Origin of the sequence: Bacteroides sp. AF39-11AC (genome assembly GCF_003474285.1) — a bacterium.
Taxonomy (GTDB): domain Bacteria; phylum Bacteroidota; class Bacteroidia; order Bacteroidales; family Bacteroidaceae; genus Bacteroides.
On record NZ_QROH01000004.1, the window covers coordinates 604,076 to 661,746 of the forward strand.

39 protein-coding genes (2 of these 39 running past the window's edge) are annotated in these 57,671 nt (G+C 44.4%); 17 read left to right on the forward strand and 22 right to left on the reverse strand.

Annotated features, from left to right (window positions below):
• From DW036_RS10790 to DW036_RS10810, 5 genes are all read left to right on the forward strand, one after another.
• Window positions 1-878, forward strand: partial view of a two-component regulator propeller domain-containing protein gene (locus tag DW036_RS10790; RefSeq protein WP_118464148.1) — the final stretch only. It extends 3,034 nt beyond the left edge of the window; the window shows 878 of its 3,912 coding nt (coding positions 3,035-3,912); its start codon lies beyond the left edge, outside the window; it ends in the stop codon at window positions 876-878.
• A gap of 129 nt (window positions 879-1,007) precedes the next feature.
• The gene (locus tag DW036_RS10795) at window positions 1,008-1,949 is read left to right on the forward strand and encodes an ROK family protein (protein ID WP_118464150.1); all 942 of its coding nucleotides are present in this window, start codon (window positions 1,008-1,010) and stop codon (window positions 1,947-1,949) included.
• A gap of 43 nt (window positions 1,950-1,992) precedes the next feature.
• Window positions 1,993-2,727 (forward strand): 6-phosphogluconolactonase, encoded by a 735-nt coding sequence (locus DW036_RS10800; protein WP_118464152.1) that lies wholly within the window; start codon window positions 1,993-1,995, stop codon window positions 2,725-2,727.
• A 20-nt stretch (window positions 2,728-2,747) separates the two neighbouring features.
• Window positions 2,748-4,007, forward strand: coding sequence for an MFS transporter (locus tag DW036_RS10805; protein WP_118464154.1), 1,260 nt, complete (start codon window positions 2,748-2,750; stop codon window positions 4,005-4,007).
• A 16-nt stretch (window positions 4,008-4,023) separates the two neighbouring features.
• The gene (locus DW036_RS10810; RefSeq protein WP_118464156.1) at window positions 4,024-5,754 is read left to right on the forward strand and encodes a glycosyl hydrolase family 18 protein; all 1,731 of its coding nucleotides are present in this window, start codon (window positions 4,024-4,026) and stop codon (window positions 5,752-5,754) included.
• 448 nt (window positions 5,755-6,202) lie between these two features.
• Here DW036_RS10810 and DW036_RS10815 read toward each other — a convergent pair whose 3' ends face one another.
• The 9 genes from DW036_RS10815 to DW036_RS10855 form a co-directional block, all read right to left on the reverse strand.
• Window positions 6,203-7,207 carry an IPT/TIG domain-containing protein gene (locus tag DW036_RS10815; RefSeq protein ID WP_118464158.1) on the reverse strand — a complete coding sequence of 335 codons (1,005 nt, stop codon included), beginning with the start codon at window positions 7,205-7,207 and terminating at the stop codon, window positions 6,203-6,205.
• A 35-nt stretch (window positions 7,208-7,242) separates the two neighbouring features.
• Window positions 7,243-8,937, reverse strand: a complete 1,695-nt coding sequence (locus DW036_RS10820) for a RagB/SusD family nutrient uptake outer membrane protein (RefSeq protein WP_118464160.1) — start codon at window positions 8,935-8,937, stop codon at window positions 7,243-7,245.
• Between the two features lie 14 nt (window positions 8,938-8,951).
• Window positions 8,952-11,729, reverse strand: coding sequence for a SusC/RagA family TonB-linked outer membrane protein (locus DW036_RS10825; protein ID WP_118464162.1), 2,778 nt, complete (start codon window positions 11,727-11,729; stop codon window positions 8,952-8,954).
• A gap of 34 nt (window positions 11,730-11,763) precedes the next feature.
• Window positions 11,764-13,728, reverse strand: a complete 1,965-nt coding sequence (locus DW036_RS10830; protein ID WP_118464164.1) for a RagB/SusD family nutrient uptake outer membrane protein — start codon at window positions 13,726-13,728, stop codon at window positions 11,764-11,766.
• Window positions 13,729-13,739: 11 nt separating this feature from the next.
• A complete protein-coding gene (locus tag DW036_RS10835) occupies window positions 13,740-16,871 on the reverse strand; it encodes a TonB-dependent receptor (protein WP_233560377.1) in 3,132 nt (1,043 codons plus the stop codon).
• A 421-nt stretch (window positions 16,872-17,292) separates the two neighbouring features.
• Complete coding sequence (locus DW036_RS10840; protein WP_118464168.1) at window positions 17,293-19,341, reverse strand: glycoside hydrolase family 16; 2,049 nt, start codon at window positions 19,339-19,341, stop codon at window positions 17,293-17,295.
• Between the two features lie 18 nt (window positions 19,342-19,359).
• The gene (locus tag DW036_RS10845; protein WP_118464170.1) at window positions 19,360-20,541 is read right to left on the reverse strand and encodes a DUF5009 domain-containing protein; all 1,182 of its coding nucleotides are present in this window, start codon (window positions 20,539-20,541) and stop codon (window positions 19,360-19,362) included.
• Between the two features lie 24 nt (window positions 20,542-20,565).
• Window positions 20,566-21,378, reverse strand: coding sequence for a ThuA domain-containing protein (locus DW036_RS10850; protein WP_118464312.1), 813 nt, complete (start codon window positions 21,376-21,378; stop codon window positions 20,566-20,568).
• A 32-nt stretch (window positions 21,379-21,410) separates the two neighbouring features.
• Complete coding sequence (locus tag DW036_RS10855) at window positions 21,411-23,879, reverse strand: glycoside hydrolase family 9 protein (protein WP_118464172.1); 2,469 nt, start codon at window positions 23,877-23,879, stop codon at window positions 21,411-21,413.
• 527 nt (window positions 23,880-24,406) lie between these two features.
• Between DW036_RS10855 and DW036_RS10865 the strand changes: the two genes are divergently transcribed.
• From DW036_RS10865 to DW036_RS10875, 3 genes are all read left to right on the forward strand, one after another.
• Complete coding sequence (locus DW036_RS10865; RefSeq protein WP_118464314.1) at window positions 24,407-26,521, forward strand: prolyl oligopeptidase family protein; 2,115 nt, start codon at window positions 24,407-24,409, stop codon at window positions 26,519-26,521.
• A 244-nt stretch (window positions 26,522-26,765) separates the two neighbouring features.
• Window positions 26,766-28,103 (forward strand): NADP-specific glutamate dehydrogenase, encoded by a 1,338-nt coding sequence (gene gdhA / locus DW036_RS10870; RefSeq protein WP_118464176.1) that lies wholly within the window; start codon window positions 26,766-26,768, stop codon window positions 28,101-28,103.
• A 214-nt stretch (window positions 28,104-28,317) separates the two neighbouring features.
• Window positions 28,318-29,478: a Xaa-Pro peptidase family protein gene (locus DW036_RS10875; protein WP_118464178.1), complete on the forward strand. Its 1,161-nt coding sequence runs from the start codon at window positions 28,318-28,320 to the stop codon at window positions 29,476-29,478.
• 87 nt (window positions 29,479-29,565) lie between these two features.
• Here the strand turns inward: DW036_RS10875 and DW036_RS10880 are convergent, their stop codons facing one another.
• The 3 genes from DW036_RS10880 to ruvA all read right to left on the reverse strand — a co-directional run bounded on the left by DW036_RS10880 (window position 29,566) and on the right by ruvA (window position 38,886).
• Window positions 29,566-30,567, reverse strand: coding sequence for a DUF3843 family protein (locus DW036_RS10880; protein WP_118464180.1), 1,002 nt, complete (start codon window positions 30,565-30,567; stop codon window positions 29,566-29,568).
• A 69-nt stretch (window positions 30,568-30,636) separates the two neighbouring features.
• Complete coding sequence (gene sprA, locus DW036_RS10885; protein ID WP_118464182.1) at window positions 30,637-38,091, reverse strand: cell surface protein SprA; 7,455 nt, start codon at window positions 38,089-38,091, stop codon at window positions 30,637-30,639.
• 189 nt (window positions 38,092-38,280) lie between these two features.
• Entirely contained in the window at window positions 38,281-38,886 is a 606-nt protein-coding gene (gene ruvA, locus DW036_RS10890) for a Holliday junction branch migration protein RuvA (protein WP_118464184.1), read from the reverse strand.
• Between the two features lie 251 nt (window positions 38,887-39,137).
• Here ruvA and DW036_RS10895 point away from each other — a divergent pair, with 251 nt between their 5' ends.
• Window positions 39,138-40,037, forward strand: a complete 900-nt coding sequence (locus DW036_RS10895) for a diaminopimelate dehydrogenase (protein WP_118464186.1) — start codon at window positions 39,138-39,140, stop codon at window positions 40,035-40,037.
• Window positions 40,038-40,167: 130 nt separating this feature from the next.
• Here the strand turns inward: DW036_RS10895 and rseP are convergent, their stop codons facing one another.
• The 7 genes from rseP to tsaB all read right to left on the reverse strand — a co-directional run bounded on the left by rseP (window position 40,168) and on the right by tsaB (window position 46,953).
• Window positions 40,168-41,502 carry an RIP metalloprotease RseP gene (gene rseP / locus DW036_RS10900; RefSeq protein WP_118464188.1) on the reverse strand — a complete coding sequence of 445 codons (1,335 nt, stop codon included), beginning with the start codon at window positions 41,500-41,502 and terminating at the stop codon, window positions 40,168-40,170.
• Between the two features lie 97 nt (window positions 41,503-41,599).
• Complete coding sequence (locus DW036_RS10905) at window positions 41,600-42,751, reverse strand: 1-deoxy-D-xylulose-5-phosphate reductoisomerase (protein WP_118464190.1); 1,152 nt, start codon at window positions 42,749-42,751, stop codon at window positions 41,600-41,602.
• Between the two features lie 11 nt (window positions 42,752-42,762).
• Window positions 42,763-43,623, reverse strand: coding sequence for a M23 family metallopeptidase (locus tag DW036_RS10910; RefSeq protein WP_007667822.1), 861 nt, complete (start codon window positions 43,621-43,623; stop codon window positions 42,763-42,765).
• A 39-nt stretch (window positions 43,624-43,662) separates the two neighbouring features.
• Window positions 43,663-44,199, reverse strand: coding sequence for a ribosome maturation factor RimM (gene rimM / locus DW036_RS10915; protein WP_118464192.1), 537 nt, complete (start codon window positions 44,197-44,199; stop codon window positions 43,663-43,665).
• Between the two features lie 42 nt (window positions 44,200-44,241).
• Entirely contained in the window at window positions 44,242-45,546 is a 1,305-nt protein-coding gene (gene murA, locus DW036_RS10920; protein ID WP_118464194.1) for a UDP-N-acetylglucosamine 1-carboxyvinyltransferase, read from the reverse strand.
• A gap of 90 nt (window positions 45,547-45,636) precedes the next feature.
• Window positions 45,637-46,257 carry a DUF4290 domain-containing protein gene (locus DW036_RS10925; protein WP_118464196.1) on the reverse strand — a complete coding sequence of 207 codons (621 nt, stop codon included), beginning with the start codon at window positions 46,255-46,257 and terminating at the stop codon, window positions 45,637-45,639.
• A 3-nt stretch (window positions 46,258-46,260) separates the two neighbouring features.
• A complete protein-coding gene (tsaB, locus tag DW036_RS10930) occupies window positions 46,261-46,953 on the reverse strand; it encodes a tRNA (adenosine(37)-N6)-threonylcarbamoyltransferase complex dimerization subunit type 1 TsaB (protein WP_118464198.1) in 693 nt (230 codons plus the stop codon).
• 204 nt (window positions 46,954-47,157) lie between these two features.
• Between tsaB and DW036_RS10935 the strand changes: the two genes are divergently transcribed.
• The 6 genes from DW036_RS10935 (at window position 47,158) to nadD (ending at window position 50,969) form a co-directional block, all read left to right on the forward strand.
• A complete protein-coding gene (locus tag DW036_RS10935; RefSeq protein ID WP_118464200.1) occupies window positions 47,158-47,709 on the forward strand; it encodes a LemA family protein in 552 nt (183 codons plus the stop codon).
• An 11-nt stretch (window positions 47,710-47,720) separates the two neighbouring features.
• Entirely contained in the window at window positions 47,721-48,650 is a 930-nt protein-coding gene (locus tag DW036_RS10940) for a DUF3137 domain-containing protein (protein ID WP_118464202.1), read from the forward strand.
• 82 nt (window positions 48,651-48,732) lie between these two features.
• Window positions 48,733-49,611 carry a YicC/YloC family endoribonuclease gene (locus tag DW036_RS10945; protein WP_118464204.1) on the forward strand — a complete coding sequence of 293 codons (879 nt, stop codon included), beginning with the start codon at window positions 48,733-48,735 and terminating at the stop codon, window positions 49,609-49,611.
• Between the two features lie 13 nt (window positions 49,612-49,624).
• Entirely contained in the window at window positions 49,625-50,188 is a 564-nt protein-coding gene (gene gmk, locus DW036_RS10950) for a guanylate kinase (RefSeq protein WP_118464206.1), read from the forward strand.
• An 11-nt stretch (window positions 50,189-50,199) separates the two neighbouring features.
• Window positions 50,200-50,403: a hypothetical protein gene (locus tag DW036_RS10955; RefSeq protein ID WP_118464208.1), complete on the forward strand. Its 204-nt coding sequence runs from the start codon at window positions 50,200-50,202 to the stop codon at window positions 50,401-50,403.
• Complete coding sequence (gene nadD / locus DW036_RS10960) at window positions 50,400-50,969, forward strand: nicotinate (nicotinamide) nucleotide adenylyltransferase (protein ID WP_118464209.1); 570 nt, start codon at window positions 50,400-50,402, stop codon at window positions 50,967-50,969. The genes DW036_RS10955 and nadD overlap by 4 nt, the downstream gene beginning before the upstream one ends.
• A 61-nt stretch (window positions 50,970-51,030) precedes the next feature.
• On the opposite strand, the gene DW036_RS10965 is transcribed toward nadD, so the two are convergent.
• Entirely contained in the window at window positions 51,031-51,642 is a 612-nt protein-coding gene (locus DW036_RS10965; RefSeq protein ID WP_118464211.1) for an HU family DNA-binding protein, read from the reverse strand.
• A 436-nt stretch (window positions 51,643-52,078) separates the two neighbouring features.
• Here DW036_RS10965 and DW036_RS10970 point away from each other — a divergent pair, with 436 nt between their 5' ends.
• On the forward strand, window positions 52,079-53,032 hold the full coding sequence (locus tag DW036_RS10970; RefSeq protein ID WP_118464213.1) for a hypothetical protein: 954 nt from the start codon (window positions 52,079-52,081) through the stop codon (window positions 53,030-53,032).
• Between the two features lie 136 nt (window positions 53,033-53,168).
• Here the strand turns inward: DW036_RS10970 and DW036_RS10975 are convergent, their stop codons facing one another.
• Both DW036_RS10975 and DW036_RS10985 read right to left on the reverse strand, forming a co-directional pair.
• The gene (locus DW036_RS10975) at window positions 53,169-54,506 is read right to left on the reverse strand and encodes an NADP-specific glutamate dehydrogenase (protein ID WP_118464215.1); all 1,338 of its coding nucleotides are present in this window, start codon (window positions 54,504-54,506) and stop codon (window positions 53,169-53,171) included.
• Between the two features lie 360 nt (window positions 54,507-54,866).
• Window positions 54,867-57,155, reverse strand: a complete 2,289-nt coding sequence (locus tag DW036_RS10985) for an NADP-dependent malic enzyme (RefSeq protein ID WP_118464217.1) — start codon at window positions 57,153-57,155, stop codon at window positions 54,867-54,869.
• Window positions 57,156-57,497: 342 nt separating this feature from the next.
• Here DW036_RS10985 and DW036_RS10990 point away from each other — a divergent pair, with 342 nt between their 5' ends.
• On the forward strand, window positions 57,498-57,671 hold the 5' end (the start) of the coding sequence (locus DW036_RS10990) for a TetR/AcrR family transcriptional regulator (protein WP_118464220.1). The gene runs 432 nt beyond the window's last position; 174 of the gene's 606 nt are visible here — the first part of the coding sequence; its start codon is at window positions 57,498-57,500; its stop codon lies beyond the right edge, outside the window.

The window sequence follows — 57,671 nt, forward strand, 5'->3', positions numbered from 1 at the left end:
TAGAGAATAAAGGGACTACGTTCACTGTTGCATTTCCCAAGAAACTACGATCGGGTATGGTGGTTGTGGCGAAGGAGGATTTTCCGGAAGTAACGTCTCCTGATGTTTCATCTCAGGAGGAGGATGACAAGACGGATAAAAATATTCTGTTGCTGGCCGAGGATGATAAAGATATGCGTGAGTATCTGACGGACAGCTTGTCTTCCGAATATAAGGTAATCAGTGTACCCGATGGAGGAAAGGCATTGGATATGGCGAGGGAAATTAATCCGGATATTATTATTTCGGATATCATAATGCCTGTAATCCAGGGGGATGAGTTGTGCCGGATCTTGAAATCTTCTGTTGAGACCAGTCATATCCCTGTGATTTTGTTAACCGCCCTTTGTGAAAGAGAGAATATTATATTAGGATTGGAATCCGGGGCAAATGACTATATCATTAAACCTTTCGACCTGTCTGTGTTAAAAGTAAGGCTTCGTAATATACTTCAGAACAGGCAACATCTCAGGGACACCGTCCTATCTTCGGATATACCTGTCAATGAAGTAGATTATAGTAGCCAGTTGGATAAAGAATTCTTAGATAATGCTATGGCAGCTATTGATGAGAATATGACTAATCCGGAATTCTCAATCAATGACTTCTGTCGTGCGTTAGGTATGAGTCGTACATCCGTTTATAATAAGATAAAAACTTTGACAGGGCAAGGGCCTAATGATTTTATCCGTATTGTGCGGCTGAATAAATCGAAAGAGCTTTTGCTTTCACAGAAATACTCAATAGGAGAAGTGGCATCCATGGTTGGCTTTTCAGACCCCAAATATTTCAGTACGTGCTTTAAAAAACAGTTTGGCACAAGCCCCAGCAAATTTTAGAGTATAAAAACTGTATTTAAACTTAAGTGGATAAGTAGCGAACCTTTTTTGTTAAAGAATCAACTTTCGTTTCCTTGATTGTGCGTAATATTGTGGTCAATAGTAACCTTCTAAAAATGCAGATAAAAAATGGAAACGTATTTAGGCCTGGATTTGGGCGGAACTAAATTATTGATTGGCGAAATTGATAGTCGCGGCAATATCTTGAGGTACAAAAAATATGACTCCGGATATTTTAACCAACAAGCAGCGCTGGATATTATCAAACTATCACTGGATGATTATATCAAAACCGTAGGATGGTATGATAAGAAACCTTTGGCCATGGGAGTGGGATTGATCGGACGGGTAGATCCTAATCAGGGTATCTGGTTGCAGATAGATCCCAGCAGGACGCAACCTATTGCTTTGGCTAAGGAATTAGCGGATATTTATGGCATTCCCTGCCATATAGATAATGATGTGAAAAGTGCCACGCGTGCCGAACGTGTGTGGGGCTTCGGGCAAATTTCCAAAAACTTCATCTATTTAAATATAGGAACGGGTATTGCAGTCGGCACGGTTGTGAACGGCAGGCAGATACGCGGTAGCCATTTTAATGCCGGTGAAGTGGGACATGTGCGGGTAGGAGTCAATGTAGGAATCAAATGCACTTGTGGAAGAATGGATTGTGTAGAGGCTATAGCTTCCGGTATTGGTTTCGACCGTTGTGCAAGAATACTTCAGAATGATTATACCACGGATTTACACATTCCTGCCGACAAAGGGGAACGGATACCTGTCAGTGAGATTTTTGCATTGAGTCGTAAAGGTGATCCTTTATGTGTGAAACTGGTGGAGAATGCTTCCGAAGCATTAGCGAATCTTGTAATGAACCTGGTGCGGGTAACAGATCCGGAGACAATCGTTTTAGGTGGCGGTGTAGTGGCAGACGGATATATTCATGCGAAGATAATGGAGTTGCTGAATCCGACCACTATGCGTTTTGTAAGCAATGGCGTGGTTATCACAAAGTTGAATCCGGAATTCATAGGTTTACTGGGTGCAGGTGCTGTGGCCATGAATATGTAAATAGTGGTTAGTGATTAATGATTAGTGATAAGAAAGTGGACTCATGAAAATAACTATAGCAAAGAGCGAAAAAGAATTTGATTGCATTGCTGCATGGCAGATTATTGGTGAAATTCTAAATAAACCGGAAGCTGTTATCGGGCTTTCGACAGGACGTACGACCGGAAATCTGCACCGGATGGTTGGAGAAATATATTCCCGTTATCCTTTCAATGTCTCTGCGGTCACTTTCTTCGGATTGGATGAAGTGGTGAATGTGCCGCGTGAATATGCCGGAGCATGTTATACGATGCTGAAAACGGAAATTATAGATGCATTGGGTATTAAAGATGAGAACTTCCTGATGTTGCCTACAGTTTCAGATGATTTCGGGAAAGCTTGTAGGGAATTTCAGGAAGAAATTGCCAAGCGTGGAGGTATTGACTTGCTGATTCTGGGTTTGGGAGAGAACGGACATTTAGGTTTCAATCAACCTCAGTCCCCTTTGGGAGGAGATACGTGGGTTACTAAGATGAATCCGGAATTGGAAGAACGCATTCGTAGAGAAACCCACACCCCGTCGGAGAAGGAACTGGGAGGGGTAACTCTGGGGATAAAAAATATCATGCAGGCACGCCGGATTATACTGGTGGCCAAAGGCAGTAACAAAGCTGAGGTCGTGAAACAAATGCTGGAAGGACCTGTCACGTCTGATGTTCCAGCCTCTGTCCTTCAGTTGCATCCGGATTGTGAGTTTCTGCTGGATGTTGCTTCTGCAGCTAAGTTATCTGAAAAATAATCATTTACTAATACTACACGATGACACACCAAGAAAAACAAATCAATTACATGGGACCGTTTCTTACAATGGTCTTCCTGTTCCTTATAGTGGGCTTCCTGACAACTGCCAATACTCAGTTTCAGGGGCCGTTGAAGGAAACGTTTCTTATGAAAGTAGGTAATCTGAAGAATACATTTGCGACTCTGATTACTTTCTCGTGGTTCCTTGCCTACCCTATTTGTGGGAGTATAGGTTCATCCTGGATTAGCAAGTATGGCTATAAAGGAACCTTGATCCGTGGGCTTTGGGTGATGATTATCGGTCTGGGGCTCTTTTTTGTTTCATCTTATTTTACCGTTCAATTTCCTGATGCTGCTATCAGAATGGGAGAGAGTATTATTCCTATAGGATTCTTTATATTTCTATTAGGATCATTTGTTGTGGGTGCTTCGGCCACGATTCTGCAGGTAGTTATCAATCCTTATCTTACCGCTTGCCGTGTGAAAGGGACACAAGCCATCCAACGTTTGGCTATTGGGGGTACGGCAAACTCTGTGGGTACTACGATTGCCCCTTATTTCGTGACCGGTGTTGTGTTTGGTGGCCTGGCTATGGAAGATATTCAAATCAGTCAGTTGATGATGCCTTTCTTTGCATTGATGGTAACTATAGCTGTAGTTGTTTTTTTATTGATGAGACTATCTTTGCCGGACATACAGGGTACACGGGTAGAGAAAGGGGAGAAGTTGGAGAAAAGTGTATGGTCATTCCGTCACTTGACATTGGGAGTTTGTGCTATCTTTTGTTATGTGGGTGTAGAGGTTTGCATTGGTGCGAATATCAATTTATATGCCATTGAGCGGAATTGTCCTTCACCTGCCTTGCTGGCCACACTCTATTGGGGTGGTATGCTGATCGGACGACTGGTAGGAAGTTCGTTGAGCAAAGTTTCCCCTCGTGTGCAACTGACCGTAACTACCATATCGGCAGGTGTGTTGGCTTTGCTGGCTATCATCTTTAATAATCCCTGGTTACTGACAGCAGTTGGACTTTTCCATTCTATCATGTGGGGAGCTATCTTCACATTGTCTGTGGCTCATTTGGGTAAATATACTTCGGTGGCCTCCGGTGTATTCATGATAGGGGTAGTGGGTGGTGCCATCCTGCCTTTGTTGCAAGGTGTCTTCGCTGACTTGCTGGAAAGTTGGAGATGGTCTTGGTTTATTGTAATTTTGGGAGAAGTATTTATGCTGTATTATGCATTGATAGGTTCTCGTGTTCGTCAAACAGCTGATTAACTATTATAATAATATTATGAAAAGAATGAGATTAATGATTCTGACTGCATTGGCGGTATTGTTGTCGTGCAGTAGTAAAGCAGGAGAGTTGCGTATGGCTTCTTCGGATACAAAAGTTATTGTAGCTTATGTGACTTCTTGGAGTAGTATCATGCCGGACCCGCAATATATGACGCATATTAACTATGCATTCGGGCATGTCAGTGAAACTTTTAACGGGGTTGGTATTGCAAATGAGAACCGTCTTCGTGAGATTGTTGCATTGAAGGCGCAGAAACCGGAACTGAAAATAATGCTTTCTATCGGTGGGTGGGGAAGTGGCCGTTTCAGTGAAATGGCTGCCAATGATAAGTATCGCTTGGCTTTTGCAAAGGACTGCAAGCGTGTAGTGAAAGAGTTCGATCTTGATGGTATTGATATAGACTGGGAATACCCTACCAGTGCAGCAGCCAATATTTCTGCTTCACCGGATGATACAAAGAACTTCACATTACTGATGAGGGATATACGGAAAGAGATAGGAAAGAAGAAATTGCTGACTCTTGCTACGGTAGCTTCTGCAGAGTATATAGATTTTAAGGCGATTCTTCCCTATATTGATTTTGTCAATATCATGTCTTATGATATGGGGAATGCTCCCAAACATCATGCAGCTTTGTATCGTTCGGAGAACAGTGGCTGGATGACCGCTGATGCTGCCGTTGAGGCTCACCTCAAAGCCGGTGTGCCTGCTTCTAAGTTAGTGATGGGCATGCCTTTCTATGGCCGTGGTGGCGATGGATATCCTAACTTTCAGGATTTCAACAAGGTAGGCCATACCAAAGAGTATCGTGAATGCTGGGATGAGGTAGCCAAGGTTCCCTATTTGGCCAATAAAGCAGGAAAGCTTGTCTTCGGTTATGAAAATCCCCGTTCGTTGGCCATAAAATGTCAGTATATCCTGAAGCAGAAACTGCTGGGCGGCATGTATTGGGACTATGACGGTGACAACGAGCAAGGCGATTTGCGTCGTACGGTCTACGAAGGATTGATAGAACAGAAACCTTTCTATGACAGGACTTATCGTGTACTGGTACTTACCGAAAGCCAAGGCCAGCATAAACCTTTCTCGGATGCGGCAGTGAAGTGGCTGGTGGATGAGAGCAAGGTGCAGAATCTGCAGATACAGATATTGAACAACACCCGTCTCCTGGCTCAGAAGGAAGTGTTGGAGGGTACGGATTTAGTCATTCAGTTGGACTTCCCGCCTTATACCTGGCCGAAGGAAGCAGAGCAGAACTTCATCAACTACATTAACGAAGGTCGTGGCGGTTGGATTGGTTTCCATCATGCTACTTTGCTGGGAGACTTTGACGGTTATCCTCTGTGGCAATGGTTCTCCGATTTCATGGGCGGTATTCGTTTCCAGAACTATATCGCTCCGCTTGCTGATGGCACAGTGATTGTGGAAGACAAGGAACATCCGGTAATGAAAGGCGTCGACGCTTCTTTTGTGGTTCAGGATGACGAGTGGTATACGTACGACAAGTCTCCGCGTCCCAATGTTCGCGTCTTGGCACATGTGGACGAGTCCACTTATACACCCGCTTCCGCTGTCAAGATGGGCGACCATCCGGTAGTGTGGGTGAACGAAGGCAAGGCTGCCCGGAATGTTTATTTCCAGATGGGGCATAGTCCGAAGCTTTTCCAGTCGGACGACTTCACGATGATGCTTAGCAATGCTATCCGCTGGACTTTGAAGAAATAAATTCTACCTGTAGTTTATGCATGTTTTTGCATATACTCATACATTCATTCTCTGTATCTCCCTGTTCATAGACATTATAGCGGTGGTGAAAACAATTAAAAAAGGGTGTAGGCAATTTTTGCCTACACCCTTTTTTAATGGGACATTCATTTGATTGTCTTACTGTTAATGCCGAATATCTACATAAACCTACCCTTTCAAAACCTACTTATTTTCCCGCTTCTTCTCTTTATTTTGATACGAAATGTATCGAATTGCATCTGTTTTGCTTGTAGTACTCCTCTTCGCCTGTAGTCTCCGTAGACTATACTACTGTTTGTTGCTCCAAAGCCTTCAGGTGAAGAAACAGCAAAACACAAGTAAATACCAAAAAGTCTGCCGAAGAACTTTAGCTCTCCGGCAGACTTGAAATGTTTACAGATCAGGCTATGACTTCTTTGTATAGAGTTTAATCTGTCTTAATCTGAATCTTGGTGATTGTTATGTCGCCGCCAATGATGAGAGCGGTTTCAGCGCCATTCATTGTTGCCGCCATACCTTCCGAGATTTTGAATTCCAGGAAGTCCTCACCAGCGGCAAGAACGATGTTGTTACCGCTTTCACCGCCATCGCGGATGAAAGGAGCACCCCACCAACCATCGCACAGACAGAAAGTCTGAGGAGCATCATGGTGAGTGAATGTGAACTTAATAGTTTGGCCGGCTTCTGGCGTTATTGCCGAGAGGTCAAGCTCGGATGCTGGGAGATACCACCACCAGCCAGTAGTGTATTCGCCTTCCCAGATTGAAGCATAGTCTTCACCTCCTTCGCTGCCACCTGCAACCTCGTCAGACAGTGTTACCTCTGGCAAAGTATATTTCTTGCCACTGCAGTCTTCGAGGGTAACTTGGGCAGGTCCGGCTTTTATACCCATTGGCGAATAGATGTAGAGAGAACCGGTAGCTTTGCGCTTAAAGTTGCTTGCATCTACAACAATGTCCTTGCCGTCTTCACCGGGGAAATAAGCCTTGGTGATAAATTCGAGGTCGTTGCCGTACACCTCCACACATTCGTTGATTTTTATTTCCTTGTCAAGAGGAGCCACGCGCAAAGGCTCGGGCTTGCCGACAGTCAGCATCATGACCGACTCTGCCGATTCGCCGTTGGCTTCTATTGTTACTGTTCCCCCCTCTGCAGAAACGCCGGCAGGAGTTATTACAGAGATATAGCCGTTGCCTATTTTGGTAATGTTGTTCACAGAGACATTGCCAGGGAACACAACGGAAATGGTCTTCTCAAGACCCGTACCAGTGATGGTGACAACCTGTCCTTCCATAACTTTTGTAGGCAGGACAGTATTCACCATAAGCACATCGTTGGCATCCGCTACATCATCGTCGCTGCACGAGGTCAGTGCCATGTTCGACAGCAAAGCGAATCCTAAGATCAGAAGATATATAATATGTTTTTTCATAAATCTTATTCGTTTGAAATTTCATTGAATCAGTTTTACCAATTGGGGTTTTGCTTCAGATTGCCATTCTTCTGAATTTCAGACTGCGGAATCGGGTACAGGTTGTACTTCTCGTACCACTGGCGAGTCTTAGTAACTCGATTGAGAATCAAGTTGCCGTTTCCATTCAGTTTGAAGTCTGCCACATCAACATTCTTGAAGAACTCGGCCCCTTTCTTCCAGCGACGTACATCCCAGAAGCGCTGACCTTCGAAAGCAAGCTCTACCATACGCTCACGCATGTAGCGCTCTTCGAAACCGTTGTTTCCTTGGAATTCAGGCATCATGATGTCAGGACGGTTACGAAGCACATTGATAGCCTCGTTGGCTGACATGCCAAAATCTCCCTGTTCGTCAGCATTGCCGTAATAGTTGTACATAGCCTCTGCATAGTTGAGGTAAACTTCGGCCAGACGCATCACAATCCAGTTGTGGCGTGTTGTAGTCTGGTTGTTGGCTGTGGTGACACAGTTGCCGTCCACAAACTTCTTCAAGTAGTAGCCCGTGGGAGTTGCGCCGTACTTAGGAGCACCGTTGAAGCCGCTCTGATACGTTTCAATGGCAATCTGCTGAGTTGTGTTAGATGGCCAGAGATCGCCGTTCTTCACTACAGTGAGTTCGAAACGTGGGTCAAGACCATCGTATGGATTCTCAGTAGTTACATCAACATCTCCAGGATGTTTCTCCTTGAATGTCTTGCCATCGGCCTGATATTCGTATGCGTCCACCAGTGCCTGTGTAGGGCAGTTGCCGGAGTTTCCGTTCTCTACACCCACAGGATAATTGTACTGCTCGAAGGTGTTGCTTGCCTGGGTGCCAAGAACGAAGATAAATTCAGAATTGGTGAATGTATCGTGCCCCCATAGTTTGGCATACTCGCTGAGTTTGTAGCCCCAGCGCTGTGCATTATCGATGATGACCTTGCTGGCAGCAGCGGCCTCTTTCCAAATCTCCTTGTTGTTGTCTGTATTAAACAAGGGTGAAGCCTGATAAAGAAGTACGCGTGCCTTCAGTGCAAGGGCAGCACCACGGGTGGCACGACCAATTTCCTGACCAGGAATGTCATTATACGACACGGGCAGATATTCAGCCACGGCATCCAATTCGTTGATGATGAACTTGAACACATCCTTGGCTGGAGTGCGTTCCACGCTGTTGGCCTGCTCATTGGTGAGGGTTGTGGTCACTAAAGGCACATCGCCGTAGGCACGTACCAACTCGAAGTAGAAATAGGCACGGAGGAAACGCAACTCGTAAGGGAATATCTCAAACTGCTGCACCATGGTCTGGTAGTCGGGATCATATTCATAATCCGACAAGTCTATCTTGTGGATGCGCTCAAGGTACATGTGTACCTGAGTGATGGCACGGTATGACCTATCCCATGTGGTGGAAAAAGGATTCGAAGGAGTCCAACCACCGTTGAAATACTTGTGGATGGGTGAGAAGGAAAGTGCAAACTCAGACTCGTCTGTGGCACTGGCTATCAGGGCGCCATTACCGTAGGAATCGTCCTTGAATTCGCTCGGCATTTGTGCGTAGACATCGTATACAAGAGCCTTGACACCATTGAGGGGGCTGTTGTAGGTCCAGTCTTCGTCACGATTCGAAGCTTCGTTGTAATCTAGGTCGGCACAGCCTACAAAGACTACTGCCGCCATACCTAAAAGAGTATATGTTATTTTGTTCATAAATGTATCTTTTATTAGAAAGTTAATGTGACACCTATGTTGACACCCTTGAACATGGGATATGCTGTCGAAAGTACCTCAGCATCCATAGCGTCGATGTTGTCGAAGGAAAGAAGGTTCTCGCCCTGAATAAACACCTTGGCTGCGGTAAGAGAGAGTTTCGAGAGCACCGTTGCAGGCACTTTATAGTAAACCTCAATGTTTCGCATCTTCAAGAAGTGAACAGGCTTGTACCATACGTTGCTTTTCTGGCTGTTGTTGCTGTTGTTCAGAGTTGTCAGACGCGGGTAAAGAGCGTTGCTGCCAGCCACATCCCAGCAGTTATTGTAGTAGTCCACTGAAAGGTTACCATTGTCGGCCATGCCACCCCATATTGTTGACGGAAGATACTTCATGTAGTTGCCAGTGCCCTGGAACCATGCGTTTAGGCCGAAGCCTTTATATTCTACACCGACATTGAAGGCGTAGTTGAGCTCAGGGATGTCAGTAGCACCATCGAGACTGGTGACATCAAACTCGTTGATTACTTGGTCATCGTTGAGGTCTTGGTATTTGATGTCACCAGGGCTTACGGTAGAGTATTCCTGACGGTAACTGGAGTTGATGTCGGCCTGATCCTTGAAAAAGCCTGCCGACTTGAGTCCCCATGCCTCGTTTACACGGTGACCTACAGGGTCGCTCAGCGGATAGGTCGGTGTGCCGATATACTTGCTCACTTCATTGCGTGCCCACGACAAGTTGGCACCCAAGTTGAGATTGAGGTCGGGAGTGATTTTCTTCACATACTTGGCACTTACCTCAAAACCGTAACTCTTAACTTCGCCAACATCGTTGTATGACGACTGTATACCAGCCACCGATGAATTTTCATAGCTTGCAGAGAGCATGATGTGGTTGCGAAGTTGGTAGAAAGCATCAACTGAGATGTCAAGAGCATTTGCAAGACGAAGGTCAGTACCAAGGTTGAAGCTCGTAGATGTCTCTTGCGAGAAATCGGTAGTTGGGAAGGAGCCAAGCGATGCGCCCCATGTAGCACCGTAGTTGTTACCAATAATCACATAACCGTGCGAAACATCCCATGTGGGAAGCCACATGCCATAGGTAGGCATATAGTCGGTATGCTGGATGCCAGCCGATGCACGCAGCTTACCGTAGTTGAGCAGATCATCGTTGTTGTCAGCGTAAATCCAGCCGAGCGATAGTGTGGGTGAAAATGCCCACTTAGAAGGATAGGTACGGCTGGCTCCGTTACCTGCAAGCACAAGGTCGGCAACGTAGCGGTTCTGAAAATCGTAGTGGAAGACTCCCATGATGTTCTGACGATAGAAGGTGTTTCCACGTCCATCAGTGCTCACACCACTATTGTCGTAAACAACGGTAGCATTGAAGTGGTCGTTGTCGAAGAACGAACATTTGTAATTGATACCTACACTGGCCTTTGCTTTCCACCACTGACCGGCATTCCAGTTGTTGAAGGTGAGGTTGGTCTCCTTGTTACCGAATGTGTTCAGAGCTACGTTGTTCTTATCGCCAATGGTACCGGTGTAACGCTCGTAGCCATACTGGTGTGCCTTGTGCGAATTTTCCGCGTAAATCGATGAATTGGCATAGCCGGCACTGACAAATACGTTCAGACCATTGAGCAAGAAATCGAGTTTTTGAGACAGCTTGGCATCTACCCACAGTTGACGTTGATGAGTCTTGTAGAAACCAGACTCCTGAATCTTGGCAATGGGGTTGGCATCACCGTATGCCTCGTTACCCCCCCAGATACCTGTTGAGGTTTTGTAGGGGAAAGCACTTGCCGGCAGGCTGTAGATAGCAGCTGTAGCATCGTCAGCACTGATGTCGGAGGGTCGCTTGGTCTCTTGGAACATACCGAAGAGGTTCACCGACATGAGAGTTGTGTTGGTGATGTTGAAGTCGAGGTTGGCACGAATATTGGCCTTCGACTGGCGCAACTGCGTATTGTAGTCTGGTTGCTTGGTGTCCTTGAAAGCACCGCGTACATCGGTATAATCAATATGGGTGTAGTATTTCACCTTGTTCGTACCTCCGTACACCGAAACGTATGCATGGTCTTCCTCGGCACTATTCTTGAAAGTAAGGTTGCGCCAGTTCACGTTAGGGTAGAAGTACGGATCAGAACCGTCTTTGAAGAGGTTAAGCTCCTGCTCGGTGTATGCGGCAGAGAGTCCGTCGTTGTGACGAGCACGGTTGAAAGCATTGGCATATCCGTAACCATCTACCATGTCTGCGAATTCAGGGTCGAACTGGAACTTATGGCTGTAGTTCACTTTGACGTGTGTCTTGCCTTCAACGCCACGTTTTGTCTTCACAAGTATAGCACCATTGATACCCTCATGACCAAGAAGTGCCGTAGCAGCAGCATCCTTGAGAATAGTAACGCTCTCCACTTCCTCTACACTGAGGCGGTCGATGGGACGCTCGTAGCCATCGACGAGGATGAGAATGTTTTTATCGTTAAGCGTGTGATAGCCACGAATATTAAACGAGGCACCCTTATTTTCGTCGCCCGAGAAGCCGCCTTGCGATAGAGCCGTGAGGCCTGGTAGACGTCCATAGAGGGCTTGGGCAAGGTTAGTTGCCGAAGTCTGCTGCAATTCTTCACCTGTGATTGTGGTTGCGGAAGCAGTGCTGAGGAAATTGCTTATTTCCACGCCGTAACCCATATCATAGGCATTTGCATTCTTATCGCTGAGTTTTACCTGCGCATTTGCCGTGAGAGAGACAACAACAGTCGCAAGCATCAACATTCTATTTATATTCATATTTTATAAGTCTTATTGATATTTAAAATCTGGATTACCAACCGGGGTTCTGGTTCAGACCATAGCCCTTGTTGATCTCATCACGTGAAATAGGCGCGAGATACCATTTGTCGGTCCACTTGCTCGTCTGGTTGTCAGTATCCCACCATACGCGGGTATTGTTGGTACAAGGTATCTTCTCGTAGATACAGTTCGGCCAAGGTTCACCGGGTTGGAGACTCGTGTCGCCATTGTGGTCGGCAGGATTCATCTTGTTGCCGTTGGCATCCTTGCGCCATACACGCAGCTGGTGTACCTGTTTCTTGAATATGTCGGATCTCTTGTAGCGGATGAGGTCATACCAGCGGGAGTCTTCATAACCGAATTCACAGGCACGTTCCTTAAGGAGTTGCTCAATGAAGTTGTCCTTGTTACTGGTTAGGTTGAGTCCCGGGTTCATTACCTCTATCTTGCCAAGACCTACGCGTGCGCGTACCTTATTAATTTCATCGCAGGCTTTCGGCAGATTGTCTGTCTGTGCGAGTGCCTCAGCGTAGCAAAGGTGAATGTCAGCCATACGCAGATAAGCAAAGTTGGTCGGATGGTATGCTGCATAGCCGTTATCGCGGAGATACTTGAACAGTTTCATACGGGTAGACCATGGATTGTCGGTAACAGCAGGATTGAAGGTCTGGTCTACATTGCCACCTTGCCACAGCTCGGTGCTCGAAAGTCCCTGATATTGCTCGACAAGATTGTTGCGATTCACCACCATTGTCTCGTAGAGACGTGGATCGCGATTGACAAAGATGTCTACGTTGTTGGGGTTATCGGTATTAAACACATTGTCGTAAGGGAAGTTGCGGCCGTCTGCCATACCAAACATTTCCATATATTCGAGGGTGAAGAGAGCCATACCGAACTCATCCATACCTTCTACGTTCCAGTCACCGTTCCAAGCGTCTGTACCCAGACCAGCATGAACTTCAATCACCTTCTCGCTGTTGCCACGGAACCAGTAGGCGGCACGGAAAGCATTGCAATAGTCTTGCTCACTGTTACCTGTGGGCTCTACAAGAGCGAAATAGTTGCCACTGGCGCTATTGGCTTGGAAGAAATCCTCACAAGCCTTCAATGCTTTCTGCCAAAGTTCGGGCTTGTAACCGCCAGCCCATACTTGGCTGAGGTCCTGATTCTCCTCGTTGCGAGTGAATTCAAGATAAGGTTTGTCACTGTTAAACAGAGGCGAAGCCACGAAGTTCCACAGCCTTACACGCAGACCATAGGCTGAGCCTTTGGTCAGACGTCCAGAGTTGGTGGCCTGATCTTGCACAAAGAAAGGAAGACCCGGTTCGTCGATGGCGCCCTGGATAAGTCCGTCAATGAACTCTGCTGTCTCGATTACGCCCATGCGCTTGCCATCTACAACATCAGTAGCCACGAATGAGCGGTCAACTTTTGGAAGACCTCCGAAGTTGCGAAAAGCATCAAGATAGCGCGATGCCATGATGACATATACCTCACCACGGAGCTGGCTCTTCTCTGATTCGCTCAAGTCGGGAACTCGATCGATGTTCTCGATGAAAATCCAACCCTCACGGATGGTACGCCAGATGCCTGCACGGGCATTGCCGTCACCGTTGGCGATGAAGGGGAACTTGACGAGACCGCCGTTATCCTGGTCGGTCTCGGTAAGGTCACCACCGTAGTACTTTCCGAGATTGTGCCATCCGCAGTACGACTGGCAAATATCGGTAAGGGCATCGGGGTGAGAATACCATACTGCACCTGTATAGGTGAAAGGGTTATGCATGGCACCGTACATGTGCCAGAGGAAACGCTTTGCATTCTCTCCCTTGGCAAAGATGGAGTCTACGGTCACGTCGACACCTGGCTGCTTGTTGAGGAAGCCATTTCCGACGTTGATATCATCGACACAGGAGCTCAGCGATCCCATCCCTATCATGGCACCAGCTACACATATAATAGTAGCAGTTTTTATTTTCTCTATAAGATTCATTGTTTTGAATGTTAGAAGTTTAAGTTGATACCGAAGTTATAAACACGGGTCATAGGATAACGTGTGCTACCATAGCCTGCTTGTGCCTCTGGGTCATTGGCCTTGAAGCTTGTGAAAGTAAGAAGGTTATAGCCATTGGCATAAATACGGATGTTGTTGATGGGCACACCTGGTATGTGGAACGAATAACCAATCTCAAGGTTCTTCAGACGGATATACGATGCATCGACCATCCATGGGTCTGAAAGTGAACCGTTATGCTCGCGTGCCGATTTCTCAAGAGAGATACGTGGCAGGCTGGCACCGGGGTTATTCTCGGTCCAAGAATTGTCATAGACCCATTTGTTGAGCATTGACTGGTTACCAGTACCGAAGGCTGGAGTATAGAAAGAACTGAGCTGACGGTTGACGTGGGTGGCACCTACCCAAGTCATGGAGAAGTCGAGACCTTTCCAGTTGAGCGTTGCGTTTATACTACCAGTATACTCAGGAATATCGCTGTAGCCGATAGCATGTACATCGTTAGCATCCACCTTACCATCACCTGTGAGGTCAACGAATACGCTGTCACCAGGACGCAATGTAATCTGTTGGTCTGGCATGTCAACACCGTAAACTTCCTTGTAGCGCTGTTCGGTTTCACCAGGAACATAGAACTCAAAGAAGTCGTAGCCGAAAGGCTGACCTACAGGATGACCAGTGTGGTACATGTGTGGGAATTCCTTCTTCACTTCTGCCATTTCCACAACCTTGTTGCGTGCGAAAGCGAATGTAGGAGCTATCGAGTAGTTCACTTTACCTATGTGGTCGGCCCAGCGTAGGGTAATTTCATAACCATGGTTCTTGACACGGCCGAAGTTGATGGAGTTGGGTTTGAGAGCGGAAATACCTGCGATGGTTGTTTCGTTGGAAATGAGGATGTTCTTGCGATCTTCCCAGAAGAAGTCGACACCGAGACTCAAGCGAGATCCAAAGAAGTGTACATCGGCACCATAGTTTTGCTTGGTGGCTGTTTCCCAAGTAACATTGGGGTTACCGTTGCTGGATTCGCGTGCGCCAGGCATGAACGCACCGTTGTTGGTACCGAAGTTACCTGTACGGTCGTTGGTCCACCATGCACCACCGTTGTTGGTGTAGAACTGCCATGTGCCAGGCAGATAGAGGAAACGCCCGACACCCTGGTCATTACCTACCTTACCGATAGAACCACGAAGTTTGAAATAGGAAACAACGTTACGGATAGGCTCCCAGAATTTTTCAGAAGAGATTATCCAGCCGAGAGAAGCAGAAGGGAAAAAGCCAAAGCGCTTACCTTTTGCGAAATTCTCTGAGCCGTTATAGCCCATGTTGAGGTCTACCATATACTTAGTCTGATAGTCGTAGGTGATACGGCCTACCATGCCTACATAACCACGGGGGATAGAATTGTAGACGCCACCAGGATAGTAGTTTTTAGATTCATTATAAAGAACGAGCGCACCGAAATTGTGGTCACCGAACTTGCGGGTATAGTTGAGACTCGCCTCTGCATACCAGTTTCTACCGCCCCATTTGGACTCTTCATAGCCAAGAGGCCATGAGTCACCCTGACGGACATAAACAATCTTTGGAGAACCGTCTTCCTCGTATTCACCCTTAGCGATGGTGGCCTTGTAACTGATACCACCGCCGGTAGTACGTGCTTTCTGCTGTGTATAGTCAGAGTTGTAAGAACCCTTGATACGGAAATCAAGCCCCTTGGTGATAAAGTCGAGCTTGAGCTTGTACTGAAGGTCGAGGTTTACAACACTCTGACGCTGAGTAGTATAACCCTGCTCGTAGATAAGGCCGAGACCATCGGAGCCAACTGCGCCAACGAGATTAGGGTCGGAAATAATACGACGTCCCTCACTGTCAAGACCGTAGCCTGACATTGGCGTACCATTGTTGAGAAGACCCTCAACACCAAAAACACCTGACTGGCCGTTATACTCACCATTACCGATAGAGTTGCGTCTGCCAATGCGTCCACCGATGCCGATAGAAAGCGTACTCAGCTTAGAGAAATCTACATCGAGGTTGGCACGGAAGTTGTAACGGCGGTATTTGAAGTTTGCGTCATCACCTTGGTCGAAGGTTTTGAAAAGACCGTCCTGATTGAGCATACCGACAGAAACGAAATAGCGGGCATGTTCAGTACCACCCGACACATTAATATTATATTGTTCCTGCCATGCGTGGTCGTCCATCAAGTACTTGAACCAGTTGGTGCTTGGATAAACGGTGGGCATATCCATGTCCTTCCAGTGCTGTATAGCTTCCTTCGAGAACTTCCATCCGTCCTCGGCTACTCCTTCCACTTCCTGAGCATGATTGTAAGCCGTTGCATACTCGTAGGAGTTTGCCGGCTCAAGGAATTTAGAAATCTGCTGAAGACCTACTGAAGCTGTCAGTGTGATGGTAGGCTTGCCTATCTCGCCGCGACGAGTTGTAACGAGAATAACGCCGTTGGCACCACGTACACCAAAGACAGCCGTAGCGGAAGCATCCTTAAGAATAGAAATGTCCTGCACCTCGTTTGGGTCTATTTGGCTGAACTCACGCTCGACACCATCGACAAGCACGAGAGGTTCGGCGCTGTTGAACGAACCGACACCACGGATGCGGATGACAGGGTCATCGGCACCAGGAACACCGGTGTACTGCACCGACTGGAGACCTGGGAGCTTACCCGAAAGGGTGTTACCAAGTGATGCGGCTGGCGATTTGAGAAGTTCCTTACCACCCACGTTGGAGACAGAACCCGTCAGCGTCACCTTACGCTGCTGGCCATAGCCGATGACAACCACTTCATCGAGCATCTCATCATCCGATTCCAAAACAACATTAAGAGAAGTTGATGTTGCCTTTGCTTCTTTCGACTTGTAGCCGACATACGAAAACACCAAGGTTGAACCCTTGGGAACTCCCGACAAAACATAGTTGCCACTGCTATCTGTTATCGTGCCTTTCGACTTGTCTTTAGTCTGCACGGTAGCCCCGATAAGTGGCTCGTTCTGCTCGTCAGTAACACAACCTTGCACTTTAAAAAGATTTTGTGCGAAGGACACTCCCGGTAGCAACAAAGCCAACAAAAGGAGATGTAATCTGCATAACTTTCCCATAGCATTAAAATTAAGTAAAATCATTAAGTGTTAAAATCATTAGCGTTAGAATTTTCACAAATATATTGAGATTTATTTCCGATAGTGGGTGAAAAAATGACATTTGAGGTTTAAAAAAACGCTTATATTTGCATTTTAATGTCGCATCGGTTTAAAAGCTATCAAGGAAAGTCCAAAATACATCATTTCCCCAAAAGCATACCGCCTAACCTATATAATTCATAGTCACGCCTCTTCTATTTCAAGGAGTTAGAACCGACTTGTTGGCTGATAACTCCCGATAATCCCTTCTAACTCCCGACTATGAATAATGCAGACTAAACAAGCTTTATAGGCAATAGAAGAGGATTTTACAAAAAAAAAGAGACTATCTAACTTTTTAGTTGTTAGACAGCCTCATTTTTCTATTCTTGCTATTCTGTTATCGTTTTCCTATGAATTCATCTATATATGCCCTGTAATCGTGGTGTGTCTTATAGGTACTTTTTCCTATGCCATTCAATATATAGTTGAAACCTTTGGCGCCTCCTCCCGAAAGGGTGTTGTTGCACATGTGATACATTCTTATACCGGTTTTATCGGGGACTTCTATTGAATTCTCAATCATTATTTCGTTATGTAGTACATCATAAATACCGAAGGCAAAAGCTTCATGAGTATTCACGTTATCAGCTACTTTATATGCGGCATATCCGGCACGTGTGCCGTTTTCGCTCATATAGTATTCCTGTGAGGGAGCATCATAGGGCGTTTCGCATTGATAAAAGTAAGTTCGTCCATGTTCTCCTGTCCAGTAAGTCTGATATTCCTGGAAGTGCTCGTTGAATAAGCCGTAAATGGTGACATGGTCGCCGTTTACTACCAGACCGTTTCGGGTGGTATTGATTTCCCAGCCTACACTGCCACGAACACCATGATCTGCTCTCCATATCCAGAAATGGTCGCCAATCACGTCATTGCTGTTTAGTTCAACTGCACGGTCTACGTGTACCTTTGCCGGACGGAATCCGCCTATCCGGAAAAACAGGTCGGTGAGCAGAATAGGATTTTGTATATGTCTTTGAGCTGTTTTCTCCGTACCAACCTGAATCAGGGTATTGGAAGTGTAATGCGCATCAAACATCAGAGAGGCAATCGTTACCCCGTCTACATCTTCTACCAGAATTGCCGTATCGGAATTCTTTTCTCCCGGAATCAGAGTCGCCCATCCGATTCCCAATATAATGGTGTTGGGGCGGGTGACGTGGAGTGGCTCTGAAAGCTCGTACATGCCGGGAGTTATAAGCAGATGTTTACCTGCTGCGAGTTGTTTATTCATGTATTCGGCCGAGGCACCCGGTTTCACTACATAGAATTCATTCTGTAAATCCAGACTTTCACCTTCGCCCATATCAGTGCGGCTGTAGGAGATTCCTTTGTGTTCGTGTTTCAGTGCCGGACGGAATACTTTGTATCTTCCATCGTCGCCGATAAACAAGAATGGTTTTTCACGAATGATCGGAGTGGTAGGGATAAAAGTCACATTACCTCCCTTGTCCCAATTGTTCTGATAGGTTTTGGTATCTACCTCTGTACCTAATTCAACACCTTGGAAACAATAATTGTATTTGATTTCTTCGAATTTTCCTCGTCCTTTGTTCAAAAAGGAATTTCGGGTATACCATTGCTGTTGGTTTTTAGAACCGGCAGCAGCATCGAAGTAACAATCTGCAGTAAAGCCACCGCTTACCCATCCGTTTTCCCATTGGTTGCGTACGACACGTTGTGAGTAAATACGTCGGATCGGTGCAGCCTGAGATACGGCCCATTTGAAAGTTTCCTCTTCATCATAGGTATCTGGTCCGATCACAGAAAGATTCTCTGCAGAACGCCAGAAAGTACACGTTCCGTTACCATTGCTTAAGTGGGGAGGGGTGTGTATATTGGAAACTTCCACATCAAACGGTGTTTTTCCTAATCCTGCCAGATGTACATAGAACGGAACTTTCAGCAGTCCCGCTTCCTTATAATCACCAGCTTTGAATAAGAGTGCATAGCGGTTGGGACTGAACTCCTTGCCAAACATTTGTTCATGGATGGCATTAATCTCATTCCCTACGTCTTCTTTACGGTCCGTATCACTATATATGTATACATAGTCGCCGAATACTTCGGTATCCATAGCCATTGAGGCTAGGAGTTTACCTTCCTTGTCTATTATCTGATAATAATAATCATGGGGATTCCCTTTGACTTTTTTATCAGTAAATGTTGTTGAAGACGTGCTACCAATCGTCTGGTATTCGCTGAATCTTCCGGTAGATCGTTTTATGGTATATTTTCCGGCAGAAGTTTGCGATGCGATTTTCGTACTGAAGTCCAGGATGATGTTTCCGTTTCGAACTTCTATATCACTTGCGCTTGCTGGCATGCAGGTAAGCAGAGAACAGCATACAAGAAGTATTATTTCGGGGAGTTTGTTTCTTTTCATATTCTGTAATTGTTTGGATTATATTTTCAGTTTTATTTTAACCTTAGCCAGTAGCCCGGCAATTATAACAATGATGAGAGAGTATACGAACGATTTTAGTAGTCCGGGGATACCGCTGTATAGCGCATGTGGATAATACCATTCCAATAATTGCTGTATGGAATACCACAGATAAGGTATTACATAACAGGTGAGTGTGGCCGTTCCCGCAGGTTTAATGATATTGAACCAGGAAGCTTTTCCTTTCACATCCGTCAACCAGTAGAATATTCCAAATAGTGGGAAGAACATAGCCAGGCAATAGAACAACCAGGTAGGAGTAGCCTGTATTTTAGAGATAATCCAATGGGGATGAGAGAATAATCCCAATACGAACATCACTATACCGAGGCTGAAAAGGATATACAAGAATTTACCCGGATGCTTCCGGTCGGCATACTTCAGCATAATCAGGGAAGTGATGATGCCGGACATACCGAATGCATGCAGTGTCCAATCACTGGGAATAAAAGAGAGTAATACAATCCGGCTACCGTATCCCCAGGGTATTAAATCGGAGTGATTTACGACAGCAAGTAGTATGATGACTATCCAGATAATTGTATTTTTGCAAAGGCTCTCCCGGGTAAACAGATAAATGACAGCACATATGGCATAGGTCCAGCCAATCAGTCCTAAGATACCCCACCAACCTTGATGGAATGGAGAACCATATACATCTTTATATATAACAAGGAATGCTAATAGAATAATACCAAGGGTTTTCATCCCTCTGAACACATATTTCCCAGGACCTTCGGTATGGGGGTATACATTCCATATCAGGAAGAAACCAATGACCATCAGTATGGAGAACCATTGATAAGAGATGTTGCCTACATCGCTGCAATTGAGCATAAATAACCCCATTGCTATCAAGGCAACCGTACGTTCAGATATATGAGCGATGATTTGTAAAGTCGTATCTCCTTTTTTAACTCTGTTTTGAATGGCAAAAGGTATGGACATCCCCATACAGAACAGGAATGCGGGAAATATGGTATCAGAGAATCCCATCATATCCTCATTCATCTCGGCATGCATCAGCCAGTGCGGGACATTCTTCAAACCGGGAATGTCATTGACAAAGAGCATGAATAACATAGTAAGGGCGCGGAATACATCCACAGCCGCTACCCGTTGTAATGTTGAGCTTTTCATTAAGTATGAGGTATTTGCTGGTTGTTATTTCTTGAAAGGATCTCCTTTCTTATCAGTGCTGACTACCCAACGGAAAGCGTTTACAAATAAGAGGTTTTGTGTGGCATCAATGAATTCTTCGTCGCCATGACCCATGTTCAGATATATCATTCTGTACTTGGTGTTGGTCCATACGATGGGGAAATCACCGAAATTAACCACGTCCTTTATGCCCAACGGATAGTTTTTAGGAGAAATGGAAAGAAGTACCTCTACGTTTTTGTTGGTTCTCGGACTGGGATTCCATTGATACCATTCACTTGACGGAGCCACAAAAGAAGTGGGTAAATTTCTGGTGACGGGGTGTTCTTCATTGTCAACTTCAACCAAAACAGGTTGAGGGGGCCAGTTATTGCAATAGAAAACCCCGCCACCCAGAAAATCTACAAACCAAGGCCAATTTGTGTGCTTGTCGTTATAGGCGGCTACATGGAAGCCTACCCAGCCGCCTCCGTTTTCCATGTATTTTTCAAAAGCATCGCGTTCGGCTTTTGTATTGGGATAGCCATCGAGCATAACTACTACGCTATATTCTTTCAGCTGTTCGTAACTATATTGAGACAAGTCCATGGTAATATCCAGTACAAAACCGTCACCGTAATTCAGTTTCTTGAAGAACTCTACCGCCTGCAAGGAGAATTGATAGTGTGCCTCTTCTGCATGTTGAGTATAGTAAACCAGTGCCTTGAAACGGGGACCATTGGCATAATTAGCCGGATACCCCTGGGGAATCTGCGCGTTTACCGCAAATGTGCAGATAGCAAACAATAGAATAAGATAGAATTTAATACTTCTCATAGCATCCATAATTTATATAGTTAATAACTTTTTTATTCGTATTCAGCAACCAGTGATAGCCATTTTCCTGCCGATGTTACCCATACCTCTTTATAACATGCGTTGTTGGTTTGCGGCCAGTAAGGAATATCATCATTGCCCAATGTACGGATGCCGACAGGCATTTCACCGGTCATCTCTCCGGATGAGAAACTATTCATTTGCGGATAATTATGCCCTTCGCCATATATCAGGGATTGCCCGAAAGGATTCTTTCCAACCGTCCAGTAGAGCTGTTCCCGACCGATACCGAGCAATTCTTCATCTTTAAGGAAATTACCGCAAATGGCAGCAGACTTTCCGGTAGAGAGGTGTATGGCTGTATTGCCGTTGAAAATGCTGAACCATACCGGGAAACGTTTCAAGTAATGTTCCTTATCGAGCTTGACTCCCCGTTTCACTTGCTCTGTGTACTGATCCTGCGCATTGGATGGCGGAAAGAGGTGGAGGGCGTAAAAACTCGCAGAATCTTTATACTCTTCTGCATGATATACTCCACTCGGAATCATTCCGTAAGGCTGGGTATATTTCATTAAACTTTTCAGATAATTGCCGTAGAGTTGTATGGAATTTATCCATTTCTGATAATCAGGGTGTTGTTGCTGCGTTTCACAAAGCAACGTCATGGCCTGCATGTAAACCTGCTCGCGCGATTGATGGATATAGTGTACAATGGATTTTCGTGATGGATTCCGATAGAAAAAGCCACGGGTCTTGTCCTTGTCTTTTAAAGACTCCGTACGCTGGCAGTCGAGCACATACCGGATGGCTTCTGCAGCTGTCTCTGCATAACAAGACTTTCCGGTCAGTTTGTAGAGCATGCTGGCGGACCAGGATATGGTTGCCATATACTGGCTTTCGGAGGTATTGTAACTATGTTCGTACATCTGTTTGAATGAGTCGAAACCCTCTTTCCTGAATTTCTCTGTGGCAAAAGAAAAGTCTTCTTCCGCTATCTTTCGCAGATGTTCTTGCAGCATCGGGTCCCGGTCTATGGTCATTGCGGCGTATGCTTCGTATCCTGCGTACAGGAAATTGTCGAATGCCATGTTCTGAACGCGTACGGAATGGATGTCGTCCTTTGTATTCAGTATACCGTCCTGCCAGATGAGTAATCCCATGCTACTGGCACGATATCCGTCTCCATAGCGATTTTTCAGAATAAATTCAATTCCCCATTCCGCTTCTTCCAGTAAGCGGGCAGCCAATGGAGTGTTCTCGGTTTTGAGCCGATTGTATGCTTCCAGCAGGGCAAAGGTCACGTCTCCGGTTTGTAACGTCTGTTGTGACAAGTCGCCTGCATCATGCCATCCCCCCGAATAAGAAATACTTTTTCCGTCATGCCGGGAGAATAAATCCGTGTGGCAAGCCGCGTGTTTGCCGGGAACGGGATGCCCGCAGCGTTGGCAGAATAAGAAATTCAATACTCTCCAAAGGGAATTATCCCATAGTTTTTCGTCTATCCGGAATGCCGGAGTCAGGATTTTGCCTACTTTCAGTTGATAATCTCCCGGTTGATTGAAGGCAGTGAAGTCAATAACTCCAAATTCTCCGAGGGTGGTTTGTTTTCGTTGCAATGCATCCTCATATGCCACCTCTTTAGTGGCAGAGTTTATCAGTTGGAATGCAGTCTGCTGATTACACAATAAACTATGAACGAGAGCAGTTTTCTGACTGTTGGTTGTATAACCTGTTGTAGAATAGATGATGGCATCTTCTGCCGGAGTCCATCCGCTTACTTTTCCGGGAGCTTTGATTTGCTGTAATTGGATATTGTCAATGTAATAAATGGCAGAATCACCTGTGGTCCGATCTTTCCCTTTTAGAGCTGTGTCGAAACGAATAGACATTACTTTATCCCGTTGATATTCGTCTATATCAAGAAAACAGTAATTCCATGTTTTGTTAACCAGATTGATGAGGTGGGAGCCACTGGGGTGATTGTATCCTTCCTTGGTTGTGGAATTATCGTTTGTGAAAGTCAGATTCATGTTGACTACACGTGCACCATCACAATCCGGATAGATGGAAAAAACGATTCTGTTATATTTCTCCCAATTTTGCCCATTGACATGATAGGTGATACCGCTATTTCCATAAGTTGCATAGTCCGGGTCGGAAGGAGAACCGACTGCTCTTTTCCCAGTGTCAGTCGGAAAAGTCAGACGAATACTACCTTTGCCGGATACGGATTGCTCATTAGAGAAAGCCATACTGCCTGCTCCGGAATGGGACCATCCGTTTGTACCGTCTGTTTCTGTAAGCGGTTGACTGGATAACACCTCTTTTTTCAACGCATTCTCTTCGAAAGAACGGGAGGTGTCCAAAGGTAGCGGGGCATGAATGAATCCGGTTTCATAAATTTGCTTTTCCAGTAAGGCGTCTCCAGTCAGAGATTTTTGACTGAATAGGGAAACATGACTTATGAGTAACAGGAATAATATGAATGATTTCTTTCTCATGATTTAGTTAACCTTTGGTTTCTGATGCAAGATTAGCGATTATTTGGCAGAAGGAGGTTTGATAATAGCCATAAAACCTTTAAAAACCATCAAAAAGCAAAGAAATGATAGAATATCTACTTTAGTTGATGATATTTAAACTCTTTTGGAAAGTAAAAAGACAAACTTTCTTTTGGAGATTGTGACCACTATTTCTACATATGTACTACCAGGCTTAGACTGACTTGATACCTACCTTCTCCTTATCTTATAATTAGGAGTAGGTAAGGAGTAGATAGGGAGTAGGTAAGGAGTAAGTAAGGAGTAGGTATTGTGAAAATCATGAATAAAAGTTCTCATTTGTAAAGACAAACAAACAATTAAAAAAAGAATGAAGCTGACAGGAAATGCTATTTGAAGTATAATAATAGGAAAAAACCTTGTTTACTATTGGTTGTTTTTGTAATTTTAACGCCTAAACTTAATAAAATATTTTTTGCAATCATTTTAAGAAAGAGAGAACAATCATACTCTTATATATGTATAATATGAAAAAAGTAACTTTATTCGCAACCGGTATCATCATGATGTCATGTGCACAACAACAACAACAGAAGCTTACGTATCCTGAAACCGCAAAGGTGGATACTGTAGATATTTATTTTGGAACAGAAGTTCCCGACCCGTATCGTTGGCTGGAGAATGACACTTCCGCTGCAACAGCTGCATGGGTGGAAGCTCAGAACAAAGTAACAAACGACTATTTGTCTAAGATACCTTTCCGCGATGCTTTGCTGAAGCGACTGACGGATGTGGCTAATTATGAAAAGATTGGTACACCATTCAAGAAACACGACAAGTATTATTTCTATAAGAATGACGGTTTGCAGAACCAGAGCGTGCTGTATGTACAAGATAGCTTGGACGGCGAACCACGTGTATTCCTCGATCCTAATAAACTCTCGGACGATGGTACAGTAGCCTTATCGGGTATCTCTTTCTCGAATAATGGAAAATATACAGCATATACCATATCACGCAGCGGATCGGATTGGCGTGAAATCTATGTGATGGATACAGAAACCGGTAAACTGCTGGATGATCATATCGAATGGGCGAAGTTTACGGGAGCTACTTGGCAAGGAGATGGCTTCTATTACAGTGCTTATGATGCTCCGGTGAAAGGAAAGGAATTTTCTAACGTAAATGAGAATCATAAAATTTATTATCATAAGATGGGTACGCCGCAGTCACAGGATCAACTGATCTATCAGAATCCTGTATACCCCAAGCGTTTCTATACTGCCAGTGTAAATGAGGATGAAACTGTCCTGTTTCTGTATGAGAGCGGTGACGGGCGCGGTAATGCCTTATATATGAAAGACCTGCGTAAACCTAATGCTCCATTTGTGACAATGGCTACGGATATGGATTATAGCTATGCTCCGATGGAGGTAATAGGAGATAAGATTTATATGTTTACAAACTACGATGCACCTAAGTATCGTCTTATGATAGCAGATATCAATAAGCCTGCCTTGAAAGACTGGACGGAACTGGTTCCGGAGAGTGAAAATGTACTTTCGGATGCAGGTGTGATAGGTGGAAAACTGTTCCTGACGTATGATAAAGATGCAGCCAACCATGCCTATGTATATGGACTGGATGGTAAAGAAATACTGGAAATAGAATTGCCTTCACTTGGCTCTGTAGGTTTCACTGGAGACAAGGATGATAAGGAATGTTTCTTCGGATTTACTTCATTTACCATACCCGGTGCTACTTATAAATATGATATGGATGCGAATACCTACGAGATTTTCCGTGCTCCGAAGGTTGACTTTAATTCTGACGAATTTGTGACAGAACAAGTATTCTATCCCAGCAAAGACGGAACGAAGATACCGATGTTCCTGACTTATAAGAAGGATCTCAAGAAGGATGGCAAGAATCCCGTGTTCCTTTATGGTTACGGTGGTTTCAATATCAGCCTTAATCCGGGCTTCTCTACATCCCGTATTCCGTTCTTGGAAAATGGAGGTATCTATGCACAGGTTAACCTGCGTGGGGGTGGCGAGTATGGTGAAGACTGGCACATAGCAGGTACCAAGATGCAGAAGCAAAATGTATTTGATGATTTTATTTCAGCTGCTGAATATCTTATAGGTAATAAATATACTAATAAAGATAAAATTGCCATAGTAGGCGGTTCCAATGGTGGTTTGCTGGTAGGAGCCTGTATGACACAACGTCCTGATCTGTTCCGTGTAGCTATTCCGCAGGTAGGTGTAATGGATATGTTGCGTTATCATAAGTTCACTATCGGATGGAACTGGGCAAGCGATTACGGTACGAGTGAGGACAGTAAGGAAATGTTTGAGTACTTGAAAGGCTACTCTCCACTGCACAACCTGAAACCCGGTACCCAATATCCTGCAACGATGGTTATTACTGCCGATCATGATGACCGTGTAGTTCCTGCCCACTCATTTAAATTCGCTGCTACCCTGCAGGAATGTAATGACGGAACGAATCCTACGCTTATCCGTATTGAAAGCAAAGCCGGACATGGTGCAGGTAAGCCAATGAGTAAGGTGCTTGAAGAACAGGCCGACACCTACGCCTTTATCATGTATAATATGGGAATGAAGTTTGATAAGTAGTGATTAGTGATTAATGATTAGTGATAAGTGATTATGTAATGCGGTGTAAGGATGAAGCCTGCTAATCACTTATCACTAATCATTAATCACTACTTATTTGACATTTTATCATTCTTTAATCAAAATATCACTGGAAAGTATAGGTGAATCCAAAAGAATTCCTATATTTGCAGTGTTATTCGTTGACACTTTGTTCGAATAACCTTGAAATCACGAAAGGATAAACCTTTTAAAACGTAATATTATGAATATCGAACGAATTATGTCCTCTTTAGAGGCAAAGCATCCCGGCGAGTCTGAATATCTTCAAGCCGTAAAGGAAGTACTTCTTTCCATCGAAGATATCTATAACCAGCATCCAGAGTTCGAGAAAGCTAAAATCATAGAACGCTTGGTTGAACCCGACCGTATCTTTACGTTCCGTGTTACTTGGGTGGACGACAAAGGTGATGTACAAACCAACCTTGGTTATCGTGTGCAATTCAACAATGCCATTGGCCCGTACAAAGGCGGCATTCGTTTCCATGCTTCTGTAAACCTTTCCATCCTGAAATTCTTAGGATTCGAACAGACGTTTAAAAATGCACTGACTACTCTGCCTATGGGTGGTGGTAAAGGTGGTTCCGACTTCTCTCCACGTGGTAAGAGCGATGGTGAAATTATGAGATTCTGCCAGGCTTTCATGTTGGAACTGTGGCGTCATCTTGGTCCGGATATGGATGTGCCAGCCGGTGATATCGGTGTAGGTGGCCGTGAAGTGGGCTATATGTTCGGTATGTATAAGAAGCTGACGCGTGAGTTTACCGGTACATTTACCGGAAAAGGTTTGGAATTCGGTGGTTCTTTGATTCGTCCTGAAGCTACAGGTTTCGGTGGATTGTACTTCGTGAACCAGATGTTAGAAACTAAAGGCATTGATATCAAAGGTAAGACCGTTGCTATTTCCGGTTTCGGAAATGTGGCTTGGGGGGCTGCTACCAAAGCGACCGAATTGGGTGCAAAGGTAGTTACTATCTCCGGACCGGACGGGTATATTTATGATCCGAATGGTATCAGTGGTGAAAAGATAGATTATATGCTTGAACTCCGTTCATCGGGCAACGATATCGTGGCTCCGTATGCAGATGAATTCCCCGGTTCTACATTTGTTGCCGGTAAGCGTCCGTGGGAAGTGAAAGCTGATATTGCATTGCCTTGTGCTACGCAAAATGAACTGAATGGTGATGATGCCCGTCAGTTGATTGAAAATAAAGTGATGTGTGTAGGAGAAATTTCAAATATGGGCTGTACGCCGGAAGCAATTGATTTGTTCATTGAACATAAGATTATGTATGCTCCGGGTAAGGCTGTCAATGCCGGTGGTGTTGCTACTTCCGGATTGGAAATGTCACAGAATGCAATGCACCTCAGTTGGTGTGCTGCTGAAGTGGACGAAAAACTGCACGCTATTATGCACGGCATTCATGCACAATGCGTAAAATATGGGACAGAACCTGACGGTTACATCAACTACGTGAAGGGTGCCAATATTGCAGGCTTCATGAAGGTGGCTCACGCTATGATGGGTCAGGGAATTATTTAAAGGAAAACTTTGTTTAGTTGTATTTGTATTTGTGGTTTGTGCTGCCCCTGCCTGCGAAGGTGTAGGGCAGTACTTTTTTTATAGTGATTAGTGGTGAGTGATTAGTGATTAATGCTGTGCAGGGTATGGGTACTATGTATTAATCACTAATCACTCACCACTAATCACTGTTTTTTTCTTACCTTTGCATCTCGAAATTATAAATAACAAAGAGATGTTACAACCTGAATTGAAACTGAGACGCGATAAAATACGCGCCTTGATGGCTCAACAAGAGATTGATGCCGCTCTTATCACTTGCAATGTAAATTTAATCTATACGTATGGACGTGTTGTCAGCGGTTATCTCTATTTGCCTCTGAATGCTCCGGCACGTTTGTTTATCAAGCGCCCTAATAATATTGAAGGGGAACATATTCATCCTATCCGTAAGCCGGAACAGTTACCTGAATTATTGAAAGAGTACGGACTGCCCCTGCCTGCGAAGTTAATGCTGGAGGGGGATGAGCTGTCGTATACAGAATATACCCGCCTGGCAGCCTGCTTTCCGGAAACGACAGTTGTGAATGGTACGCCTATTATTCGTAAGGCACGCAGTATAAAGACGAATATTGAGATTGAGATGTTCCGTCGGTCGGGTGCTGCCCATACAAAAGCTTATGAGCAAATTCCTTCGGTGTATCAACCGGGAATGACAGACCGCCAGTTGTCTATTGAGATAGAACGTCTGATGCGCCTGGAAGGTTGTCTGGGGATTTTCCGGACTTTTGGTCAGGGCATGGAGATATTTATGGGAAGTCTGTTGGCTGGTGACAATGCTACTGCTCCTGCACCTTATGATTTTGCTTTAGGGGGTGAAGGACTTGATCCGTCTATACCTATCGGTGCGAATGGTGCAATGTTACAACCCGGACAGAGTCTCATGGTGGATATGGGTGGAAACTTCAATGGATATATGGGTGATATGAGCCGTGTGTTTTCTATTGGTAAGTTGCCGGAGAGAGCTTATGTTGCTCATCAAACTTGCCTGGAAATACAGGAAGCTGTAACAGAAAAGGCAAAACCGGGAGCTGTGTGCGAAGATCTTTATAATACAGCCATCGATATGGTTACTAAAGCTGGCTTTGCTGATTACTTTATGGGAGCCGGACAGAAAGCGAAATTTATAGGTCATGGCATTGGTCTGGAAATCAATGAAGCGCCTGTACTTGCTCCACGCATGAAGCAAGAGTTAGAGCCGGGCATGGTATTTGCACTCGAACCGAAAATAGTATTGCCGGGTATCGGTCCATTGGGTATCGAGAATTCTTGGGTAGTAACAGCGGACGGGGTAGAGAAGTTGACGCTGTGCAAGGAAGAAATTATAGAAATGTAGAAATAGTGATTAGTTGTTAGTGATAAGTGATTAATGCTGTGTTTACAACTAACTAATCACTTATCACTAACAACTAATCATTTATTTTCACTCCCCTTCGTAATATTCACACAAGAAGTAACGCGCAATGAAGTCCCAGTTATCATGTAATACCTCTTTTCCACCGGGGAAAGGAAGTTGCAGATCAGGGAATAATCCTTTAGCCATACCATATTTTACAAGATCGAAGGGGCAAGCACCCGGATAAGTGAATAATTTGAATCCTCTATCAGCAGCATTTGCTGCATTGTATGTTGGATTATGCGGATCGCAGAAACAATAGGAAACATTCGGGGCAATCAGCATACCTTTGGCGTTGGCATAGATTACGAAGTTCCTTTCATTCTTTAATTCGGGTAATAAACTTTCATTTCTATTTTCCCATTTAAGTTCTTCTATAAAGAATTTACATAGCTCGTCATATGCAGAGAAATACAATAGTGGTTCTCCTTTACTGTATGCCAGACAATTTTCTACATCTTTCTTGAGTTGCATTCCCGGTTTAATTTCGGGTAATGGCACTTGAGGCATTTCTAATAAATCCAATCCCATCACCCAAATAGGAGAAGAAGGCTCGTCACAAATAGGTGCTTCTTCGAATGAAGCATCCATTAGATCATACGCTTCCTGGCTGAGTGCTAATAAATCGGGATTATGAGGGTCTTGGATGATAACCTCGTCTTCTTCAAAAATGGCATATCGGGAGAAAAGTGTCCATTGTACAAATGACAAGTCCTCTACGTTGATTTCATCGGGAGTATATGCTTCCGTCAGTGTATAGAAAGGCAGATAAGATTTATACAGTCCGTAGTATGCATCTGAAAACTCTTTCCAGCCACCTGATTGGGCTATACAATCTTGGAAGTAGAGAGCTAATGAGATGGCGGCATCTACTCTTTCCGTTTCAGATTTTTTACAGTATAATGGAGATTGATCGATCAAAAGAAGTAGTTGACTGGCGAAGTGCAAATACCAGGTGTCGGTCGGAACTTGTTTACTGCGTTCGTTAGCTGCTAACCAACGCTTCATGTAAATTCTTGATTGTTTCATGTTGTTTTACTTTATATTGGACAAAGATAGGGCTTTCCCTTGAACTTGTGCTCCTACCGTCGGATATATTTACCGCGTCAGTGAGAATTTCATACTGAAACCGAAGTCTGCACTGACAACGGGGTACGAACTGGAAGATATCAGTGGGGTATTTTGCTGACGATCGTAGTAGAGGCGCAAAGTTAGGAGGCGACTTAGGGTGTAGTCTGCAGAACAGGATATTTTAAGGGCTTTGTTTCCATTGGTAGCCTGGGCAAATCCTTGTTGGATATCACGGCAAAGGGCCGACTGGTTACGGAATGATATATCGGTGCGAAGAGCAAGATCATGGCTGACACGATTTTTACTGTCCTTTACATTGCGGCGGCTGAATAAGTTGAAGTTTACAATCTTGTATCCCAGACCGATTACAAAGTCACGTGAGGCTGTTTCTACCAGTTGGCAGGCACTCATACTAAGATTTAGAATACGGCTGGTTTTATATTCTACCTTGGCAGTAAGTCCATTTTTGAGAGTAGCATCCATACCAATGAGAGGAGAGAATTGCTCGTTGATGGATACCATGCTGATATCGAAACGGGATGAAGGAATGGGATTTCCTGTTTGTACATCTTCTACAAAGCCAAGATCGCCCATGTAGCTCATAAAACTTTGGAAAGTATTGTAGCTGCCGACACTATATGTACTCCGGTAGGCGTGATTCAGATTGACGCTGCGGAAATTCTTTTTGAACCAGGCTATCTTGGTGAGTCCGGTGTAGGTAATGCGCCAGTTCGGCATCATGGAGAACAGGCTGGGGAAGAAGTCGAGAGCCGAGTTACGGGCATTCCTTCCGGTATAAGCGGCAAGGAAAGCAGGTATCATTACGTCCGGTGAATGTTTGCTGATAGTGCCGTTGGTTGGATCGAATGTCTTACCGGCAAAGGTGCTGCTTTGTGGGTATTGTGCACCAATGAACTGAGTTTCCACACGGTCCCGGATAACATCGAGGTTACGACGGAAGCGTTCGAAAGTACCGGAACGGTAGCCATCTCCGGCACTGAGTCGTTCGAAAGAACTTCCGATAGAAATGATGCTCATAGAGAAATTGCCACTGCGGGTATCCGGCATGCCTGCGAACATATATTGCATTTCGCGACTACGGTTACGGGTACGATTGGCAGTGAGGTCTATTTTGAGGTCGCGTATTGGCTCCAGGGAAATACGTAGTTGCAAGTCTTCCAGTGCATTGCTACTGGCCGGACTTACAATGGAGTCGTTACAAACAAGCCAATCGTTTTGTAGGGCACGATCAATGTAGCCATCTCCGGTAAGACCAAAAGCAAAGTCTATTCCCGGAGCAAGGAAGCCACCATGTTTTTTTTGTCCGAACATGTCACCGACTTCAGGACGGAAGCCGGGAAGGGTCATGGCATATGTATTCTTGTACGTAAAGCTAAAATTGCGCACGCTCATAGCGAAGCGGGCGGTATGTTGCCCGAATTTATACCACCAGCCATCTTCCGGATTGGGCCCGGGAATGATCGTAAGTTTAATGCGTGCCGTATCTTTTGTATCGATACGGAGGGAATTGGCACTTAGGACCTTATAATTTACAGGATAACGACGCCCGTCGACTGTAAGTGCACTGACTTTGGGACGACGGGAGTTCATATTGTGCTGTATCGTGAGGGTGGTATCTGCACGTAGTTGTACTTCTTTATCGTAGCGGCGTGGCTTCTGTTCTTTGGGGGATGTCGGTTTGCGATACGAGGCAGAGAAACGACGGTTTACTTGCTTCAGATAGGGGATCTTGTTATATAACGCTTCAAGATTGAAACGGGAATTTACATCGATACTTCGTTGGTTGCTGACAGTATTTCCCATTTCTATGCCTTCGGATAAAGAGACGCCACGATCCCAATTATAGGAAGAAGCAAAGCGGAGATCTCCACTGATCCAGTCAGTGGCGGGGAATTTATCAAATGGGAGTTTATAGGTAGCATTGAATGTCTGCTGGAAGTCGATGGGACGACCGAGTGAGAGCAGGCTACGGCGGACAGTATCCTTCCAGGCTGTGTATTCGTCGGGATAAAGGTCTTTATTCACTACACCGTAGGGCTCTACTATTTCAGCGTGGGTAGCAGAGGTGAAATTGAAGCGAAGGCTTTTTGTCAGGTCCCAGCGCAGGGCAAAGTCACGGTTCCAGAGAAATTCTTTGGCTACAGAGATTGGAATACTTTCGATACTGATGTCTCCATTGCCCACAGATATTCCGGAGGTCAATGCTTCCAGGTCACGGAGTTGCAGTTCGTAGTAATGGCGCGTCATGTCGGTATTGAATGATATACTTTGAGGTAGCCAGTTCAGATTGAATTCCTTAATGAAGCGCATCCAGGGAGACTTGTTCTCCATGCTTTTGAAAGGTTCCCATGGACGGTATATGGGAGCGTAGTTATAAGTCATAGCAGCACGCCAGTCTGTTTCATTTTCATAGGCGGTAGTACTGCCTTGATTATGACGTAGGGAACGGGAGTAGCTGAAAGTAAAGTTTCCCGGATCGTATGGCATGGGATTCTTACTGGTGATACCCAGCCGTGCATTGCTGAGGCTGAAATTACGGTAGGTAGTAATTTCACGGGCTATATTCATCAGTGAGTCGCGTTCCCAATCGGTGGTGCAGGCGTCAAGTGCATCATCCAGTAACATATCTTTGTCCAGCGGATTATACTTGGGCGTAGTGGCTTCTTTGGAGTAGGAGAAATAAATGGGCGCAGTCAGTTTGGCTTTCTTGGGAAAGAAGCGTCCAAGGTCGAATGTAGTAGTGAAGCTGTATTGATAGTAGTCATCCAGACGGCGTTCACTGACACTTTGTTCCAATCCGCCGAAACCGGCTGTTTCCATGTGTCCGGCCAGATTGATACTACCTATATCAGAGAGTTGCACATTGAGATTGCCCTGTGCAGCCCAACCACCTTCTTCATTGAATTCGGTGAGACGCAGTTCGTTTACCCAGATTTCTGCAGACTTGACGGTACGAGAATTATTGCGAACTCCGATCATCAGGGTCTTTACTTCTGCCAACGACGGATTACCAATTACACTTATTTTGTTAGCAGGCTTATCCGGATCATATTCGGAATAGACTTTGGCATAGGTTACACCACTATTTGAGATATTCTTCAGGCGATTGCGTGCTTTTTTTGCATTGGTCAGCACACTGAGGTCGATATCCAGATTATTTGACTTAGGCCAGACGGCAAGGCAACCGGCGGCAGTGCTTCCATTATACTCTCCGTGGGGAGTGAGTGTGAGTGGAATTTCGTATTCATAATAATTGCTGCGATAGTCCGAACCGAGACGGATAAACACGGAGAGTTCACCATCTTGTGGATCAGTACTGAGGTCGGGCAGGGCTTCAGCATGAGCAAACATCTGCAGGCGTTTGTACTGTCTCATATCCATACCGGTGTTTTTGTAGACGGCACGGGCATCACCGGGAGCCAACTTTTCCAGTTTCAAGCTCATGGCTTGTTCATTCTGTTGACGGAGTTGCGGTTGTCCGGGATCGATGACACGGGAAATACCCGGAGGCATTACATAGTTTACCGGAGTGCGGTCACCATTTTCTTCGATGTTGACGGCAGATACATCTAATGTAGCGGAACTGGTGGTAGAAGCACCTTGCTGTGTGTTGTTCAAGGCATCGGTATAGGTACGCCATTCACCACGTACTAATTCGAGTGTGGCGAAGCGTAGTACAACGGGGTTCTCAAATCCGGTCAGGAACATACGCATGAAGCGGATGGATTTAAAATCCTTAATGCTTCCCACCGCTTCACCACTGCGTACAGGTACTTTGAACTGATACCAGGTCACTTCTTCTGTTTGCCCGTTGCGCAGGCGGACGCTGACTGTTCTTTTGTCGGTGATATAGTTTTGCCCTACTTTCAGATCGGTGGGAGCAAGGCGGACACGATATTGGAAATATTTTTCAGTTTCGTTCAGTGTATTGTCCTGATTGATATCTTCTACATCGGGTACGGTTTTTGAGGATATGTCATATCGCTCCGGAGAGTCTTCACTGGCTGTGGAGTTGCCTTCGGTATTGTTGTAGTATTTGTAACGATCCAGGATACTACGTTCCTCCCGGTCATAATCACTGCCCCGGAAATAATGATAAGTATCACCTGCCGGGTCATTGTATAACTTCTGGTAAGCTTCGGCATTAACGATGCCTTGTACTCGTTCCAGATATTTCTGATACGTGGAGAAAGTACGTTCGTCTTCTGTGGAGAGCCCGTTCAGACCGACATCCTGGCGGCGGCGTGCGCCGGAAGTATTATCGAAGGCATACACTACACTACGGTCTCTGGGGACACGTCCCCAGACGGTTTCTTCGGTTTTTGTCATATCTCCATCAATGGGCAGACCATTTTCAAAGAATTTCTTGCCGTCTTTCAATATATCTTCGGATACTTCTCCGAGATTGATATAAAGGTCACCTCCGCGGGCGGTAGAAGTCGTATTTTTAATAAGCGTACCATCTTCTGCATAGATGAAAGGATCGAGCAACCAGAATGAAACATACTCGATATTTGCAGCTTCAAAGTCACTTGTATCCAATTTGCGCATCATACCTCCCCAGCGTTTCTCCGGATTACGCAGAGTACCATCCGAATTCATATCCGTATCGAGATTATAGGGTCCCCGTTCCTGCGGGTAATATGCCAGGTTCAGTACATTCATAGAGGCTGACTCCTGATAAGGGGTTTCCTTATTAGGAAAAAGTTCTTGTTCATATACTTCGCGTACGTAGTGATTACTAAGTTGGTTAAGATCATTTTTGATGTGTGTCGGTGTCAGCGAAGAATTGCGTCGGGTAAAAAGTCCGTCAATATGATACCATGCCAGTAATGCCCGGTTTTTTCCGTAGTTTATATCATTACTGAGTGATGCTTCGGGAAAGAGGGCAGAGGCGGAAGGGCTGTAGGGAGTGCTCGCCAGCATCCAGTATGAGGGCTGGCGAAGGTCGATACCACTTTGCGTGCTTTCAAAGTCATCGATGTACGAAGCGTTTTGTTGTAGTCCTTTGGCATGTCCCGGAATGAGGTGGGCGAATTCCACACCCAGATTGATACTACTGGGGACGGTGGCATTGACAAAAGGTAACTTATCTATCATGTTTGTCAGCCATTGACTCTCTTTCTTCCATGAAGCATTTACCCCCCATAAAGTGTTGGAGAGGGGTTCGTCACCCATTGCCACTTTGCTCGTCAGCGGTTTTTCGCTGAGGTGCATGATGCTTCCTCCGAAAGAGAAGTTTTGCGAGAAATCATAAGTGAAGTTTAGTCCCATCATCGTTTTGCGCTGCATGCTGTAAAGTGTGTTGCTTTCCAGATTTACGCTGATGGCTGTGCCGGCATCTATGATGCTTTGGTTGAGGATGGTAACTATTCCCAATGTGTAATCTACTGTGTAGTCAGAATTCTCAACCAGCGTCATACCACCAGCTGTTACATGTACCGACCCTTGCGGAACATTCATGGCTCCCAATCGTATTTCATTTGCATTGGAGGCACGGTATTCTCCCGTCAATCGGTATTTATTCTTCTCTGCAGTTTGTCTGGCAACAGTACGGGTAGAATCATAAAGTTCCTGAAATACGTATTTATCTGCCAGTGCGTCATTACCGATTGCTTTTCGCAAATGACTGCCGAAAGGTTCTACAACCGGAAAATAAATACGTCCGTCTGCAGCAGTTACAGTATAGCCTTCTACAAAGTCGAAGAAACCGTCTGCACCTGTTTGGTTCTGGCTGTTGAGGCGGTCGAGATTCATGACGCGTAATAGAGGCATTTTGGCAATCTTGCCTTCGGGAATATAACGTAGATACACACCTTTCGTATCACTTTGGTAGGTGATATTCAACTGGAACTTCTCCTTTTGAACAGAGTAGGCATTGAGACTATAGACGTTTTTCATCATCAGATCCCAGCAGGCGGCATCGGGAGAGTTAGCCGTATTCTTCAATAGTTTCACAAATAAACTTTGTCCTGTCTCTTTGATGTCAGAAGAAAATTCACCTACCTGATAACTCCGTCCCCCCAGTGTGTATTCAAAAGCGACTGCCAACACTTCATCCGGTTGCAGGGTTTGTTTTAGTGAAATATAGCCTAGCTTACTGTTCAAAGTATATTCCGAAGAAGTGAGAAGTCGGGCACTTTCAATCTTCTCATAATCCATACCACCCTCTACACCGGGAATATTGTTCATGGTGTTGCTTACCTGGCTGATGTCGCGGGCAGCAGCATAGGTACTGGTCATCTGCGCATAAAGGGTATTGGCATTGTTGGTGGGTGCATTGACATTGGAAGTCGGGCTGGATGGGTTTCCTATTCCCTGCCAAGCTGTGTTGTTACCAATATGAAAGGCCTCCCCGAGGTCAGTTAATGCTACAATATTGCGGGGATTATCATAGTTATTTCGTTTATTGGTTACCCATACTTCAATTCGGTTAATTGTGATTCCCGAAAGGATGTTTGGAAGTTGAGCCAGGTTTTTGTCATAAGTATCCCGGAAATAATGGGCTAGAAAAAAGTGACGATTTTCTTCGTAATTATCTGCGGAGAAGTCGAAAGTAGTGGTTTGTGCACCACCGCGGCTTGTCACTGTTTTGGCCTCACTCTCTTGCTGGCTGATGACAGCTTGTAGCTTTAGCTTGCCGAATTGCAGGTCCGTGCGAATACCGAACAGTGCGGATGCTCCGCGTATTAGTGAGTTATTGGTGGACATGCTCACATTACCGGCTTCAATCAGTTTGATGATCTCATCTTCTTTTCCTTCATATTTCAGTTTCAGCCGTTTGGTGTCAAAATCAAAGGTTGCATCGGTGTTGTAGTTCATGTTCATATTCACCTTGTCACCTACTTTTCCATTGACGTTGATATTAATTTTCTCGTCAAAGTCAAAACCGAGTGTTTTGCGTTGGCTTTCCGGAAGTGAGGGGTTCTTTACGTTTTTGTATGTCATGCCGAAGCTGAGTTCCGCATTACCTTGTGTACGTATCTGTACCCCACCGGGGCCGAACAATTTCTCTGCCGGACCAAGGTTGAACTTCATATCCATAAAGTCGAAAGCCTCTTTTCCTTTGCCGATTTGTTCTCCGTTCTTTTGGCGGTAATAAGATTGCATGGATTGTTTCAATGTCCAATCCAGATATTCTTCGGGGGTTAATATCATCGGCACACCGATTTCGGTATTCCCTAATTTTGTACGTATGTAGTACCTGTCTGTTTTTGCATCATATTCTGCCTCGGTTCGCAGGTTCATAGGGGATTGCAGGTCGGCAGGGTGGGGAGAAAGGTCTTTTAGTGTACCCGGCACGGTCTTGCGAACGGAATATCGCGGAGCTATTGTATCTTGTACATTTTCCGCTTCTTGTGCACTTTCCCCATTTACATTCTGTCCCATAACGACAAAGCTGCCAGGCATGAGCCACAGCAGCGATAACCAGATGATATGTCGTATACGAGGAGACTTCATGTTATTATCTTTCGGTAGAATAATTCTTTTATTCTCACCGTAGGGAGAATGTTTTCTCACATTTGTGAGACTTTATTCTCAAGCCTGTGAGAAAACATTCTCATAGGCTTGAGAATAACTCAGTCAAGGTGAAACTAAACGGAGAACATTAACAGGCAGGTAACCTTTGCTTGTGCCACTTATCATTTACTAAAGTCTTTTCAGCGCCAACTTAATAACCTGCTCCACCGGTGCATCCGGCTCTTCTTTCAATATTGCCAAAACTACCTTTTGTGATGGTGCCTGTGCAAATCCCAACATTGTCAGTGCTGCAATAGCTTCTTCCTGCACCTGTGCATTAGCAGCAGATAGCATTCCGCCGAGACTTCCTATCGAACTTCCTGCGCTTGCAGCACCTGTCTTGATTTTATCTTTCAAATCCACAATCACCCGTTGGGCTGTTTTTAATCCGATACCTTTCACTGTCTTCAGTAAATTGGCATTTTCAGTACTGATGACATTCACCAGTTCTGCCGGTGAGAGTGCTGAAAGTATCATTCGTGCAGTATTACCGCCAATGCCCGAAACGGAAATCAGCAACAGGAATAATTCACGCTCTTGTTTATCTGCAAAGCCGTAGAGTACATATGCATCCTCACGTATAGCCTCGTAGATATACAGTTTACACTCTTTTTTGCCTTGGATGGCAGCATACGTATTTAATGAAATATTAACGGCATATCCCAATCCGTTACAGTCGATAACTGCGGTTGCCGGGCTGAGCTCGGCAAGTCCGCCTCTGATGTATTCTATCATAATACTTACTATAACGCGCGCGAGCGAGGAATATTGTGTTTCTTCATTACAGACTCAGAAGAGTTTCGGGGAACTTTTTCCTTTGGAAATTGTTTTAGAGTGACAAGTCTTTGAAGGTACATAAGTTTGAAAGAAGTCTTAATAAAGAAAAAACTCTGTGGAACACTGAATCGTTTTGTGGTTAAATTGAATGAAAATGATTACTTTTGTGCCGATAAAATAGAAAACTGATAAATAAATTCAATAAAAGAATGAAAAAAGTAAGAGCAGCCATTGTTGGCTATGGCAATATCGGGCAATACGTGCTCGAAGCGTTGCAAGCGGCTCCCGACTTTGAAATTGCCGGCGTAGTACGCCGAGCCGGAGCTGAAAACCGTCCCGCAGAACTGAGTGAATACCCTGTTGTAAAGAATATCAAGGAATTGGAAGACGTTGATGTCGCAATTCTTTGCACACCAACCCGCAGTGTAGAGACTTATGCCAAAGAAATTCTTGCACTTGGTATCAATACGGTTGACAGCTTCGATATCCATACCGGTATTGTAGATTTGCGTCGCACACTGTCTGCTTCTGCAAAAGAGCATAATGCGGTTTCTATTATTTCTGCAGGCTGGGACCCGGGAAGCGATTCTATTGTACGTACCTTGTTGGAAGCAATTGCTCCGAAAGGAATTACTTATACAAACTTTGGTCCGGGAATGAGTATGGGACATACCGTAGCTGTAAAAGCTATTGACGGTGTAAAGGCTGCCCTTTCCATGACTATTCCTACTGGAACAGGTATTCATCGCCGCATGGTTTACATCGAATTAAAAGACGGTTATGAGTTTGATAAAGTGGCTGCTGCCATCAAAGCAGACCCATACTTCGTGAATGATGAGACTCATGTGAAATTAGTTCCCAGCGTAGATGCTTTGCTTGACATGGGACATGGCGTAAACCTCACTCGTAAAGGCGTTTCCGGTAAAACTCAGAATCAATTGTTTGAGTTCAATATGCGCATTAATAATCCTGCACTTACTGCTCAGGTATTGGTTTGTGTAGCTCGCGCTTCCATGCGTCAACAACCTGGTTGTTACACCATGGTGGAGGTTCCGGTTATTGATCTTTTGCCGGGAGATCGTGAAGAGTGGATCGGACATTTAGTGTAAGAAAATACGATAGATATTTCATATAATAAAATAGACCATCTATTCACTCCGAATAGATGGTCTATTTGTTTTAAACAGATAATCCGTTTTGCATAAACAGACCATCTGTTTTTATAAAGTAGATCCTGTGTTAGAACAGGAACCGCAGAATATCATTAAAGTTTGCCCAAAGCAGCAATCCGAATAGTAGAAACATACCCACCATTTGCGCACGCTCCATAAACTTATCACTTGGTTTGCGACGAGCCACAATCTCATAAATAAGGAATAGCACATGTCCGCCATCCAGTGCCGGAATAGGCAGGATATTCATGAAGGCGAGGATAATAGAAAGGAATGCCGTCATATACCAAAACTGGTGCCAATCCCATGTAGCAGGGAAGATGCTTCCGATAGTTCCAAAGCCACCCAATTGTTTGGCACCCTCTTTAGAAAAGAGATATTTCATCTGTCCTACATAGCCTTTCAGAGTTTGTACTCCCAATGCTGCACCAGCGGGGAAAGAGGCCAGAAAACTATATTCTTTCTTTACAACCGGCAGTAACTGGTTGGTTGCCGTACGTGCCACTACACCTATCTCATAGATTGAATCTGTAGCAAAGGTTATAGTATCTATCACTCCGGCACGTGCATAAGTCAATGTGATATCATGAGAAGCTGAATCCGCTTTCTGACGGCGTAACATCTCTTCTTTAAAATCGAAATAAGCAATGTTCTTTCCGTCCAATTGCATAATGCTGTCACCTGCTTGCAAGCCGGCAAGGGCGGCAGGGCGGTTGGCACAAATACTATCAATAACATACGGATAGCGGAATGAGGCAAAACGTACACTGTCAGCCAGCAAACGTTCCATAAAATTCTCAGGAATATAAACAGATACCTCTTGTCCATCACGGCGTACTGTTACCTGACGGGCATCGACAACGCTTGTCAGCATGTCACCGCCATAACGTTCAAAGGGTACACCATCGGCAGATATCAATATGTCACCGTCACGGAAACCGATAGCTTTTGCCGTTTCATTGAATTCCATACCCAATGGGGCTTTTTGTACCGGTACGTATTCATCTCCCCAGGTATAAAGTATCATAGAATAGATGAATAATGCCAATATGAAATTGAACAATACACCACCTGTCATGATTAGCAACCGTTGCCATGCCGGTTTGGCTCGGAACTCCCACGGTTGCATTGGCTGTTGCATCTGTTCGGTATCCATAGACTCATCTATCATACCTGATATCTTTACATAACCACCTAACGGCAACCAGCCAATACCATATTCCGTATCACTATTTTTCGGCTTGAACTTGAACAGGGTAAACCAAGGGTCGAAGAACAAACAGAACTTTTCTACCCGTGTCTTGAAAAGACGGGCGAAGAGGAAGTGCCCTCCCTCGTGAACGATAACGAGCAATGAAAGGCTCATAATGAGTTGCAGGGCACGAATCAAAAATGTTTCCATCTAATAATTTTTCTATTTTACTATTAACTACTATTTACTATTCTTATTCTCCTCCGAGGAAGAAGGGAGTTGAGATACTCTAATACCTGTACTATTTTTATTTTATCAACTCTTGTGCAATACGGCGTGTCATCGCATCCGTAGCTACATAGTCCTCATATTCCGGTTTTGCCACAAACGATACAATAGACATTGCTTTCTCTATCACATCACTCATGCCGAGGAATGAAATCTCATCCCGCAGGAAAGCGGCAACTACCACTTCATTGGCTGCATTCACGATACAGGGCATATTTCCACCTTTGTGCAAAGCTTCGTAAGCCAAAGCCAGATTGCGGAAACGGGTAGTGTCCGGTTGTTCGAATGTCAGGTTTGTGCACATCTTGAAATCTAACCGGGGAAATGAAGCCTTCAGGCGTTGCGGATAAGAGAATGCATACTGAATAGGCAGACGCATGTCCGGCATACCCAATTGTGCCTTTACTGCACCGTCTTCAAACTGCACCATCGAATGTATAATTGATTGCGGATGTACCACCACTTCAATCTGATCCGGACGTACACCGAATAACCATTTTGCTTCTATCACCTCGAATCCTTTGTTCATCATTGATGCGGAATCAATCGTGATCTTCGCTCCCATATCCCAATTAGGATGTTTCAAGGCTTGGGCTTTGGTTACCATAGCCAGTTGCTCCATCGTGCAATTGCGGAACGGACCACCGGATGCCGTAAGGATCACCTTCTCTATCGGATTGCCGAGTTCTCCCGCTAAACATTGGAAAACGGCTGAATGTTCGGAATCTACCGGTAATATAAGTGTGCCGGATAGGCGTGCCATATCGTTAATCAGCTCCCCTGCCACAACAAGCGTCTCCTTGTTGGCAAGAGCGATAGGTTTACGGGCACGAATAGCATTCATGGTTGGTTTCAGTCCGGCATAACCTACCATCGCAGTCAGTACGATGTCAATTTCCGAGTCTTCCACAATCTGGCAGATAGCATCCGTTCCTGCATATACTTTGATAGGCAGGTCGGCGAGGGCTTCTTTCAGTTGGGCATATTTCGTTTCGTTGGCTATAACCACCGCTTCAGGTTTGAATTTCCGAGCCTGGGCAATGAGTTCTTCTACACGGTTGTTGGCGGTCAGCACATACGCTTCGTACTGGTCGCATTGTTCTTCAATCACCTGTAATGCCTGCGTACCTATGGAGCCGGTGGAACCGAGTATAGCAATTTGTTTTTTCATTTATCTATCACTTAAAATACAATATATTGTTCCGGATTCACCGCCCGTCCTTTGTGCCATAACTCAAAGTGCAGGTGAGGACCGGTTGTCAGTTGTCCACTGTTTCCTACCAAAGCAATAGCCTCTCCGGCCTGTACAGTGTCCCCTTCACGTTTCAATAAGGAACTGCAATGCTTATATACGGATATAAAGTCTTGATTATGTTGTACTTCTATCACATATCCTGTTTCGGCCGTATAAGTACTCAAGATAACTGTACCATCCAGCGTAGCAAGTACGCTCTCTCCGGGATTGGCGGCGATATCCGTACCGTAATGTTTTCTGTCAGCATCAAATTTTTCTGTAATCATCCCCCGCGTGGGACGATAAAATATCAATCCTTCTATGTCCGGGCGGGCTGTAATGCTTGTCAGATTATACTTTTCTGTTTCTTCATATTGTTTCCGGAACTCCGCTTCCCGCTGTGTGCGTTCCATCAACGAATCTTCGCGTACAGTAGTCAGTGAGTCCATATTGTGCACAGTATCTACCCGTATGGTTCCACTGAAAATATCCTGTATATTCATGATATACAAATTCTGGCGATCTACCAACTGTTGAAGTGAATCTACTCGTAAAGCATTCTCTACCACTTGGGCACGGATTTCACTGTTCATGTATCCCGGCAAGTAGTTGCGCAACGGAGTGAAAGCAATGATAACTGAGGCAACCAGAAACAAAACAGTCAGCACAGAAAGTAATACCGAGATGCCGTTTAACTTGGATACACGGAGACCGACTACTTCTTCGAGTGTATTCTCGTTGATGATAGTCAGCTTATATTTGAATTTGATATTACTCCAGAATGCTTTATGTCGTTTCTTTTTCACCATACGCGCTAATCACTTTTCACTCTATCACTAATCACTTATTTACACTTCCTCTGTTTCATCCAAAGCCAGCAATCCTTCGGGTAAATCCATTGTGATTACTTTGTGCTTTTGGTCAATGTTCAGGATGAATTCTTCTTGCGCAGGAATCAGTAACTCTTCTCCCTGATGATCAACTACAAACAAGGTGTTGATGGTTGTGGTATCTACCTCTGTCACTTCTCCCAAGTCTCCGTGGTTAACTTCTTCTACACGGAAACCTACAAAGAAATCCCAGGTCAGTTCTCCCGGTCCGGCATCTTCAGCATGTTTGGAAGGAAAATAAACTTCCACGTTGGTGAACATCCGTGCACGTTCTGCTGTGTCTACCCCTTCCAGCTTTACCAATGCAGTGGAGTCGGAGCGGAAACGGTATTCTTCCAGGAAGAAAGGTACGAAAATACCATCCAACAGGCAGATTAAGTATTCAGCTTCCACCCGGTCGAAAATGTCATCGGTGAATGTGAATGACAACTCACCGTGAATGCCGTGCGGCTTGTTGAATACTCCTATTTTATATACATCTTCTCTTTTTATCATCTTATCATCCTACCATTCTTAATCATCTTCCACCATCCCATATCATATTCTCGTAATTCTTGCTCCGATAGCGTTCAGGCGTCTTTCGATGTCCTGATACCCCCGGTCTATTTGCTCAATATTGTGGATACGGCTGCTTCCTTCCGCGCTCATGGCGGCAATCAGCAATGCAATACCGGCACGAATATCAGGTGAGGTCATATTCCCGCCTCGCAGACGCATGGCATGGTTATGGCCAATGACGACGGCACGGTGAGGATCGCAAAGAATAATCTGTGCTCCCATATCTATCAGTTTGTCCACGAAGAACAGGCGGCTCTCAAACATCTTCTGATGGATTAGCACGCTGCCTTTTGCCTGAGTGGCAACTACGAGCATTACACTCAGCAAGTCCGGTGTCAGTCCCGGCCAGGGAGCATCGGCAATAGTCATGATGGAACCGTCTATGAACGACTCTATCTGATACGTTTCCTGTGCAGGAACATAGATATCATCTCCCTGTTGTTCCAGTTTGATACCCAGACGGCGGAAACTTTCAGGGATGATGCCCAGGTTTTCATAAGAAACATTCTTGATGGTGAGCTCACTTTGCGTCATGGCTGCCATACCGATAAAACTGCCGACTTCGATCATATCGGGAAGTATCGTATGTTCGGTACCGTGCAGTTCGTCCACTCCTTCAATGGTCAACAGATTGGAGGCAATGCCTTGTATCTTGGCGCCCATGCGGTTCAGCATCTTGCAAAGTTGTTGCAGATACGGTTCGCAGGCAGCATTATAAATAGTGGTTGTTCCTTTGGCCAGTACCGCTGCCATCACGATGTTGGCAGTTCCGGTTACCGAAGCTTCGTCCAGCAACATGTAGGTGCCTTTCAGTTCGCAAGCTGAAATCTCATACGCTTCGCGCTCTGCGTTGTATGAAAAATCTGCACCCAGATTCTGTATACCGATAAAATGAGTATCCAGACGTCTGCGTCCTATCTTGTCTCCACCCGGTTTTGAAATCATCGCTTTATGAAAGCGTGCCACCATCGGGCCGATTAACATAACCGAACCTCGCAGACTGGAACATTTCTTCAGGAATTCATCGCTTTCCAGATAGCTCAAATCCAGCTTTTCAGCTTTGAAACAATACGTATCAAGCCCTTTTCTGGATACCGTAACGCCCATGTCACGCATCAATTGAATGAGATTGTTGACGTCCAGTATATCCGGAATGTTATGTACGGTCACCTCTTCGGCTGTCAGCAGCGTGGCGCAGATAATCTGCAATACCTCGTTTTTTGCGCCTTGCGGATGAATCTCGCCGGATAGTCTGTGTCCTCCTTCAATTACGAATGATGCCATAAATAGGGATTTATGATTTATGATTTATGATTTATGACTTATTGAACGGACTTTCCGCTTATAAATCATAAATCTGAAATCATAAACCTGTTAGTACTTTCTCTTATTATTCCGGTTATCTCTCCGGTTATTCTGATTGTTTATTTTCGGACGGTAGTTCTGATTGATACGTTCAGCCATCAGTTTGATGATGTCATCCGTCATCTGTAATTTGCCACCTGAATATTCGTTAAGATCTTCTGCAATTTTGCGGTCGTCTACCGTGTCCTTGTTCCAGGTCATGTAGTCTTTCTTCATGTGGTTGCAGATCAAGGCAATCAGATTTTGTTTTTCATCTCCTTCGGGGAAGTCAATCGCTTTCTTTATCAACACTTCCAGTGTACGGCCGTAGTGGCGGTAACGGATTTTGGTACTGGGGTAGGGAATCATTTCCGGACGGGTATTCAAATTATCTTTGCGGATAATTTCATAAGGATAATCAATGTCCAGTCTGAAGTCGGACATGATAGCCAGATGATCCCATAGTTTATGTTTAAAATCGGGCACATCACGCAGATGCGGGAACATATTACCCATAATGTTGATAATGGTGTTTGCGCAACGTTGGCGTTCAGCGCGATCTTCGATTGTCAACGCATGGTCAACCATGTTTTGGATGCTGCGTCCGTATTCCGGCAAAGGCATCCGTTTTTGTTGAGTGTTATATTGCATATATTATAAAAGTTTTTTCGGTTTGGAGGCTACAAACTCTTTCAGGTAGAATGGTTCAAAATAAGCTACATCCTTAAAGTCGTTTTCGGCTATTGCTTTTTCAGCAAGTGGGAACATCATCTTTGCCAGCGGACGAATGTCGTCAATGAAGTGAGCATTGGGATGAGTTATTTTATCTTTGCACTTGGCTGCCCCGTCTCCAAAGAAATAAACGGGATGCTGATCCAGAAATTCCGTATAAGAGTTTTCGTCTACTATGTCAGCGGCTATGTCGCGTACAGGTTTCAGGGCACGGTCGTAAATGGCAGCATATACCTCCATACGGCGTGCATCGATCATCGGGCATAGCAATGCATCTTCGGGCAATTCATCATGATAAAGCAGTACCGGCACGCATTGCACCTTCAATGTCGGAAGACCGATCAGTGGAATATTGCGTCCGTAACAAACTCCTTTCGCCATAGATACGCCGATACGTAATCCGGTGTAAGAACCCGGTCCGCAACTCACCGCTACTGCGTCAATCGGCATAGCATGACTGTCGGCAAACGACAGAGCTTCGTCTATAAATACCCCCAGCAGAGCGGCATGAGACGGACCGTTCAGGTCTTCTTTGTTAAATACATTTTGTCCATCTTCACTCACTGCAACGGAGCATGCCGAGGTGGACGTTTCAATATGCAAGATACACGACATAGTCTTTTGTTAGTTTAATTGTGGCAAATTTACAGGTTTATTTTCAGATACACAAGCGAATCCAAAAAGGGTTCAGAATCTTTCTTACGGCATTATTGGGAGGTATTTTATATTATTTCTATCTTTGCTGTCTGATTTTAGGAATAAATACTGAATTCGTTAACATAAAATAACCGGCACAAGGAGGTCGTTGTATCTGTAATTATGATCGTAGCTATTATTATTGTACTTTTTATTTTGGTGGTGATTTCGATGTACAACTCACTGGTGAGAAAGAGAAATCAGATAGAAAATGCTTTTTCTGCTATTGATGTCATGTTGAAACGTCGTTTCGATTTGATACCCAATTTGGTTGCAACCGTCCAGCAATATGCCAAGCACGAAGCTGATACATTTGCTGCAATAACGGAAATGCGCAACAAGACTTATACTTCTCTTAATGACAGCGAAAAGGCGGACTTTGACAAAATGTTTTCCAAAGTGCGTACTCAATTCTTTGCAGTGGCGGAGAACTATCCCGAACTAAAAGCTTCTGAAAACTTCCTGCAATTGCAGCGTTCGCTCAATGAAACGGAAGAACAGTTGGCTGCTGCCCGCCGCACTTACAATGCTTCTGTAACCGACTATAATAATGCCGTCCAGACTTTTCCTACGAATCTGTTGGCAGGTATGTTTGGCTTTACAAACAAAGCGGTGCTGACAATTCCGGAAGCAGAACGTGCGACTCCGGATGTAAAGAACTTGTTCAATTCATAAAATAGCCGGCAATGGATTATGTAGATTTTGACTCTCTGGCGCAGAAGCTGGCCCCCACATTGCAAGTTCTGGAAAATAAACGTAAGGAACTCCTGAGGAAAGGGCGTTCAGAGGGTTTGATTTATGCTGCTGTTTTTCTGGTAGTAGGAGTGATCGCTTTGCTAATACTTAAATTGGAAGGAATCTTTGGTCCGATAGTTATTGTTGTTATTTCTGTAATCATTTTTATTACTTGCATCAATAATAAGTCGAAAATATTCTCCTCCTTTTATAAAGAAGAAGTGGTAGATGAAATAATCCATGCCTTTTGTCCGAATGCGACCTATTCTCCGAATAACGGAGTGGGTGAGGATCTTTTTAGAAATAGTGGGCTGTTTACTTCTCCCGACCGTTATCATGCCGAAGACTTGATAGAAGGATGTCTGGATAAAACCAGCTTTATCTGTTCCGAAGTACATGCTGAAGAGCGTAGGGCTCGTTCTACCAAGAATGGAGTACAGTATTATTGGGAAGATATTTTCAAAGGATTTCTTTTCATTGCTGACTTTCATAAAGAATTTCAGGGGGAAACGACCATTCTGCGGAATAGCTTTTTCAAGGTTAAAATGGGAACTTCAAGAGTGAAAATGGAAAATCCCGATTTTGAAAAAGTCTTTGATGTCTTTTCCACTAACCAGATTGAGGCCCGCTATCTGATTACCCCTTCCATGATGGAAAGAATGTTGAAGCTGGACAGCAATTTCAAGAAAGGAGTTACCATTAGTTTCCGGAACTCCACGATCTTGGTTGCCATTCCGGATTCAAAGAATCGGTTTGAAGCAGATGTGTGGAGTTCTTTGAATGATATGAGCATCCTTAAGTCGGACTTTTCAGTGCTTCAATCCTTGCTGGATATTGTAGAGGAACTGAACCTGAATACACGCATTTGGAGTAAAGAGTAAGCGATAAACACATCACTTATTTCTTGAATAATTTTCACTAATGAAAATATTCATGTAATTTTGCGGAAAACTAAAGAATCTTATGATACAATCCATGACCGGATACGGTAAAGCGACCGCTGAACTGTCCGATAAGAAAATCAATGTAGAAATCAAATCGCTCAATAGTAAAGCGATGGATCTGTCAACCCGCATCGCCCCCCTCTACCGGGAAAAAGAAATAGAAATCCGTAACGAAATAGCTAAGGCACTGGAACGTGGTAAAGTGGATTTCAGTCTGTGGATTGATAAAAAAGATGCCTGTGAACTTGTTACTCCCATTAATCAGGATGTGGTAGTGGCGTATTACGAACGGATTCGCACTATCTCCGAAACGACAGGCATCCCTGCACCCGAAGACTGGTTCTCTACTTTGCTCCGCATGCCGGACGTGATGACAAAGAACGATATTCAGGAACTGAGCGAGGAAGAATGGAAAGCTGTTCATACCACTGTGCTTCAGGCTATCCAAAATCTGGTTGATTTCCGTATACAGGAAGGCGCGGCTTTAGAGAAGAAGTTCCGCGAAAAGATTTCCAATATTGCCAAATTGCTGACTTCTGTTGCTCCATACGAAAAAGAGCGCGTAGAGAAAATCAAAGAACGCATCACAGATGCTTTGGAAAAGACCATCAGTGTGGACTATGACAAGAACCGTCTGGAGCAGGAACTCATCTACTACATTGAGAAACTGGATATCAACGAAGAAAAACAACGTCTGAGCAACCACTTGAAATACTTCATCAATACTATGGAGGATGGAAGCGGACAAGGTAAGAAGTTGGGTTTCATTGCCCAGGAAATGGGACGTGAAATCAATACGTTGGGAAGCAAATCCAATCATGCTGAGATGCAGAAGATTGTAGTGCAGATGAAGGATGAGCTGGAACAAATCAAAGAACAGGTATTGAACGTGATGTAATTACTATTTCAATATGGCTAAACTTATTATATTCTCAGCCCCTTCAGGGTCAGGGAAATCAACCATTATCAACTATTTGTTGCAGCAGAACCTGAATCTCGCTTTTTCTTGTTCTGCTACCAGTCGTCCGCCACGCGGAACAGAACAGCATGGAGTGGAGTACTTCTTTCTTTCTCCCGAAGAATTCCGTACCCGCATTGCCAATGACGAGTTTCTGGAATATGAAGAAGTGTATAAAGACCGTTACTACGGTACATTGAAGTCTCAGGTAGAAGCTCAGTTGGCTGCCGGACAAAATGTGGTTTTTGATGTGGACGTTGTAGGTGGCTGCAATATAAAGAAGTTTTATGGCGACCGTGCTCTGTCAGTATTCATTCAGCCTCCTTCGGTAGAGGAACTTCGTAAACGTCTGATAGGACGTGGAACGGATGCTCCTGAAGTGATAGAAGCCCGCGTAGCCAAGGCGGAATATGAACTGACGTTTGCTCCTAAATTCGATAAAGTCATTGTAAATGATGACTTGGAGAAGGCAAAGGCGGAAGCTTTGCAGGTAATTACAGAGTTTTTATCTGAATAATAAGGTCTGTCATGTATCAGCCGAAACCTGTTTCTCCTAAACAGAACAAGTCATTGTTGATTCTCAACGCACTCCTGGCACTTATATCTTTGGTGTCAGGTCTGATGGCGTTGTATTATAGTCAATGGACAATAGTTCTTGGTATGACATTGGTACTGCTTTCAAGTTGCATCAATGTTTATACTTGCTGGAAACGTATGAAAACAAAAGAATGAAAACGGGTATCTTCAGCGGCTCCTTCAATCCGGTACACATCGGACATCTTGCTCTTGCCAATTATCTTTGCGAATATGAAGGGCTGGATGAAGTGTGGTTTCTCGTGACCCCTCATAATCCGTTGAAGGAAGAAGATGAATTGATGGATGATACTTTCCGTTTGAAGTTGGTTCAACTTGCCATTGAGGGTTATCCCAAGTTTAAGGCTTCTGATATTGAGTTTAACCTGTCCCGTCCGTCCTACACCATCCATACGCTGGATAAACTAAAAGAAACCTATCCCGACCGGGAGTTTCATTTGATTATCGGTTCGGACAACTGGGCGCTTTTCTCCCGCTGGTATCAGTCGGAGCGTATTCTTGCCGAAAACCATATTCTTGTATATCCCCGTCCCGGTTATCCGGTTTCTTCCGATTCCCTTTCGGAGAATGTAAAAGTGGCTTCTACGCCTACTTTTGAAATCAGTTCTACCTTTATTCGCCAGGCAATGGAGGAAGGGAAAGATGTTCGTTACTTCCTCCATCCGGCGGTCTACGAGGCACTTTTATCCGGGTTTCCTCGTTAAAGTTCGAAAGGTATGGTACCTGTCCGATACAGAGCAGATGCTTTACGAAAAAGACGATGCACTATACCTGATGTTTTATATAAACCACTGAACGTCCTCCGCCTCGCTTGCGGATAACACCTTCTGTCAGAAATTCCTGTAAATCAGAGCTGGCGCATCTGTCCGTTACGCGTGTGAGTCGGGCATATTCGGCGCGTGTGATGCAGACATTTGCTTCCAGAAAGGTCAGCATCATCTGTTTTCTGTCTTTTTTGGCAACTGCCGGTTTCTTTGCCGAGGCTTTTTTGTCTATTCTCTCCAGTTCCATTTGATGTCTCACGTACTTTTTGAAGGCTTTGCTGGGGCGGAATTTTACCGTTTCAAAGCGTACGGACTCAGCACGTATGTCCTTTTTCTGTATGGCAGGACGCGTACATTTCAGTGTAGTACTGAAAAATCCCAGTTCATCCAGTTCCACATTGTAACCTTCGGCGAGCCAGTCGCCCAGCGCATTGCTGATAGCTTGCATAATTCCCACGACCATGGCGTGTGGCATGTGCTGTTCTTTCATTAACCGTTCCTGAAACTCCTTTGCAGTGATAGTGCCTTTGGAGCGGACGCGTGCATGGAGTGGTTTCTTCTTACCTTCGCCACTGGGGTCCGGTGTTTCGTAAAGGTCATAATAAGTACTCATATATTCATTGTTTTTAAGAGGTTTATGTTTTCGTAGAAACAAATTGGTACTGGAACTGCGAGAGACTAATGTCGGATGTGCTACAGACTAATATCGTTTATACTAAAAAGTATTCTTACTACAAATATAGAAGTTTCTTACAACAGTTATATTATTTTCTTACTATAATTATATTTCTTTCTTACAATATTTGTTGTAAGAATAGTTTTTAGGTAATGAAAGATTAATTTCTTGCGATGCCGGGATTAGTTCTTAGGCTCTTTGATTTTAGTTTTATATAGGTTGTGTTTTTTTGTTATTGCTGGTCACTTTCCTTCGTTTTCTGTTCTATTCTGTTTACCTTTGCAGGAAGATTAAGCCGGAACACACTAAAGACAACATTTACTATAATTTATCAAATTGAGGATGGCGGAGAGGTAATAAACCAAGTGAGTATATGAAACCCAAAAAGAACAGAATATTTTGCCGCGATTGCAATAAATATAAAACGCTATTTGAGTCAGAGTCAAAAGCAGATAATTTTATTAAATTCAATCATGAAGAGATAGAAGCGTGTAGTGGTCATGCCCCTAGCCGGAGTTATTATTGTCGCTCGTGTGTTGGTTGGCATGTTACCAGTAAGAAGGAATATGATGATAGGCTACCTTCTTTAACTGATAAAGTTCTTGACGCTTATAAGGCAACTCTTCCAATGAAGTTGCTCTCCGGTGATAGAGCGTTGCTGAGACGGGCTGATGAAATAATGGCTGATATTGCAAAGTTGATAAAAGAGAAAAATCCCGAGCAATGCGTTTCTCTTTTCCAAGAAGTATATAGCATATTTCAGCGTATTCCTGATACGGATGATATCATTAAATATAAGCAAAGTCTATTTTTACGTTATAGAAAGCTGATAACTAAAATAGATCGTGGAATGTTGGATACATTTATTATTCCGGTAAGCGCAATGCAAAGTTTAGCTGTAGAATCTAAGTTGAAAGAGTTTAAGATGCAATATGATATGGGAAACTATGAGGTTGCTAATGAACTTTTGCAAGATGTTCGGAATGCTGTGGCTAATGTTGTTGATGAACAGTATAAGAAAGAATTGAATAAACGTATCAAGATAATCGGAACAAAGAATAATCTTAGAATGGGCATTGAGGCTATAGAGCAGATGCAAAATCCGGACAAAAACATTTTGTTTGAAGAAATTAAAGAAAATTTCATTAAAATAGACTTGTCGTATGTGTATGGAGAGTATCATGAATGTGTGAAATTGATACAATATGTAAAAAGGATATATGATGTGGTATTGACTATAGAAGGTTCTGAAGCAAGAAAGAAAAAGATAGAGGACCGGTTACATAAATTCGTAGAATCAGTATCTATTGCATTGAAAGCTCTTTGAATGGGAGATCTCTCTTGCATGACCTTTTTCCTGTTTGCGGCTTTATATAAAGCGTGTTTCCAAGATCTGAATTGTAAAGAGAATCCCCTCCACACCGAGTGCAAAGGGGATTCCCATATATAACAACTATAGCTTCTTACACAATACCTTGTGCCATCATAGCTTTCGCTACCTTCATGAATCCGGCAACGTTAGCACCCTTCACGTAGTTTACATAACCATCAGCTTCAGTACCATACTGTACGCAAGCTTCGTGGATGTTCTTCATGATACTCTTCAGTTTCTCGTCTACTTCTTCTGCGCTCCAGCTCAGTTTGATAGAGTTCTGAGTCATTTCCAGACCGGATACTGATACACCACCTGCATTGGCTGCCTTACCCGGAGCATACAGAATCTTAGCATCCTGGAATACTTTGATAGCTTCTGGAGTAGACGGCATGTTAGCACCTTCAGATACTGCAATTACACCATTGGCCACTAATTGGCGAGCGTGGTCACCGTTCAGTTCGTTCTGAGTTGCAGAAGGTAGAGCGATGTCAGCTTTTTCACCCCAAGGCTTAGCTCCTTCTACATATTTCACACCCGGATATTGTTCTGCATACTCGCGGATACGTCCACGGTAGAGATTCTTCAATTCCATGATGTAATCCAGTTTTTCGCGGTCGATACCTGCCGGGTCGTAAACATAACCGTCAGAGTCAGACATGGTAAGTACTTTACCACCCAGTTCCAATACTTTTTCAGCAGTGTATTGAGCTACGTTACCAGAACCGGAGATCAGGCAAGTTTTGCCTTTCAGGTCAGTACCTTTAGATTTCAGCATTTCCATCAGGAAGTAGATGTTACCGTAACCTGTAGCCTCAGGACGAATCAGTGAGCCACCGAATTCGCGACCTTTACCAGTGAATGTACCTGTGAATTCACGAGTCAGCTTCTTGTACATACCGAACATGAAACCTACTTCACGGCCACCTACACCGATGTCACCGGCAGGAACGTCAGTCTCAGGACCAATATGACGCCACAGTTCCAGCATGAATGCTTGTACGAAACGCATTACTTCAGCATTAGACTTGCCACGCGGAGAGAAGTCGGAACCACCTTTACCACCACCCATAGGCAGAGTAGTCAGAGAGTTCTTGAAGGTTTGTTCGAACGCGAGGAACTTCAGGATTGAGAGGTTCACGGATGCGTGGAAACGGATACCACCTTTGTACGGACCGATAGCGTTGTTGTGTTGAACGCGATAACCCATGTTTGTCTGGATGTTACCCTTATCGTCCATCCAAGTCACGCGGAATTGATAAACACGATCGGGGATGCAAAGACGCTCAATCAGATTGACTTTGTCAAATTCCGGGTGTTTGTTGTACTCTTCTTCAATTGTAGAAAGTACTTCTTCCACTGCTTGATGATACTCTGGTTCGTTGGGGAACCGTCTTTTCAAATCTTCTAATACCTTAGCTGCATTCATAATCTATTTCTTTTATTGGTTGCTACTAAATATAATTGTCTTAACAAAGTATTCTTTAGAATGTTTTTTCTCTATTGCGGTTGCAAAAGTACACATAAAAATGAGACAAGCAAACAATTTATAAAGAAAATGCGGGATAAAACAACAAAAATATTGTTTTATCCCGCAAAAAGGAATAAAAAGATATTATTTATCCTCTCTTTAATGATTTTATTACCGGAATGAATACTAATGCTGCCGAAATGACAAGTGTCATGATGACTGGACCGTCAATTCGTTCGGCAGTTGTTAGAACTATGTAGCAAAGTGCTGCCCAAAGCAACACAATGCAAACACTTTGTGATTTCGATAACGGGCGTCTCATTTACCTGCTTTCTTTTTATCCACGATGGCGTCGATGACTGCTACTGCGGTGATGTTCACGATGTCGCGTACGGAGCTTTCGAAATCGGTGAAGTGGATAGGCTTGTTCAATCCCATTTGTATCGGGCCGATTAGCTCCATTTCCGTATTCATAGCCTGTAACAGTTTGTATGCAGAATTGGCAGAGCTGAGGTTCGGGAATACAAGGGTATTCACATCTTTACCTTTCAGACGGGTGAATGGATACTTGGCGTCGCGCATCTTGCGGTCCATGGCAAAGTTCACCTGCATTTCACCGTCAATGGCAAGATCAGGATAGTTCTGCTGCATATATTCCACGGCTTCGTGTACACTTACCGGACTACCTTCGGTGTCTGCACCGAAGTTGGAGTAACTCAACATGGCCATTACCGGAGTATGATTGAAGAAACGTACGGTATGCTCTGACAGTTTGGCGATGTCAATCAATGTTTCGGCATTGGGATGACGGTTGATCAATGTATCAGCCAGGAAGTAGGTACCTTTCTTGGAGTTCAGGATGTGCATCGTACCGAAATGCTTGTATTGCGGTTGTATGCCGATAACTTCTTTGGCAACTTTGATCGTATTGCTGTATTTGGTATAAAGACCGGTGATGAATGCATCTGCATCGCCTGTTTCCACCATCATCATACCGAAGTAGTTGCGTTCGAACATCTTATCGTTGGCTTCCTCATAGGTGGCACCTTGGCGAGCACGCTTTTCGGAAAGGATGCGGGCGTAGCGTTCACGGCGTGAGGCTTCGTTCGGATGGCGCAGGTTGACGATTTCGATGCCTTCCAGGCTGAGGTCGAGTTCTTTTGCCAGTTTTTCGATGGTTTCATCGTTACCTAATACAATTGGATGACAGATACCTTCGGCTTTGGCTTCTACAGCGGCTTTCAGCATATTGGGGTGAGAACCTTCGGCAAATACCACGCGTTGCGGATTGCGACGGGCGGTGTCGTAAAGCTGGCGGGTCAGTTTGCTTTCGTAACCCATCAGTTCGCGTAGCTGTACGCAGTAAGCATCCCAGTCTTCAATGTTTTTACGGGCTACACTGCTTTCCATAGCAGCCTTGGCTACGGCGCAGGAAACTTCAGTGATAAGACGCGGGTCAACTGGTTTCGGGATGAAGTATTCCGGACCGAAACTAAAGTTGTTAACATGATAAGCCTCGTTCACAACATCGGGTACAGGCTGTTTTGCCAAGTTGGCAATGGCATGTACGGCGGCAATCTTCATTTCTTCGTTGATGGCTTTGGCCTGAGTATCCAAGGCACCGCGGAAGATATAGGGGAAACCGATTACATTATTAATTTGGTTCGGATAGTCCGACCGTCCGGTTGCCATCAGTACATCGGGACGTGCTGACATGGCATCTTCATAAGAGATTTCCGGTGTAGGATTGGCCAGTGCGAAAACGATAGGAGACGGAGCCATGCTGCGTACCATGTCCTGCGACAGAACGTTTCCTTTGGATAATCCCAGGAATACGTCGGCACCTTTGATGGCTTCTTCCAAAGTGTGGATATCTGTGCGGTCGGTAGCGAAGTAACGTTTCTGTTCGTTGAGATCGGTACGTGCTTTGCTGATTACACCTTTACTATCCAGCATCACGATGTTTTCCAGGCGGGCACCCAGTGAAACATACAGTTTTGTACAAGATACGGCAGATGCACCGGCACCATTCACAACGATTTTTACATCTTCGATTTTCTTGCCTGCTACCTGCAAAGCGTTCACAAGTCCGGCACTGGAGATGATGGCCGTACCATGCTGGTCATCGTGCATCACAGGGATATCGAGCTCTTCTTTCAAACGACGTTCTATTTCGAAGCACTCAGGTGCTTTGATATCTTCCAGGTTGATGCCACCGAAGGTAGGAGCAATGGCCTTTACAGCTTCGATGAATTTTTCGGGATCTTTTTCGTTTACTTCAATATCGAATACGTCGATGCCGGCATAAATCTTGAACAGAAGTCCTTTACCTTCCATTACGGGCTTACCGCTCAACGCACCTATGTCGCCAAGACCGAGTACGGCAGTACCGTTGGAGATTACAGCAACCAAGTTTCCTTTCGCTGTATATTTATAAGCATCCTGCGGATTCTTTTCTATTTCGAGGCACGGCTCCGCCACACCGGGAGAGTAAGCAAGCGAAAGATCGGTTTGGGTACTGTAGGGCTTGGTAGGCACTACTTCTATCTTACCTGGTTTGCCTTGTGAGTGATACAGCAAGGCAGCTTCTTTAGTTATCTTAGCCATGGTAGTTGATTATGAGTTGTTAGTTAAAAGTTATAATTTTGCCGCAAAGGTAGGAATAAATGTGATAAAGTGTAAGTCTGTGTGCAATAAAAACTATTAAATAGTACTTATTGACAGGATTAATTTGAAATGGTGTAGAATTGAACTAAATGCTGATAATTCTTTCTCCGCTATCTGGCAAGAACGGAAAAAAGAGATTGAGGATGTGATGTTAATCAAATGATTTATAGGGCAAAAAAGTAGGATAATACAACTGTCCAGAATTGCATAAAAAGTGTATGATTGGATAGTTACTTTTATTTTTTAACTATCTTCGCCTTAGAAAATCATTATTATTGCTATATGAAATTCAATCAAGAGAAATTTTTGCAAGATGCCTTCCGCTTGTTTATGTGCATGAATTATGAGAAAGCAAGTTTCACAAAGTTAGCCCAAGTAACGGGAATGACGGGGGCAGGTATGTCTTACTATTATCCGAATAAAGAAGCTATATTCAAGGCTGTTGTGGATAAGTTC

What these genes read in the sequence shown, in the direction of transcription:
- DW036_RS10955 (WP_118464208.1), top strand. Translation starts at nt 50,200, where the DNA reads ATGTATCAGCCGAAACCTGTTTCTCCTAAACAGAACAAGTCATTGTTG.
- gdhA (WP_118464176.1), top strand. Translation starts at nt 26,766, where the DNA reads ATGAATATCGAACGAATTATGTCCTCTTTAGAGGCAAAGCATCCCGGC.
- DW036_RS10805 (WP_118464154.1), top strand. Translation starts at nt 2,748, where the DNA reads ATGACACACCAAGAAAAACAAATCAATTACATGGGACCGTTTCTTACA.
- DW036_RS10935 (WP_118464200.1), top strand. Translation starts at nt 47,158, where the DNA reads ATGATCGTAGCTATTATTATTGTACTTTTTATTTTGGTGGTGATTTCG.
- DW036_RS10910 (WP_007667822.1), bottom strand. Translation starts at nt 43,623, where the DNA reads ATGGTGAAAAAGAAACGACATAAAGCATTCTGGAGTAATATCAAATTC.
- gmk (WP_118464206.1), top strand. Translation starts at nt 49,625, where the DNA reads ATGGCTAAACTTATTATATTCTCAGCCCCTTCAGGGTCAGGGAAATCA.
- DW036_RS10905 (WP_118464190.1), bottom strand. Translation starts at nt 42,751, where the DNA reads ATGAAAAAACAAATTGCTATACTCGGTTCCACCGGCTCCATAGGTACG.
- DW036_RS10810 (WP_118464156.1), top strand. Translation starts at nt 4,024, where the DNA reads ATGAAAAGAATGAGATTAATGATTCTGACTGCATTGGCGGTATTGTTG.
- DW036_RS10940 (WP_118464202.1), top strand. Translation starts at nt 47,721, where the DNA reads ATGGATTATGTAGATTTTGACTCTCTGGCGCAGAAGCTGGCCCCCACA.
- DW036_RS10795 (WP_118464150.1), top strand. Translation starts at nt 1,008, where the DNA reads ATGGAAACGTATTTAGGCCTGGATTTGGGCGGAACTAAATTATTGATT.
- DW036_RS10850 (WP_118464312.1), bottom strand. Translation starts at nt 21,378, where the DNA reads ATGAGAAGTATTAAATTCTATCTTATTCTATTGTTTGCTATCTGCACA.
- ruvA (WP_118464184.1), bottom strand. Translation starts at nt 38,886, where the DNA reads ATGATAGAATACATCAGAGGCGGACTTGCCGAGCTCAGCCCGGCAACC.
- murA (WP_118464194.1), bottom strand. Translation starts at nt 45,546, where the DNA reads ATGGCATCATTCGTAATTGAAGGAGGACACAGACTATCCGGCGAGATT.
- DW036_RS10815 (WP_118464158.1), bottom strand. Translation starts at nt 7,207, where the DNA reads ATGAAAAAACATATTATATATCTTCTGATCTTAGGATTCGCTTTGCTG.
- DW036_RS10945 (WP_118464204.1), top strand. Translation starts at nt 48,733, where the DNA reads ATGATACAATCCATGACCGGATACGGTAAAGCGACCGCTGAACTGTCC.
- DW036_RS10975 (WP_118464215.1), bottom strand. Translation starts at nt 54,506, where the DNA reads ATGAATGCAGCTAAGGTATTAGAAGATTTGAAAAGACGGTTCCCCAAC.
- sprA (WP_118464182.1), bottom strand. Translation starts at nt 38,091, where the DNA reads ATGAAGTCTCCTCGTATACGACATATCATCTGGTTATCGCTGCTGTGG.
- DW036_RS10895 (WP_118464186.1), top strand. Translation starts at nt 39,138, where the DNA reads ATGAAAAAAGTAAGAGCAGCCATTGTTGGCTATGGCAATATCGGGCAA.
- rseP (WP_118464188.1), bottom strand. Translation starts at nt 41,502, where the DNA reads ATGGAAACATTTTTGATTCGTGCCCTGCAACTCATTATGAGCCTTTCA.
- DW036_RS10825 (WP_118464162.1), bottom strand. Translation starts at nt 11,729, where the DNA reads ATGAATATAAATAGAATGTTGATGCTTGCGACTGTTGTTGTCTCTCTC.
- DW036_RS10835 (WP_233560377.1), bottom strand. Translation starts at nt 16,871, where the DNA reads ATGGGAAAGTTATGCAGATTACATCTCCTTTTGTTGGCTTTGTTGCTA.
- DW036_RS10875 (WP_118464178.1), top strand. Translation starts at nt 28,318, where the DNA reads ATGTTACAACCTGAATTGAAACTGAGACGCGATAAAATACGCGCCTTG.
- tsaB (WP_118464198.1), bottom strand. Translation starts at nt 46,953, where the DNA reads ATGTCGTGTATCTTGCATATTGAAACGTCCACCTCGGCATGCTCCGTT.
- DW036_RS10820 (WP_118464160.1), bottom strand. Translation starts at nt 8,937, where the DNA reads ATGAACAAAATAACATATACTCTTTTAGGTATGGCGGCAGTAGTCTTT.
- DW036_RS10880 (WP_118464180.1), bottom strand. Translation starts at nt 30,567, where the DNA reads ATGAAACAATCAAGAATTTACATGAAGCGTTGGTTAGCAGCTAACGAA.
- DW036_RS10840 (WP_118464168.1), bottom strand. Translation starts at nt 19,341, where the DNA reads ATGAAAAGAAACAAACTCCCCGAAATAATACTTCTTGTATGCTGTTCT.
- DW036_RS10965 (WP_118464211.1), bottom strand. Translation starts at nt 51,642, where the DNA reads ATGAGTACTTATTATGACCTTTACGAAACACCGGACCCCAGTGGCGAA.
- DW036_RS10925 (WP_118464196.1), bottom strand. Translation starts at nt 46,257, where the DNA reads ATGCAATATAACACTCAACAAAAACGGATGCCTTTGCCGGAATACGGA.
- DW036_RS10830 (WP_118464164.1), bottom strand. Translation starts at nt 13,728, where the DNA reads ATGAATCTTATAGAGAAAATAAAAACTGCTACTATTATATGTGTAGCT.
- rimM (WP_118464192.1), bottom strand. Translation starts at nt 44,199, where the DNA reads ATGATAAAAAGAGAAGATGTATATAAAATAGGAGTATTCAACAAGCCG.
- DW036_RS10855 (WP_118464172.1), bottom strand. Translation starts at nt 23,879, where the DNA reads ATGAGAAAGAAATCATTCATATTATTCCTGTTACTCATAAGTCATGTT.
- DW036_RS10845 (WP_118464170.1), bottom strand. Translation starts at nt 20,541, where the DNA reads ATGAAAAGCTCAACATTACAACGGGTAGCGGCTGTGGATGTATTCCGC.
- DW036_RS10970 (WP_118464213.1), top strand. Translation starts at nt 52,079, where the DNA reads ATGAAACCCAAAAAGAACAGAATATTTTGCCGCGATTGCAATAAATAT.
- DW036_RS10800 (WP_118464152.1), top strand. Translation starts at nt 1,993, where the DNA reads ATGAAAATAACTATAGCAAAGAGCGAAAAAGAATTTGATTGCATTGCT.
- nadD (WP_118464209.1), top strand. Translation starts at nt 50,400, where the DNA reads ATGAAAACGGGTATCTTCAGCGGCTCCTTCAATCCGGTACACATCGGA.
- DW036_RS10865 (WP_118464314.1), top strand. Translation starts at nt 24,407, where the DNA reads ATGAAAAAAGTAACTTTATTCGCAACCGGTATCATCATGATGTCATGT.
- DW036_RS10985 (WP_118464217.1), bottom strand. Translation starts at nt 57,155, where the DNA reads ATGGCTAAGATAACTAAAGAAGCTGCCTTGCTGTATCACTCACAAGGC.